At 37.3% G+C, this 56833-nt stretch carries 61 protein-coding genes and 2 tRNA genes (2 of these 63 cut by a window edge); 27 read left to right on the forward strand and 36 right to left on the reverse strand.

The window, feature by feature from the left end; all coding sequences use genetic code 11:
* Positions 1-906: the 5' portion of a tRNA 2-thiouridine(34) synthase MnmA gene (gene mnmA / locus DDF69_RS04060; RefSeq protein ID WP_114819645.1), read on the reverse strand. The gene continues 282 nt to the left of window position 1, outside the view; only the first 906 of its 1188 coding nucleotides appear in the window; its start codon is at positions 904-906; its stop codon lies off the left edge, out of view.
* A 191-nt stretch (positions 907-1097) separates the two neighbouring features.
* On the opposite strand from mnmA, the gene DDF69_RS04065 reads away from it, so the two are divergent.
* Entirely contained in the window at positions 1098-1625 is a 528-nt protein-coding gene (locus DDF69_RS04065; protein WP_114819646.1) for a hypothetical protein, read from the forward strand.
* A gap of 142 nt (positions 1626-1767) precedes the next feature.
* On the opposite strand, the gene DDF69_RS04070 is transcribed toward DDF69_RS04065, so the two are convergent.
* Complete coding sequence (locus tag DDF69_RS04070) at positions 1768-4302, reverse strand: ATP-dependent Clp protease ATP-binding subunit (RefSeq protein WP_114819784.1); 2535 nt, start codon at positions 4300-4302, stop codon at positions 1768-1770.
* Positions 4303-4452: 150 nt separating this feature from the next.
* Between DDF69_RS04070 and DDF69_RS22255 the strand changes: the two genes are divergently transcribed.
* From DDF69_RS22255 to DDF69_RS04090, 4 genes are read left to right on the forward strand one after another with little or no spacing between them, the layout of a single operon-like run.
* Positions 4453-4677: a hypothetical protein gene (locus tag DDF69_RS22255; RefSeq protein ID WP_047426537.1), complete on the forward strand. Its 225-nt coding sequence runs from the start codon at positions 4453-4455 to the stop codon at positions 4675-4677.
* Entirely contained in the window at positions 4677-5774 is a 1098-nt protein-coding gene (locus DDF69_RS04080) for a glycosyltransferase (RefSeq protein ID WP_114819647.1), read from the forward strand. The genes DDF69_RS22255 and DDF69_RS04080 overlap by 1 nt, the downstream gene beginning before the upstream one ends.
* A gap of 44 nt (positions 5775-5818) precedes the next feature.
* On the forward strand, positions 5819-6238 hold the full coding sequence (locus DDF69_RS04085; protein ID WP_062672886.1) for a SufE family protein: 420 nt from the start codon (positions 5819-5821) through the stop codon (positions 6236-6238).
* 50 nt (positions 6239-6288) lie between these two features.
* Positions 6289-7212 carry a glycosyltransferase family 9 protein gene (locus DDF69_RS04090; RefSeq protein WP_114819785.1) on the forward strand — a complete coding sequence of 308 codons (924 nt, stop codon included), beginning with the start codon at positions 6289-6291 and terminating at the stop codon, positions 7210-7212.
* Here the strand turns inward: DDF69_RS04090 and DDF69_RS04095 are convergent.
* From DDF69_RS04095 to DDF69_RS04110, 4 genes are all read right to left on the reverse strand, one after another.
* The gene (locus DDF69_RS04095; RefSeq protein WP_114819648.1) at positions 7202-8323 is read right to left on the reverse strand and encodes a hypothetical protein; all 1122 of its coding nucleotides are present in this window, start codon (positions 8321-8323) and stop codon (positions 7202-7204) included. The two genes, DDF69_RS04090 and DDF69_RS04095, sit on opposite strands and share 11 nt — an antisense overlap.
* Positions 8324-8442: 119 nt before the next feature.
* Positions 8443-8517 (reverse strand) — tRNA-Val (locus DDF69_RS04100).
* A gap of 33 nt (positions 8518-8550) precedes the next feature.
* Positions 8551-8625 (reverse strand) — tRNA-Val (locus tag DDF69_RS04105).
* Between the two features lie 42 nt (positions 8626-8667).
* The gene (locus DDF69_RS04110) at positions 8668-9912 is read right to left on the reverse strand and encodes a bifunctional folylpolyglutamate synthase/dihydrofolate synthase (RefSeq protein ID WP_114819649.1); all 1245 of its coding nucleotides are present in this window, start codon (positions 9910-9912) and stop codon (positions 8668-8670) included.
* 182 nt (positions 9913-10094) lie between these two features.
* Here DDF69_RS04110 and DDF69_RS04115 point away from each other — a divergent pair, with 182 nt between their 5' ends.
* Genes DDF69_RS04115 through DDF69_RS04135 form a run of 5 tightly spaced genes read left to right on the forward strand, consistent with a single transcriptional unit; the run spans position 10095 to position 14291 of the window.
* Positions 10095-11417 (forward strand): TolC family protein, encoded by a 1323-nt coding sequence (locus DDF69_RS04115; RefSeq protein ID WP_114819650.1) that lies wholly within the window; start codon positions 10095-10097, stop codon positions 11415-11417.
* A 1-nt stretch (position 11418) separates the two neighbouring features.
* Positions 11419-12009: a SprT-like domain-containing protein gene (locus DDF69_RS04120; RefSeq protein ID WP_114819651.1), complete on the forward strand. Its 591-nt coding sequence runs from the start codon at positions 11419-11421 to the stop codon at positions 12007-12009.
* 2 nt (positions 12010-12011) lie between these two features.
* The gene (locus DDF69_RS04125) at positions 12012-13094 is read left to right on the forward strand and encodes a mannose-1-phosphate guanylyltransferase (RefSeq protein WP_228411920.1); all 1083 of its coding nucleotides are present in this window, start codon (positions 12012-12014) and stop codon (positions 13092-13094) included.
* A 32-nt stretch (positions 13095-13126) separates the two neighbouring features.
* On the forward strand, positions 13127-13789 hold the full coding sequence (locus DDF69_RS04130; RefSeq protein ID WP_114819653.1) for a hypothetical protein: 663 nt from the start codon (positions 13127-13129) through the stop codon (positions 13787-13789).
* Complete coding sequence (locus DDF69_RS04135) at positions 13758-14291, forward strand: GNAT family N-acetyltransferase (protein ID WP_114819654.1); 534 nt, start codon at positions 13758-13760, stop codon at positions 14289-14291. Before DDF69_RS04130 ends, DDF69_RS04135 begins: the two co-directional genes overlap by 32 nt.
* 92 nt (positions 14292-14383) lie before the next feature.
* Here DDF69_RS04135 and bcp read toward each other — a convergent pair whose 3' ends face one another.
* Entirely contained in the window at positions 14384-14833 is a 450-nt protein-coding gene (gene bcp / locus DDF69_RS04140) for a thioredoxin-dependent thiol peroxidase (RefSeq protein ID WP_114819655.1), read from the reverse strand.
* Between the two features lie 33 nt (positions 14834-14866).
* Here bcp and nth point away from each other — a divergent pair, with 33 nt between their 5' ends.
* The gene (nth, locus tag DDF69_RS04145; protein WP_114819656.1) at positions 14867-15487 is read left to right on the forward strand and encodes an endonuclease III; all 621 of its coding nucleotides are present in this window, start codon (positions 14867-14869) and stop codon (positions 15485-15487) included.
* Positions 15488-15694: 207 nt separating this feature from the next.
* Here the strand turns inward: nth and DDF69_RS04150 are convergent, their stop codons facing one another.
* Complete coding sequence (locus DDF69_RS04150) at positions 15695-16141, reverse strand: DinB family protein (protein ID WP_185144312.1); 447 nt, start codon at positions 16139-16141, stop codon at positions 15695-15697.
* 78 nt (positions 16142-16219) lie between these two features.
* Positions 16220-18016: a DUF885 domain-containing protein gene (locus DDF69_RS04155; protein ID WP_114819657.1), complete on the reverse strand. Its 1797-nt coding sequence runs from the start codon at positions 18014-18016 to the stop codon at positions 16220-16222.
* 170 nt (positions 18017-18186) lie between these two features.
* On the opposite strand from DDF69_RS04155, the gene DDF69_RS04160 reads away from it, so the two are divergent.
* The 4 genes from DDF69_RS04160 (at position 18187) to DDF69_RS04175 (ending at position 20862) form a co-directional block, all read left to right on the forward strand.
* Positions 18187-18648 (forward strand): hypothetical protein, encoded by a 462-nt coding sequence (locus DDF69_RS04160; protein ID WP_114819658.1) that lies wholly within the window; start codon positions 18187-18189, stop codon positions 18646-18648.
* Between the two features lie 172 nt (positions 18649-18820).
* On the forward strand, positions 18821-19525 hold the full coding sequence (locus DDF69_RS04165) for a MotA/TolQ/ExbB proton channel family protein (RefSeq protein WP_114819659.1): 705 nt from the start codon (positions 18821-18823) through the stop codon (positions 19523-19525).
* Positions 19526-19537: 12 nt separating this feature from the next.
* The gene (locus tag DDF69_RS04170; RefSeq protein WP_114819660.1) at positions 19538-19936 is read left to right on the forward strand and encodes an ExbD/TolR family protein; all 399 of its coding nucleotides are present in this window, start codon (positions 19538-19540) and stop codon (positions 19934-19936) included.
* A gap of 35 nt (positions 19937-19971) precedes the next feature.
* On the forward strand, positions 19972-20862 hold the full coding sequence (locus DDF69_RS04175; RefSeq protein ID WP_114819661.1) for a ferric siderophore ABC transporter substrate-binding protein: 891 nt from the start codon (positions 19972-19974) through the stop codon (positions 20860-20862).
* Between the two features lie 15 nt (positions 20863-20877).
* Here DDF69_RS04175 and DDF69_RS04180 read toward each other — a convergent pair whose 3' ends face one another.
* The 9 genes from DDF69_RS04180 to DDF69_RS04220 form a co-directional block, all read right to left on the reverse strand.
* Complete coding sequence (locus tag DDF69_RS04180; protein WP_114819662.1) at positions 20878-21270, reverse strand: hypothetical protein; 393 nt, start codon at positions 21268-21270, stop codon at positions 20878-20880.
* Between the two features lie 66 nt (positions 21271-21336).
* Positions 21337-22740 carry a nucleoside recognition domain-containing protein gene (locus DDF69_RS04185; RefSeq protein ID WP_114819663.1) on the reverse strand — a complete coding sequence of 468 codons (1404 nt, stop codon included), beginning with the start codon at positions 22738-22740 and terminating at the stop codon, positions 21337-21339.
* Positions 22741-23048: 308 nt separating this feature from the next.
* Positions 23049-23558 carry a DUF6973 domain-containing protein gene (locus DDF69_RS04190; RefSeq protein WP_114819664.1) on the reverse strand — a complete coding sequence of 170 codons (510 nt, stop codon included), beginning with the start codon at positions 23556-23558 and terminating at the stop codon, positions 23049-23051.
* Positions 23559-23612: 54 nt separating this feature from the next.
* Positions 23613-24467 carry an acetyl-CoA carboxylase, carboxyltransferase subunit beta gene (gene accD, locus DDF69_RS04195; protein WP_002982142.1) on the reverse strand — a complete coding sequence of 285 codons (855 nt, stop codon included), beginning with the start codon at positions 24465-24467 and terminating at the stop codon, positions 23613-23615.
* Positions 24468-24555: 88 nt separating this feature from the next.
* Positions 24556-25626, reverse strand: coding sequence for a class II fructose-bisphosphate aldolase (gene fbaA, locus DDF69_RS04200; RefSeq protein ID WP_062672913.1), 1071 nt, complete (start codon positions 25624-25626; stop codon positions 24556-24558).
* Positions 25627-25696: 70 nt separating this feature from the next.
* A complete protein-coding gene (locus DDF69_RS04205) occupies positions 25697-26563 on the reverse strand; it encodes an NAD kinase (protein WP_114819665.1) in 867 nt (288 codons plus the stop codon).
* A gap of 1 nt (position 26564) precedes the next feature.
* Positions 26565-27218: a CBS domain-containing protein gene (locus DDF69_RS04210; RefSeq protein ID WP_047426603.1), complete on the reverse strand. Its 654-nt coding sequence runs from the start codon at positions 27216-27218 to the stop codon at positions 26565-26567.
* A gap of 187 nt (positions 27219-27405) precedes the next feature.
* A complete protein-coding gene (locus DDF69_RS04215) occupies positions 27406-27936 on the reverse strand; it encodes an RNA methyltransferase (RefSeq protein ID WP_114819666.1) in 531 nt (176 codons plus the stop codon).
* Between the two features lie 143 nt (positions 27937-28079).
* Positions 28080-28958, reverse strand: coding sequence for a bestrophin family protein (locus DDF69_RS04220; protein ID WP_114819667.1), 879 nt, complete (start codon positions 28956-28958; stop codon positions 28080-28082).
* A 264-nt stretch (positions 28959-29222) separates the two neighbouring features.
* Between DDF69_RS04220 and DDF69_RS04225 the strand changes: the two genes are divergently transcribed.
* A complete protein-coding gene (locus DDF69_RS04225; protein ID WP_114819668.1) occupies positions 29223-30095 on the forward strand; it encodes a cupin-like domain-containing protein in 873 nt (290 codons plus the stop codon).
* A 192-nt stretch (positions 30096-30287) separates the two neighbouring features.
* Here DDF69_RS04225 and DDF69_RS04230 read toward each other — a convergent pair whose 3' ends face one another.
* The gene (locus DDF69_RS04230; protein ID WP_114819669.1) at positions 30288-30818 is read right to left on the reverse strand and encodes a GNAT family N-acetyltransferase; all 531 of its coding nucleotides are present in this window, start codon (positions 30816-30818) and stop codon (positions 30288-30290) included.
* Positions 30819-30944: 126 nt separating this feature from the next.
* Here DDF69_RS04230 and mutS point away from each other — a divergent pair, with 126 nt between their 5' ends.
* Positions 30945-33539: a DNA mismatch repair protein MutS gene (gene mutS / locus DDF69_RS04235; RefSeq protein WP_114819670.1), complete on the forward strand. Its 2595-nt coding sequence runs from the start codon at positions 30945-30947 to the stop codon at positions 33537-33539.
* A gap of 32 nt (positions 33540-33571) precedes the next feature.
* Here mutS and DDF69_RS04240 read toward each other — a convergent pair whose 3' ends face one another.
* The 4 genes from DDF69_RS04240 to DDF69_RS04250 all read right to left on the reverse strand — a co-directional run bounded on the left by DDF69_RS04240 (position 33572) and on the right by DDF69_RS04250 (position 35200).
* Positions 33572-33727, reverse strand: a complete 156-nt coding sequence (locus DDF69_RS04240; protein ID WP_114819671.1) for a bacteriocin — start codon at positions 33725-33727, stop codon at positions 33572-33574.
* Between the two features lie 28 nt (positions 33728-33755).
* Positions 33756-33923: a hypothetical protein gene (locus DDF69_RS22000; protein ID WP_162800870.1), complete on the reverse strand. Its 168-nt coding sequence runs from the start codon at positions 33921-33923 to the stop codon at positions 33756-33758.
* A gap of 156 nt (positions 33924-34079) precedes the next feature.
* Entirely contained in the window at positions 34080-34238 is a 159-nt protein-coding gene (locus DDF69_RS04245; protein ID WP_162800871.1) for a hypothetical protein, read from the reverse strand.
* A gap of 119 nt (positions 34239-34357) precedes the next feature.
* Entirely contained in the window at positions 34358-35200 is an 843-nt protein-coding gene (locus DDF69_RS04250) for a hypothetical protein (protein WP_114819673.1), read from the reverse strand.
* A gap of 134 nt (positions 35201-35334) precedes the next feature.
* Between DDF69_RS04250 and DDF69_RS04255 the strand changes: the two genes are divergently transcribed.
* The 3 genes from DDF69_RS04255 (at position 35335) to DDF69_RS04265 (ending at position 36967) form a co-directional block, all read left to right on the forward strand.
* Positions 35335-35823 (forward strand): TlpA family protein disulfide reductase, encoded by a 489-nt coding sequence (locus tag DDF69_RS04255; protein WP_114819674.1) that lies wholly within the window; start codon positions 35335-35337, stop codon positions 35821-35823.
* Between the two features lie 10 nt (positions 35824-35833).
* Positions 35834-36490: a thioredoxin family protein gene (locus DDF69_RS04260; protein WP_114819675.1), complete on the forward strand. Its 657-nt coding sequence runs from the start codon at positions 35834-35836 to the stop codon at positions 36488-36490.
* 75 nt (positions 36491-36565) lie between these two features.
* Positions 36566-36967 carry a DUF2809 domain-containing protein gene (locus tag DDF69_RS04265; RefSeq protein WP_114819787.1) on the forward strand — a complete coding sequence of 134 codons (402 nt, stop codon included), beginning with the start codon at positions 36566-36568 and terminating at the stop codon, positions 36965-36967.
* Positions 36968-36984: 17 nt separating this feature from the next.
* Here DDF69_RS04265 and DDF69_RS04270 read toward each other — a convergent pair whose 3' ends face one another.
* The 5 genes from DDF69_RS04270 to DDF69_RS04290 are packed head-to-tail and all read right to left on the reverse strand — an operon-like array spanning position 36985 to position 41514.
* Entirely contained in the window at positions 36985-37905 is a 921-nt protein-coding gene (locus DDF69_RS04270; protein WP_114819676.1) for a YARHG domain-containing protein, read from the reverse strand.
* Entirely contained in the window at positions 37902-38540 is a 639-nt protein-coding gene (locus DDF69_RS04275) for a DUF2306 domain-containing protein (RefSeq protein WP_114819677.1), read from the reverse strand. Before DDF69_RS04275 ends, DDF69_RS04270 begins: the two co-directional genes overlap by 4 nt.
* Before the next feature lie 5 nt (positions 38541-38545).
* The gene (locus tag DDF69_RS04280; protein WP_114819678.1) at positions 38546-38959 is read right to left on the reverse strand and encodes a hypothetical protein; all 414 of its coding nucleotides are present in this window, start codon (positions 38957-38959) and stop codon (positions 38546-38548) included.
* 19 nt (positions 38960-38978) lie between these two features.
* Positions 38979-40280: an alpha/beta fold hydrolase gene (locus DDF69_RS04285; protein ID WP_114819679.1), complete on the reverse strand. Its 1302-nt coding sequence runs from the start codon at positions 40278-40280 to the stop codon at positions 38979-38981.
* Positions 40281-40311: 31 nt separating this feature from the next.
* Positions 40312-41514 carry an NAD(P)/FAD-dependent oxidoreductase gene (locus DDF69_RS04290; protein ID WP_114819680.1) on the reverse strand — a complete coding sequence of 401 codons (1203 nt, stop codon included), beginning with the start codon at positions 41512-41514 and terminating at the stop codon, positions 40312-40314.
* Positions 41515-41628: 114 nt separating this feature from the next.
* Between DDF69_RS04290 and DDF69_RS04295 the strand changes: the two genes are divergently transcribed.
* From DDF69_RS04295 to DDF69_RS04315, 5 genes are all read left to right on the forward strand, one after another.
* Entirely contained in the window at positions 41629-42123 is a 495-nt protein-coding gene (locus tag DDF69_RS04295) for an acyl-CoA thioesterase (protein WP_114819788.1), read from the forward strand.
* Positions 42124-42218: 95 nt separating this feature from the next.
* Positions 42219-43271 carry a thiamine-phosphate kinase gene (thiL, locus tag DDF69_RS04300; protein WP_114819789.1) on the forward strand — a complete coding sequence of 351 codons (1053 nt, stop codon included), beginning with the start codon at positions 42219-42221 and terminating at the stop codon, positions 43269-43271.
* A 293-nt stretch (positions 43272-43564) separates the two neighbouring features.
* Positions 43565-44386, forward strand: a complete 822-nt coding sequence (locus DDF69_RS04305) for a helix-turn-helix domain-containing protein (protein ID WP_114819681.1) — start codon at positions 43565-43567, stop codon at positions 44384-44386.
* A 168-nt stretch (positions 44387-44554) separates the two neighbouring features.
* Positions 44555-45775, forward strand: coding sequence for a multidrug effflux MFS transporter (locus DDF69_RS04310; protein ID WP_162800872.1), 1221 nt, complete (start codon positions 44555-44557; stop codon positions 45773-45775).
* Positions 45776-45873: 98 nt separating this feature from the next.
* Complete coding sequence (locus tag DDF69_RS04315) at positions 45874-46782, forward strand: DUF6268 family outer membrane beta-barrel protein (RefSeq protein WP_114819683.1); 909 nt, start codon at positions 45874-45876, stop codon at positions 46780-46782.
* A 57-nt stretch (positions 46783-46839) separates the two neighbouring features.
* On the opposite strand, the gene DDF69_RS04320 is transcribed toward DDF69_RS04315, so the two are convergent.
* From DDF69_RS04320 to pepT, 8 genes are all read right to left on the reverse strand, one after another.
* Positions 46840-47574, reverse strand: coding sequence for a LytR/AlgR family response regulator transcription factor (locus DDF69_RS04320; protein ID WP_114819684.1), 735 nt, complete (start codon positions 47572-47574; stop codon positions 46840-46842).
* Positions 47555-48625 carry a sensor histidine kinase gene (locus DDF69_RS04325; protein WP_114819685.1) on the reverse strand — a complete coding sequence of 357 codons (1071 nt, stop codon included), beginning with the start codon at positions 48623-48625 and terminating at the stop codon, positions 47555-47557. Before DDF69_RS04325 ends, DDF69_RS04320 begins: the two co-directional genes overlap by 20 nt.
* A gap of 78 nt (positions 48626-48703) precedes the next feature.
* A complete protein-coding gene (locus DDF69_RS04330; protein WP_114819686.1) occupies positions 48704-49297 on the reverse strand; it encodes a porin family protein in 594 nt (197 codons plus the stop codon).
* A gap of 245 nt (positions 49298-49542) precedes the next feature.
* Positions 49543-51132: a DUF3472 domain-containing protein gene (locus tag DDF69_RS04335; protein ID WP_114819687.1), complete on the reverse strand. Its 1590-nt coding sequence runs from the start codon at positions 51130-51132 to the stop codon at positions 49543-49545.
* 298 nt (positions 51133-51430) lie between these two features.
* Positions 51431-51679, reverse strand: a complete 249-nt coding sequence (locus tag DDF69_RS04340) for a hypothetical protein (protein WP_114819688.1) — start codon at positions 51677-51679, stop codon at positions 51431-51433.
* A gap of 154 nt (positions 51680-51833) precedes the next feature.
* Positions 51834-53141, reverse strand: a complete 1308-nt coding sequence (locus tag DDF69_RS04345; protein WP_114819689.1) for a hypothetical protein — start codon at positions 53139-53141, stop codon at positions 51834-51836.
* Between the two features lie 155 nt (positions 53142-53296).
* A complete protein-coding gene (locus DDF69_RS04350) occupies positions 53297-53863 on the reverse strand; it encodes a hypothetical protein (protein WP_114819690.1) in 567 nt (188 codons plus the stop codon).
* Between the two features lie 6 nt (positions 53864-53869).
* Positions 53870-55117 (reverse strand): peptidase T, encoded by a 1248-nt coding sequence (pepT, locus tag DDF69_RS04355; RefSeq protein WP_114819691.1) that lies wholly within the window; start codon positions 55115-55117, stop codon positions 53870-53872.
* Positions 55118-55304: 187 nt separating this feature from the next.
* Between pepT and DDF69_RS04360 the strand changes: the two genes are divergently transcribed.
* Positions 55305-56153, forward strand: a complete 849-nt coding sequence (locus tag DDF69_RS04360) for a hydroxymethylglutaryl-CoA lyase (protein WP_114819692.1) — start codon at positions 55305-55307, stop codon at positions 56151-56153.
* Between the two features lie 175 nt (positions 56154-56328).
* Positions 56329-56833, forward strand: partial view of a sulfurtransferase gene (locus DDF69_RS04365; protein WP_114819693.1) — the 5' portion only. It continues 332 nt past the right edge of the window; 505 of the gene's 837 nt are visible here — the first part of the coding sequence; the start codon lies at positions 56329-56331; its stop codon lies beyond the right edge, outside the window.

The following is a 56833-nucleotide window of genomic DNA, read 5'->3' on the forward strand; positions in this document are numbered from 1 at the left end:
GAAAAGGATGTTGTTTTCCATATCTCTGGAGATGATAAAACAGCTTTCTTTGTGGCCGCCTATACCAAGGCCTTTACTTTGTCCGATCGTGAAAAACTGGGCTCCCTGATGCTTCCCGATTACTTTTCCGTCAGATTTTTTATAATTGATTTTTCTTGATAAAAATTCAAGTTCTTCTTCTTTGGATGAGAATTCAGGTTTTTCTTCCGAAAATAAAGGAGAATCCTTGAAAATTTCTACAATCTCACCTTCATTAGGTTTCAATTGCTGTTGTAAAAACTGGGGAAGACTTACTTTTCCGATAAAACATAATCCCTGAGAATCTTTTTTATCTGCCGTTACCAGTCCGATTTCTTTTGCAATTTCTCTTACTTGAGGCTTTGTAAGTTCTCCAATTGGGAATAACGCTTTTGAAAGCTGATCCTGACTTAGCTGGCAAAGGAAGTAAGACTGATCCTTATTATTGTCTTTTCCGGCCAGAAGATGGAAGATTTCTTTACCGTTTTCATCAAAAGTAGAATTTACCCTTGCATAATGTCCTGTAGCAACTTTATCTGCGCCCAAAGACATGGCAGTCTTCATAAACACATCGAATTTTACTTCTCTGTTACACAATACATCAGGGTTGGGAGTTCTGCCTTTTTCGTATTCGGCAAACATATAGTCAACGATACGCTCTTTGTAAAGTTCACTCATGTCTATCACCTGGAAAGGAATTCCAAGCTTTTGTGCTACCATAAGGGCATCATTACTGTCCTCAATCCAGGGACATTCATCTTCAAGTGTTACGGAAGCATCGTTCCAGTTTCTCATAAATAAAGCCACTACCTCATGGCCTTGCTGCTGCAGCAAATACGCTGTAACACTAGAATCTACACCTCCGGAGAGGCCTACTACTACTTTCATTGTATTCAATTTTACGAAACTCTTAACGGGAGTTCTTAGTTTGATGCGGCAAAAATACAATTAAAAAATTCGTAAAAAAACCATAATTTTAAACATTGATAAAAACGATAGAGCTTTATGCTGTCTTTTTATCAACCCATCTGCAGATGGAAACAGATGTGAATATAATTGTAAGATCAAAAATATAACATATGAAAAAGTTTATTATTTCTATGATGCTGATAGCTTCAGGATCATTTTTTTCCCAAATTTCTGTAGGAGCGCCCGTACAGGAAAACAGCAAATGGACTTTTGGAGGAGGCATTGGATTGGGATTTGGAAGTAACAGCGCCTTTAATCTGTCCGCTTCACCAAGAGTAGGTTACAGGTTTACCAATGATTTTGAAGGCGGAGTAATTGGAAGTGTTTCGTGGCAGACTTCTGATTATTATAAATCTACCATGTTTGGAGTCGGTCCTTTTGTCAATTATTATTTTGCCAGATCATTTTATGTGGGAGCCAACTATCAGCATTATTTTGTTGATTACAAGGATAAATACTACGATTATAAATACAATACGGAAGAAAATGCATTATACCTTGGAGGAGGATATATGCAGCGGATCGGAAACAATTCCTTCATGCAGCTGGGTTTAATGTACAACGTGCTTTGGAAACAGAATTCCAGTGTATTTTCCAGCGGTCTGATCCCGAATATTGGTTTTGTGGTAGGACTTTAATATTTAATTTATCAATAGCAATGGGCCTTAGCCCGTTTAATCAGAAACCAGAATTCATTCGGCTTCAGCTAAAGCTTATAAAACAAAAATCCCCGGGAAACTTCCCGGGGAATTTTTATTTGAAATTAAATTATTTATTTAATTAAGATTGAGAAGACTTTTCAGCCGATTTTTTCGCTTTCTGCGTTTTCCCGATCAATCCGTCTTTTGCTTCATTAAGATCAAGAACTACGGTTTCTCCTTCGCTCAATTGCTTGTTTACCAGCATTTCTGCCAATAAGTCCTCAATATACTTCTGGATCGCACGTTTCAATGGTCTTGCTCCGAAATCTTTATCCCATCCTTTTTCAGAAATAAAGTCTTTTGCTTCTTCAGTAAGATCTACTTTATATCCTAATTTTTCAAGTCTGCCATAAAGTTTATTCAGCTCAATATCAATGATTTTCTTGATATCATCCTGTACAAGAGAGTTGAAGATCACAATATCATCAATTCTGTTTAAGAATTCCGGTGCAAACGCTTTCTTAAGGGCATTTTCAATCGTACTTCTTGCTCTAGAGTCTGAAGTAGTTTTCTTCGCAGAAGTTCCGAATCCTACACCGTCTCCAAAGTCTTTAAGATCTCTTGTTCCGATATTTGAAGTCAGAATAATGATGGTATTTCTAAAATCAATTTTTCTTCCTAAACTGTCTGTAACGTGTCCTTCATCCAAAATCTGCAACAGAATATTGAATACATCCGGGTGAGCTTTTTCAATCTCATCCAAAAGAACCACTGCATAAGGTTTTCTTCTTACCGCTTCTGTCAGCTGACCACCTTCTTCGTATCCAACGTATCCCGGAGGCGCACCAACCAATCTCGATACCGCGAATTTCTCCATGTATTCACTCATGTCAATTCTGATCAGTGATTCATCGGATTCGAATAGTTCTCTTGCCATTACTTTTGCCAATTCGGTTTTACCAACCCCGGTTGTTCCAAGGAAAATAAAGGTACCAATAGGGCGGTTAGGATCTTTAAGACCTGCTCTGTTTCTTTGAATAGCTTTCACTACTTTCTTCACAGCATCTTCCTGACCGATCACTTTTCCGTTCAGCTTCTCATCCATTTGGGCAAGTTTGTCAAGCTCGTTCTTACCGACTTTCGTTACAGGAACTCCGCTCATCATAGAAACTACTTCCGCTACATTTTCTTCCGTTACGGTTTCTTTTTTCTCTTTTACATCCTTATCCCATTTTTCCTGAGCAGCATTCAGTTCCATCTGAAGACGTTCTTCTTCATCTTTCAGCTTTCTTGCTTCAAGATAGTCCTGAGCTTTTACAGCTTTCTGTTTCAGTTCTTTGATCTCTTCGATTTTCTTTTCAAAATCAATGATTTCTGTAGGAACTTTCATGTTTTTAATATAAACACGGGATCCCGCTTCGTCCATAGCATCAATCGCTTTGTCCGGAAGGAAACGGTCTGTAATATATCTTGATGTCAGATTGACACAAGCCAGAATTGCCTCCGGAGTATAGATGACATTATGATGCTCTTCATATTTATCTTTGATCTGATTCAAGATCTGAACAGTTTCATCAATAGAAGTAGGTTCCACCATTACTTTCTGGAATCTTCTTTCTAAAGCTCCGTCTTTTTCAATATACTGACGGTATTCATCCAGGGTAGTTGCCCCGATGCATTGAATTTCACCTCTTGCCAAAGCCGGTTTGAACATATTGGAAGCATCTAAACTTCCCGTAGAACTTCCTGCTCCTACAATCGTATGAAGCTCATCAATAAATAGGATGACATCTCTGTTTTTCTCCAGTTCTGTCATAATCGCCTTCATTCTTTCCTCAAACTGACCACGGTACTTAGTTCCGGCAACTAAACTTGCCAGGTCTAAAGTGATGACACGTTTTCCGTAAAGAACTCTCGACACTTTTTTCTGTTGAATTCTTAGTGCTAACCCTTCAGCAATGGCAGATTTACCAACTCCAGGCTCCCCGATAAGAAGTGGGTTGTTTTTCTTTCTACGTGATAAAATCTGAGAAACTCTCTCAATTTCTTTTTCACGACCAATCACTGGGTCCAGTTTTCCATCCCTTGCCAAAGAAGTAAGATCTCTACCAAAGTTATCCAATGTAGGGGTTTTACTTTTTGCAGAACCTAGATTTCCTGTAGGTTTTCTCATTTGCTCAAATTCCTCTCTCTCATCATCATCATCGTAAGCGCTCATCTGAGGAGACTGTCCTGAATTTTTAAGCATTGTCTGGTACTCTCTTGAAACTCCTTCGTAGTCGATGTCATAAGCTCCCAGAATATTTGAAGTAGGGTCCTCATATTTATAAAGAATACCTAAAAGCAGGTGAACGGTATTAATTTCATTGCTTTTATATTGACGGCATTCTAACTCTGCACGTTTAATGGCATGGTCTGCCATCTTGGTGAAAGAAATATTGGTAACCTCTTCAGAAATAGGATTAAGACTTGCTGTATTTAAAGTTTCAATTTTTCTTCTGATTTGTGTTAAATCCGCATTAAGGTTTTGAAGGATTTCTTTTGCAGAGTTTTCCGTTTTTATAATACCTAAAAGTAGATGTTCTGTATTAAGAAATTCACTTTTCAGCCTTTTAGCTTCGCTTTTGCTTTGTTTGAACACCTGGCTCAAACCTTGTGAAAACTTATAATCCATAATATATCTCATTAGAACAAAGGCAACATTACCTTTTATTCATTATCTAAATTACAAATATTTTACCAAAAATCAATTAATGACTTTATGGCAGAAAAAAATTTATTATCTTATTGAAAATGATTAAGTTTGTAACCTTAAATTTTCCCCATGAATACTGAAATTACTAATTACATCGGCTATTCTGCTTCTCTTTTTATCGTATTGAGTTTCATACTGAAAGATGTAAGAAAAATCAGAGTGGTCAACATGATTGGCTGTTTTTGTTTTGTCATTTATGGTATCTTTAATGGAATGCTTTGGCCGGTTATTATACCCAACGGACTTATTTGTTTCATTCAGATTTATTATTTAATACTAGACAAGAAAGATTGATGAGGAAAAAAATTATTACTTCTGCTTTTAGTAATCTGTATACTGACCAACGGATAGAGAAGGTGTGCAAAACCCTTTTTGATAACGGATATTCCATAGAATTGATCGGTAACGACTGGGAAGGAAATGAAAAAATGGAGCGTCCTTATCCCTTTTCCAGAATAGGATTGAAGTCTAAAAGTTTAAAGACCGCTTATTTTGAGTTCAACTGGAAATTATACCAAGAGCTGAAGAAAAAAGCGGACAAAGATACGATCCTTCATGCCAATGACATCGATGCACTTCTGCCAAATTATCTCATTGCCAGAAAACTGAACATTCCGTTAGTCTTTGACAGCCATGAAATTTTCACGGAAATGCCATCGGTTCAGAACAGATTTTCTCAGAAATTCTGGAGAGTGCTGGAAAGAAAGCTGGTCCCTCATATGGAACTGATGATGACCGAAAGTGAAAGCTATGCTGAATGGTTTCATGAACAATATAATGTTAATCCGGTAGTGGTTAGAAATATTCCGAGAAAAATTCTTTCTGCACCGGAAATTCCTGAAAATCATCCTAAAATTATTTTGTATCAGGGAGCAATCAATCAATCCAGAGGAATAGAAAAGATGATTGTTGCCATGCATCATATTAAAGATGCTGTCCTGAAAATTGCAGGGGATGGTCCGAAGAAAAAAGAATATGAGGAACTTGTTATTCAGGAAAAGCTTCAGGATAAAGTATTTTTCCTGGGTAAACTGAAGCCGGAAAACCTCAGGGAAATAACCAAAACTGCTGATGCAGGATTCAGTCTTGAAGAAAATAATGGGGTAAGCTACTATTATTCGCTTCCTAATAAAGTTTGTGACTATATCCAATCGAGAGTACCACTTGTCATGATTAATTTCCCGGAGATGCAAAGGATAAAAAATCAGTTTGATGTAGGAGAAATTATTCCAGATCATCAGCCTGAAACCATTGAGAAAGCAGTCAATCTTATTCTTCAGCGAGGAAGACAGCATTACCAAAGCGAATTAAATAAGGCAGCAGACGTATTTTGCTGGGAGAATGAAGAGACGAAAATCCTTCAACTTTTTGAAAAAGCATCCTGTAAATAATTTTTACAAAATTGGTTATCTTTGCAAAAGAAATTTGATTTAAAATGACCATTAAAGAAAAACAGCAGGAAATAATAGATGAATTCGCTTTTCTTGAAGATTGGGAGCAAAAGTATGAGTACATCATTGATCTTGGAAAAGAGCTGAAAGGCTTGGCTGAAGATAAGAAAACAGAAGAAAATCTGATTAAAGGCTGCCAGAGCAAAGTTTGGATTGATGCTGAATTTAAAGATGGGAAGCTTTTCTTTAATGCAGATTCTGACGGTATTCTACCCAAAGGGATCGTTTCTCTTTTAGTAAGTATTTACAGTGGACATTCCACTCAGGAAATCCTGGATTCTGATTTTGATTTTATCGGAGAAATAGGACTACAGGAATTTCTTTCACCTTCCAGAGCTAACGGGCTTATGGCGATGACCAAGCAGATCAAGTTTTATGCAGTTGCTTACCAACTGAAATCATAACCGTGACCAGAATTTTAGCATATCGTTTTTCCGCATTCGGAGATGTTGCGATGACTGTACCTGTTTTCAGAGAATTTCTGGAGCAGAACCCCGGTGTGGAAATTATTATGGTCTCCAGGAAAAATTTTGAGGCTTTGTTTGCTGGAATTTCCAATGTAACTTTTAAGGGAATTGATCTGGATGACTACAAAGGTCTTTTCGGATTGAGAAAACTGAGTAACGAACTGATCCGGGAATTTAATCCGGATTGTATTGCCAACCTCCATGATGTAATCCGAACCAAGGTTTTAGACAGAATATATAGAAGAAAAGGGCTTAAAGTTTTTAAAATTAATAAAGGCAAAGAAGAAAAAGAACATCTTACGGATATCTGGAATCTGGAAAAGGTACAGCTGAAAAAAACAGTGGAACGTTATGCTGATGTCTTTCGTGAAATGGGATTCAAAGTTGAACTTTCTCATCAATTAAGACCGGTTTCAGAACAAAAATCAGGAATTGGGTTTGCTCCTTTTGCCCAGCATAAAGGAAAAATGCTTCCTTTGGAGAAATCCTATGAACTGGTAAGGATTCTGGCTCAGAAACATACAGTATATTTCTTTGGAGGAGGAAAAAAAGAAACGGAAACCCTTGAAAAGTGGGCAGAAGAGATTCCTAATACAAAAAACCTTGCCGGAACATTAAACCTTACAGAAGAACTCAGTCATATTGCCGGGCTGGAACTGATGATATCCATGGATTCTGCCAATATGCACCTTGCAAGTCTTGTAGGAACACGATGTGTTTCTATTTGGGGAGCTACTCATCCATATGCAGGATTTTTAGGATTCGGGCAGAGTGAAGAAGATGTTGTTCAGGTAAAAGACCTGAGCTGCAGGCCGTGTTCGGTTTTTGGAGATAAAGAATGTTACAGAGGCGACTGGGCATGTCTTGAAGAATTTAATATTCAAGGCGTGATAGACAGGGTTAATTTTTAAAAATAATCTTGACCATCTCATTAGCTTTAGCTTTATCAGAGTGGGTTTTTTCTAAAATTTCCTTTCTCTTTTCAGTATCATGATACTCTTTTTCAGCTGAGGTTACAATGTGTTGGCGAATTTCATTCATATCGGACCCAAACAGGCATACACTCTTCAAAACACGATCATCTGTGATATTTTCGTTGATAATGACAAAACGGCTGTTGTAAAGCGTATTAAACAGCTTCACCTTGGTTCCGGAATTCTGGTAAGAAATCAAAATATTGCCATGGGCATCTTCCAGAAGGCTATAAAGATTTTCTGTGGTTTGAATAGGAGTGAGGCTGATATTTTCAACTTCTGAAATTTTCCTTTTCATGTCTTCACTGGCACGATCGGAGGCTACAACCAGTTGATATTGCGGAAGCGTTTTAAATAAACCGATAGTCTCATTTAATGCTCTTTTATTGTCTGCAGTGCTGAGGTCTCCATGAAAAAGAAAATACTTTCCATTGGTGTCCAATTCCTTTACCGATTCATTACCGTGAAAGATATGTATCAGGTGTGCATTTTCCGAATAGGTTTCTACTTCACTATATTCCTTTTCAGACAGACAGAATACAGCTTCAAATTTCTTTAAAAGTTTTTTCTGATATCCGGAATACTTTAAAGATTCAATTTTATAGATGATCTTTTTAAATAGGTTCTTCTCAGACACAGAGAGACCTTTATAATACTCTGATTCGTTATTATGATAACGGAGGTAGAGTTTGTGGTCATTCTCTCTCAAAAACCGTATAATTTGGGTGGTTTGTAAGCCTTCGAACAATATGGGAGCTTTGTCCTTCTCCAGATTTTTAAGCAGGCCTTCAGAATCTCTGATAGCAGCAGCAAAAGGTGTTGCTGAGAAATAGAGGAGTGGATTCTTTTTCTTTTGATAAAAAAATACATTTTCCGTAATCTCTTTGACTTCCGGATCTATCTTATGAGGGATTTGATCTACAAAACAGTGCAGGTGAATTTTTATTCCAAGATCAGATAAGGCCTTGATTTTATAGTACACATCAATAATCCCACCGTAAGAAGGAGGATAAGGATAATTGAATGATATGATGTGGAGCTGCTTCACGCCTGGCGAATTCAATTGCAGGCAAAGGTATATAAATATTAGGAAAAGTGGAGGAGAGGCTTTATAAATTGCTTAGGGGTAAAATAAAAAAATCTCCCAGAAATCTGAGAGATTTTTTGTGGGTCCTGAGGGATTCGAACCCCCGACCCTCTGGGTGTAAACCAGATGCTCTGAACCAACTGAGCTAAGAACCCGAATTTTTTTGAAAGGTTTCGTTTCCTTTTCTGTGGGTCCTGAGGGATTCGAACCCCCGACCCTCTGGGTGTAAACCAGATGCTCTGAACCAACTGAGCTAAGAACCCTCTAGACTTGTTCTCTTGTTTAGAGTGGTGCAAATATACGACTTATTCTTTAATCTCCAAATTTTTTTCCAAAAAATCTCCCACTACAAAGTTGCTTCCGCCGATAAAAATCATTTCTTCATTTGTACATCGTTCTTTTGCAGAGAGATACGCTTCCTGAACGGAATCAAAAATTTTATAAAAAATTTTCGCCTCCTGAAGCAGATTTTCGTAATCTTCCGGATGTCTTCCCCTATTGATGGATGGTTTTGCAAAATAAAACTCAGAATTTTCAGGAAGTAATTTCATCACATCATCTATTTTTTTATCGTTCACAAACCCCAAAATAACATGCTTGTGTCTGTTAATTGAATTTAATTGTGAAAAAACATACTCTAAACCTGCCTGATTGTGTCCCGTATCACAAATCGTAAGCGGATGTTGTGAAAACTCGAACCAGCGGCCAATAAATCCTGTATTCTGATGAACATGAAGCAATCCGTTTTCAATATCTTCATCAGAAATAGGTACTCCAAGTTTTTTTAATTCTTCTACCGCAGCTAAGACCACTCTGATATTCTTTTTCTGGTAATTTCCTTTCAGATCAGATTCAAGGTTGGTATTTATAAGAGTTGCATCTATAAACGGAGCATTTTCTTTCGTTGCTTTCTCCTGAATGATATTTCTAACGGCTTCGTTCTCATCACCGGAAATAATCGGGATATTGCCTTTAATTATTCCGGCTTTCTCAGTGGCAATTTCTTCAATGGTATCTCCAAGAATATTCTGATGATCCAGCTGAACATTGGTAATTGCCGAAATCAATGGTTTGATAATATTCGTGGAATCCAGTCTCCCTCCCAATCCCACTTCAATAATGGCAAAATCTACCTGCTGCTGATAAAAATATTCAAAAGCCATGATGGTGGTAAATTCGAAGAATGAAGGCCGGATATCTTCCGGAATCGTTTTCAGTTTTTGAATAAAATCAAAGACAAATTCTTTATTACAGTTTTTTCCATTCACCTTTATTCGCTCTGTGAAGTCGATAAGGTGTGGAGAATTGTATAATCCGGTTTTATAACCAGCCTCCTGAAGAACTGATGCCAGCATATTGCTTGAAGAACCTTTTCCATTGGTGCCGCCAATATGAATACACTTTATTTTATCCTGAGGATTTCCAAAGAAAGCACAAAGCTTTGTTATATTATCAAGTCCAGGTTTATAAGCCTTCTGTCCATCTATCTGATAGTTGGGCATCTGTACGAAAAGCCAGTCGATAGCTTCCTGATATTGTTCATTTGTCATGGTGCAAAATTCCCAAAAGTTTTTTTAAAATAAAATATAATTTTTCAATCTGTAACTTTTTTATATTTAATTCGTCTAATATTGAAAAATCTTAATATGAAATCGCTGTGATTTACATGGTATAGTACTCATGAAGATAACACGATTCCATATGACCATTAAAAACAAATAAACATATACATATGAAAAAAGTTTGGATCATCGTTTTTGGATTAGGTTATCTGGGTTTAAGCGCTCAGAAAAAATGGTCCTTAAAAGAATGTGTAAGCTATGCAGTGGAGCATAATCTTCAGGTTATCCAAAATCAGTATAACAAACAAAACCAGGAATATAATCTTAAAGCAGCCCAAAAAGAATATTTACCATCTGTATCGGGGAGTATGACGAATGGGGTGAGTTTCGGGCAAGGGTCATTAGGAGCGGGAAGTTTTAGAAACGATAGATTCAATAACAGTGTTGGCCTGGGAGCCGATATTTTGCTCTATAATAATGGAAGATTAGAGAAAAATGTACGAAAAGCCCAGTTTGATGTAGAAGCAAGCCAATATGACATTGAAACCATTAAAAATGACATCTCTCTTCAGATTGCTCAACAATATCTGACTGCCTTGTTGAATAAGGAGATCGTTAAAATCTCTCAGAGTGCTGTGGATAATGCCCAGAAACAGTTTGACAGAGCTAAGATCACAACTCAGGTTGGAACAACTGCCCAGACTGTTTTAGCTGAGGCTGAAGCTGCGCTGGCAAGAGAGAAACAAAACCTTAAAACGGCAGAAGTAAATGTTGGACGTGCTTTATTTGCCATCGCTCAGCTATTACAGCTTTCCGATTATAAAGGTTTCGACGTGGAAGATGTAAATGTTCCGGAAAAACTTGACTTACAGCTTAATACTGTAGATGAAGTGCTTACAACGGCCTATGAGATACAACCGCAGATCAAAGCAGCCGAAAGCAGGATAAGATCTGCCGAAGCACAAACTGAAGTAACCAAAACAGCATTCTGGCCTACATTAACAGCTAGTGCTGGTCTTAACACTTTCTATAACAGACAGTTTGATCCTATGCCAGGTACTGTGCAGGGAAATTTTTTTGAACAATATAAAGACCAGTTCGGACAAAACGTAGGGCTATCACTGAATATTCCTATCTTTAATAAAGGGAAAACAAAACTTCAGGTAGAACAGTCTAAGGTAAATGAGAGTATAGCCAAAATTACGTTAGAACAACAAAAACAGACCGTAAGACAAAACGTACAGAAAGCTCAGTTTGATGCTGATGCCAATTATGAAACCTATCTGTCTGCCGTAGAAGCAGAAAAAAGTTCGAAACTGGCTCTTGATTTTGCAGATAAAAGTTATGCTGCCGGAAGAACAACTATATATGACGTCAATGTGGCGAGAAATAATTATGCAAATGCACAGGGATCAGTAGCGCAGGCAAAATATAATTATCTTTTTAGTCTTAAACTATTGAATTTCTATGCAGGAATTCCATTAAGTTTGTAAAATGCCAATTCAATCATTAGAAAAATACTTACCTCAAAATACACTTAAATATTTAAGAATCTGGTTTGCAGATTACTATATACATATAAAGGTTACAAGAAACAGAAATTCAAAACTGGGAGATTACAGAAAACTTCCGGACAATTCTCATGAAATTACGGTAAATTCTACCCTTACCCCGCAGCTTTTTTTCTTTGTACTGACTCATGAGCTTGCCCACCTGATTGCTTTCGAAAAATATGGACGAAGAATCTCACCCCACGGCAACGAATGGAAAGAAACTTTCAGAAATATGCTCCTGGAAAGTCTTGAAATTTATGATGAAGAACTCAAACCTATCATCATCAAATTTTCAAAATCACCCAAAGCCAATTTCATGGCAAGCCCCGATCTGGTAAGATATTTCCATACTGAGAAACAGGATGATACTCTTCAATTTATCGAGGAACTTAAAAAGGGAGAATTTTTTATGTACCGCAACGAAAAGTATTTATTAGAAGGTCTGGTTAAAAAAAACTATCTTTGTAAGAACCTGGCTACTGGAAGGAAGTATTCTTTCAAGCCTTTAGCGAGGGTAGAAAAATGTAGCTAAGAATGTCAAAATCAGATAGATATTGCGTTATTATGGCGGGAGGAATCGGAAGCCGGTTCTGGCCTATGAGCACGCAGAAATTTCCAAAACAGTTTCAGGATATTTTAGGAACCGGGCGTACGATGATTCAGCAAACCTATGACCGAATCAGCAAGGTAATTCCTAAAGAACAGATATTCGTGATTACGAATAAAGAGTATGTTCCTGTTTCCCATCAGCAGCTTCCGGAAATTCCTGAAGAGAATATTGTGGGCGAGCCGTTGATGAAGAATACAGCCGCTTGTAATCTGTATATGGCTAACAAAATTGCTGAGATTAATCCGGATGCAACCATGATTGTATTGCCGGCAGATCATCTGATCCTTAAAGAGGACGTATTTCTGGAAAAAGTGGAGCTGGCATTTGAGGTAGCTTCACAGCATGATTATCTGGTAACACTAGGAATAACGCCCACAAGACCTGATACAGGGTATGGCTATATTCAGTTTGTAGAAAAAAAAGGATCTGAATATTTTAAAGTAAAAACATTCACAGAAAAACCTATCCTTGAAATTGCCCAAAGCTTTTTGGAAAGTGGCGATTTCCTTTGGAATGCAGGAATTTTTGTATGGAATGTGAAAAGTATTCACCATGCTTTTGATCTCTATCTTCCTGAGATGATGCAGCATTTTATGGCTTGTGAGTACAATTCAGAAAAAGAAAACAGCTGTATTGAAACCATTTATCCGAAGGTTCAGAAAATCTCTATTGATAACGGGATTTTAGAAAAAGCAAAGAATGTTTATGTGATTCCTTCAGATTTAGGATGGAGTGATCTTGGTACATGGACTTCCGTTTATGAAAATACAGAAAAAGATAAAGACGGGAACGCTGTAAAACTGAAACATTTACTTTCTTATAATTCAAAAGGAAATATCATCCGTTTAAAGAATAATAATAAAGCAGTGATCATTGATGGCCTTGAAAACTACATAGTTGTAGATACAGATAAAGCGCTTCTTATCTGCCCGAGGGATAACGATCAGCTCATTAAAGATTATGTTCTTGACTTAAAAAACTTTAAGAAGGGCGAGAAGTTTATGTAATATTTGGTATATTTTCTGCTGATTTTTAAATTATGATTAAAACTGCAACCCGATTTACAATTCTTACATTTTTACTTTTGGGAGTCTTAGGATTTGCTCAGGAGAAGAAAAAGTTTTCAAGTATTCCTGCTGTTTTGCAGCAGATCAGCCCCGGTAATAAGGTAGATTCATGGGTGTTGGTATACAACAGCTATGGGAAAGGTCAGGAAATAAAGATTTCGGGTAAGGTAAATTATACTCCTCAATTCTCAGGATTCAATCTTTTCCCTAGTGAAGACAGCTTTTATTATATCGCTTATTCGGAAGGAGGTAAAGTAAATTACGTTACGGATGTTGAAGGACTGAAGAAGTTTGTAGACAGAATTGATAATGCTCAGGAAGCCGCTATTGTATTAGCCGCTGACGGATATATGGTCGATGAGGAGTTTAAGGACCTTGCAGGTAATTATCATGAAGATAAGTTGAATTACTATCTGGACCTTGGAAAACTCACCTCAAAGGAATGTCCATACCAGAAAACACATTATACAGTCACCGTAAATAAATCTACAGGTGCTGTAAGTAATGTAAAAGACAATGGAACTTATATTGAGCTTTACAATAAAAAATGTGCTAATAACCCGAGATTGTTGAAAATCGAAAAAAAAGAAGAACCAAAGAAAGATGAGCCCAAAAAAACACCCAAGCGCAGATAATACCTATGAGACTGAGCGATTGATCCTTCGCCCTATGTCCCGTGAAGACAAAGATTTTGTCTTTGAACTTTATAACAGACCCAAATTCATTCAACATATCGGCAACCGCAATGTGAATTCCATTGAAGATGCTGAAAATTATATCCTCAACAGATTTGCCCCACAGATTGAAAGGCTGGGATTTGGAAACTATCTTTTAGTAACCAAAGACGGAAATGAAAAAGTAGGCGCAGTAGGAATCTTCGAAAGGGAAGGGCTTGATATTGTGGATATCGGATATTCTTTACTGGAAGAGTTCGAAGGTAAAGGATATGCCTACGAAGCAGCTCAGAAGGTGAAATCTATCGGGATGGATGATTTTGGATTAACGAAAATATCTGCCATCATTTCAAAAGATAATATTTCTTCCCAAAAACTGATTGAAAAACTAGGGCTGAGGTTTAAAAAACACGTCATACTTCCTGGTGAAACAGAAGAGTTAAATTATTACGAAACAGAATAATAAATCTATAAAAAAAATATTTTCACAAATAACACAATAATGTATCTGTGTTATTTGTGAAAATATTTGTGATATCTGTGTTTTAAAAAAAGTTATCCCTCCAGAATCTGCTCAGCAGCAGTCTTTGACGTTACTTTTTCAATCACTCTTGTACAAACTCCATTTTCATCAAAGATAAAAGTGGTTCTTACAATTCCCATATACGTTTTTCCAAACGTTTTTTTCTCCTGCCATACCCCAAATTTTTCAATGATATCACGGTTTTCATCTGCGATAAGATCATAAGGAAATGCGAATTTGCTATGGAAGTTTTTCTGTTTTTTTACTGTGTCACCACTTACTCCCAGTAATTGAAATCCTGCTTTTTCAAGCTTAGCATAATTATCGCTCAGGTTGCAGGCTTCCACTGTACAGGTTGGTGTATTCGCTTGCGGATAGAAGAAAACGACCAGTTTTTTTCCAATTAATTTTGATGAGGTTACTGTTTCTCCGTCTTGATTGAATCCTTCAAATTCAGGTAATTTATCTCCAACTTTCAGCATAATGATTTAATTTTGTTCAAATTTAAGGCATACATGACAAAAAAACAAAGAGCTGAGCTCGTTCAGATAGAACTGGAAAAATTATATCCCACCACACCTATTCCATTAGACCATACCGATCCCTATACATTGATGGTTGCCGTAGCACTTTCGGCACAAACTACAGATAAAAAAGTAAATCAGGTTACTCCCGAACTTTTTGCGGTAGCAGGAACTCCCCAAAGAATGGCCAGGCTCGAAGAATTTGAAATCAAAGAATTGATCAAAGAAATAGGATTATCCAATACAAAAGCTAAAAACCTGAAGAAAATGGCTGAACTTCTGTTGGAAAGGCATAATGGCATTGTTCCACAGACTTATGAGGAATTGGAAGCACTTCCGGGCGTAGGGCACAAGACGGCTTCTGTTGTTATGAGCCAGGGATTTGGATTTCCTGCTTTTCCGGTAGATACCCACATTCACCGTCTGATGACACAATGGAAACTTACTTCCGGAAAAAATGTAGTGGAAACAGAACGTGACGCCAAAAAATTATTTCCTGAAGAAGTATGGAACAAGCTTCACCTTCAGATCATTTTTTATGGTAGAGAATATTCTCCGGCAAGAGGAAAAGGAGAGAAGGATTTTATTACGAAAATGATGTTTGAGAAATAATATTCTAGATATCTTCGTAATTTCAACCATGTCAAGGTTCAAAACCTTGACATGGTTTTGCATAAAACCGATGTTGAAATCGCTGGCAAAGGCACTTCGTTCAGCAAAAACAATTATTTTGTAGCTGAGTGAAACGCCCTTGCGAACTAATAGAAAATGCAACAATTACTTTGTGATCGTTGCGTTATTTTAATTTTTATTGATGGATTAAATGTCCAATAACCTTCTATGATAATTAATCTGTCCCAAATGGTAATCCAGATGAGCAACCAGATGAATCAGGAAGTAATCTGTGGTCATTTTGCTTTCAAAAACAACCAAAGGGTATTCTTTTTTAAGATCTTCTTCAGACAATTTCAGCAGAACAGAATCTATCATCGCAATGGTGGCTTCTACTTTTTCAATAAGTTCAGCTCTTGGAACATCTTTTGATGAAAACTCAAGCTCACGATGCCTTACGTAACCCGTATTTCCAAGCTGTGCTCCTATAAAGTGATTGATATTTCCCACCAGATGAAGGGTTAGATTACCTGCAGAATTGGAAATGTTTTTATCAATCTTCCAAAGGTTTTCTTCACTCTGATAGGCTTCTATCTCTGTTTTTAATTTATTTAAATCCCTGTTGAAAAGAGATCTTAGGCTTTCTGTGATCATATCAATTTTGTTTATTTAGAAGAATGAAATAAAAAAGGGTACTTCGTTCAATCGGTACCCTTTTTTATTAATATAATTTTATTTTTGTTTTTTGGCCCAAAGCTCCATTTTTCTGTTCAGAACATCCAAAGGAAGACATCCCTGGCTCAATACTTCATCATGGAAGCTTGCCAGATTGAATTTATTTCCAAGCTCTTTCTGATATTTTTCTCTCAGCTCACGGATTCTTAAAGATCCTATTTTGTAACCTAAAGCTTGTCCAGGCATTGCCATATATCTTTCTACTTCTGCAGTGGCTGATCCCTCGTCGTAAGAAATATTGCTTAGGAAATACTTGATCGCGTCTTCACGTGACATTTTTCCGGTATGAAGTCCCGTATCTACTACCAGTCTTACCGCTCTCAGCATCTGATCGCTCAGGTAACCCATCTTCTGATAAGGATCTGTGTATAAACCAAACTCAGGACCTAAAGTCTCACAATAATGAGCCCATCCTTCTCCATAAGCCCCAAACCATCCGAATCTCATGAACTTAGGAAGTTTCGTGTTCTCCTGTTGTAAAGAAACCTGATAGTGATGCCCTGGAATGGCTTCATGAAGGAAAAGAGATTCCATTCCTGAAGTAACATTGAATTGAGTAGGGTCAGGAAGCGGAACATAAAAGATACCCGGTCTTTTCCCATCCGGAGTCCCCGGCATATATTCTGCACTGGCACTTGCCTCTCTGAATTTCTCCGTCTGTCTGATCTCAAACTTTGTTTTTGGAGTCACATTGAACATAGTCTTCAGCTTCGGAGTGATTTTCGTTAAAATACCATTAAATGCATTCAAAACCTCTTTAGAAGTCTTATAAGGCATCGCTTTTGGATCTGTTTTTACAAAAGTGATAAACTCCTCTAGAGTTCCTGTAAAGCCTACCTGTTGTTTTACTTTTTCCATTTCTGCACGAAGCATGGCTACCTGCTGAAGTCCTATTTTATTAATTTCTTCAGGAGATTTCTTAGTGGTTGTCCAGCTTTTTACATAATAGTTGTAGATCTCGTTTCCGTTAGGAAGACTGTTGTATCCGTCTGTATCTCTCGCTTTCGGAAGGTACTCTTTTTCTAAGAATGTTCCCATTTTAGTATAAGCCGGAATGATTTTTTTGATGATAATATCCTTGTAAAGAGCTGAAAATTTATCTTTCTGAGCTTGAGGTAAGCTTTTGGGGAATTTTCTTATAGGGCCATAGAAAATATTCTTTTCCATATCGGAAGTAGTAATTTCCTCTGCTCTCATCTGAGGAATCATCTTGACAACCAGTTTTTTAGGAAGTACTACTTTATTGTTGATTCCTTCACGGAAATTATCCGTAGCTGCATTCATCCATTCGGGAAATTTTTCCATTCTTTTCAGCCAGTCGCTGTAGTCTTTTTCTGTTTTAAAAGGCTGGTTTCCTTCTCCGCTTCCATACAATGGGAACGTAAGCGGAAGTCCTCCAAATTGAGTAAAAGGAATATATTCAGGATGATAGGCATAGGCCTCAGTTTTATCTTTTAAAGTATAATCCAATACATCATACACCACTTTATCTTCATCAGAAAGACTCTTGTAATCTACATGTTCCAGCTGTTTCTGTACAGAATTGTAGAACGCTACCTCTCCTGAGATAAAATCTTTATCAATATTGATGGGAAGCTGATCATTATATCTCGTATCTCCTTGTGCTGTAGCATCTAAAGGATATAGTTTAAGATACTGCTCATAATAGTTGGAAGCGATAGAATCCAGGTTGCTGGGTGTCACTTTTGTGAGGGGAGAATCCGACTTTTTGCAGGAAGCAAGACCTATCATCAATCCCAACCCAAGAATACTTTTTGATAAAATGTTTTTCATTTTCAGAATCTTTATGAAAACAAAAGTAAGTATTATTAGGATATTCAGACTTATCGTATACATTGATTTTAAAAAAAATATTTTCAAAATCCTTTTAACTTTGAATCAATTTTTTATCTTTGTCTAAAACGTTTAACAATCATATTATTACAGTTCTTTTTTAAGAAAAAATGAAAGGGATTTTAAAAATTTACCATCCGGACGAGACGCTAAAATACAATATCAGAAATACCTATTGTAAGGCAGTTTACAGCAACCAGCAACACTTTTTAGAGGTTGAAGTGATTACGGATGACAGTTTGGATCACGTAGATGATGATTCATTACAGTACAACTTTCCGCAGCTTTCACTTGAAGTGTTCGATTTTCCTATTGAATCGGCGGAAATAGAAGGAAAAACCATCATCATCAATGACTCTGATGAAGAAACCTATACTGAAGTAGACCTTTTCGATGACGAAGATGCCTACATCTATGACAATGAGCTTCTTTTTCATAGAAATGAAGAAGGAGAGCTTCAGGTGATCTGGAAAGGAACTATTGATGATTTCTATACCGGATCCGATACGCCGATCCCTTTTAGATTAAAATGCGAATTTAAGCAAGATGATATTGAGGTAGGCGAAGACTAAAAGTCGCTTCTATCTTTTTCATACCGGATTTCTTTTCAAAATTATTTTTGGAAAGAAATTTGCTGTTTGTAAAATTGTAACAAAATTTAAGTTGTTTTTAAGCAATTTTTAAGAGTTCAATTCATAATATTCTCCTACATTTGTCGTTGAAATTTAATAAAATTTACATTTAATGCTGTTAACGGAACTTTCTCAGATTTTATTTGCACAAATCGCTACCCCTGCAGTTGCTGCAGACAACTTAGAGTTCTCATTCTGGAAGATTATGTTCCATGGAGGAGCTTTCGCTAAAATAGTGATGGTCACTGTATTACTATTGGGAGTGTTTTCTCTATATCTGTTTTTTGAAAGATTTTTCTTTATCAAAAGGCTGACATCAAAAACAGATTCCAACTTCATGAACAATATCGAAGACTTCATCAAGGCAGGAAAAATAGATGCAGCAGCAGATTACTGCAAAACCCAGAACTCTCCTGAAGGAAGAATTTTAGAAAAAGGAATTTCAAGATTAGGACGTCCTGTTTCTGATATTGTAAGTGCTATGGAATCCCAGGCACAGGTAGAGGTTGCCAATATGGAAAAAAACCTGAACCTTTTGGCTGTAGTACCGAGTATCGCACCCATGTTGGGACTTTTAGGTACAGTAATCGGGATGATTATTGCTTTCTTTAATCTTTCCCACGCAACAGGATCTTTCTCTCCGAAAACACTTTCAGAAGGGATCTATACCGCTTTAGGACAGACCGCTGTAGGTTTGGCTGTAGCGATTCCTGCTAACTTCTGTTATAATATTCTATTGACAAGGATTGATAAATTTGTCCTGAAAGCTCAGAATATGTCAGGAGAATTTTTAGACCTTATCAACAAACCTTTATAAATCTTTCTTACGATGAAAATTCAAAGAAGAAATAAAGCAAATCCGGAATTCAGTTTAGCAGCGATGACAGACGTTATCCTGTTGATGCTGATTTTCTTTATGATCACTTCTTCAGCTGCCAATCAAAGCGCTATTGATGTGAATCTGCCGAAAGCCGGAGCCGTTGACGATAATATTCCAAATCCTGTGACAATAAGCATCAAGCCGGATGGCTCATTCTTTGTGGATGATAATCCTGTAAATAGAGGAGAACTGGAGAAAACTATTGTAGATAAATTAGCCAGCCAGCCCAATAAATCATTTACGATCAGAGCTGATGAAAACACATTGCATAAAGATGTTGTTTTTGTGATGGAAATTGCTGAAAAATATAAATTTAACATTGCCATTGCAACCGTTAAAGATAAATAACAGACCCGGATTTCCGGAAAGAATTACGTTTTAAGATGAAAAGCTATACAGCAAACAGAAACGAAGAAAACAAAGACAGAGTAAAGAGCGCACTGCTTTCTATTCTCATCTGGGCTGCTATTCTGCTTTTTGTTTTTTTGTATAAATTAAAACCTGAACTGGATAAAGATCCTGAAGTGGTTACTACCATGCTGGTCAACTTTGGAGACAACAGAAACGGAAAAGGGATTGAAGAACCTGCTGAACAGCCGGGAAGCCTTGCCGCTGCAACGGAAGAAGTAACTCCAGAGCCTGCAGAAACTCCTGTTCCGGAAACAAAAACAGTTATAAAACCAGAACCAGCACCAACTCCGGAACCAAAGAAAACTGAGGTTAAGGAGAAAGTAATTACAGGAAATAATTCAAAAGCTACTGTTCCTAAAAAAGAGGAATCTAAAAAAGCTGAAAAAAAAGAAGCCACCAGTACAAGTGCTTCAAAAAATACTAAAAAACCAGGAGCAACTACGGCTAACTCAAAAACAGGAAATGGAGACGGAAAAGGAACTGCAGCTATCGGAAACCTGATCAAAGGAAGAGGAACCAAAGCCGGAAGCCAGGGAACCGGTGAAGGCATTGGAAATGCAGGAGATCCTTTAGGAGGAGATGGAAACGGAGACAGTAAAGTAGGGATCGACAGAAAGCTGGTAGGCTATATTCCCGGAACAATGGGAAGAGGAGGAGCACAGCCTTCTCACAGCTGTACAGCAAGTGGATCGATTACCATCGCGTATACGGTAGATAAAGCAGGAAATGTGGTGTCTGCAAGAAGATCCGGAGGTGTTTCAGATCCTTGTGTAGCATCTACCTCTGTGAGCTGGGTTAAGAAATATGTGAAGGCCGAAAAAGCCAATACTTCTTCCACCGGAACTTATAAAATTACCTTCTAAAAATACAAAAGCACTTTATTCAAGTGCTTTTTTTAATTCATTGATTCTGTTGATGATTGGGAGTGCAAAGATACCGCTGGTTTGAAGATACAGCTCGTAGAATGTCTTTGCTTTATCCTGAAAATCTTTATTCTGATCATGTCTGCTGTTGAAATAGAAAAGATTTCCCAGCATTTCATAATAATCTTTGTGATCTCTTTCCTGTCTTTCATTCACCATCGCGATCATTTCTTCTTTGGTTTTAGAAGCAACCTCTGTGAAGTTCATTTTGAAAATATCTCTCATCAACGTATCAAAATCCAGCTCTTTCTGCATTAGACTTTCTTCAGGTTTGTCCAGAATCAATTTTTCTAATGCCTGGGTCAATTGGCGGATGAGTCTTAGGGTAAATTCTTTATCTGTGATCATAATGGATTTAAAGTTTTAAGTTTAATGTTTAAAGTTAATAGCATCTGCTCAACCCGCAGATTTTCATTAAGCAAAGAATAAGTAAGCTAATGCAATGGCAGTGATAACACCTACCAAATCGGCCAGAAGCATAGCAATTACCGTGTATCTTGTATTCTTAACGGCTACGGCGCCAAAATATACTGCAATCACGTAGAACGTCGTATCTGAGCTTCCCTGAAGTACAGCTGCCAATTTCCCCTGGAAACTATCTGCTCCAAATGTTGTCATCGTATCCACCATCATTCCTCTGGCTCCTGAACCGGATAAAGGTTTAATTAAAGCAGTCGGAAGTCCGTCTACAAATCTTGGATCCATATTGGCCACATTGGCTACCCATTTCATTCCGTCAATGATTACATCAAATACACCGGAAGTTCTTAATAATGAAATCGCAATCAGCATTCCAACCAGATAAGGAATAATCTTGACGCAGGTGGTGAACCCTTCTTTTGCGCCTTCAATAAAGGCATCAAAAACGTTGATCTTTTTATAAACGGCTCCTAATACAATTGCAAGGAAGATAAACAGAATTAAACCATTGCTTAATACTTTACTGAAGTCATCCAGTTCATCCTTACTCAATTGTACAAGATATACTACCAATAAAGCAATAATCGCTGAAATTCCTCCTACATAAGCAATTACTACCGGGCGAAGAAGATTGATTTTCTGATACAAAGAAACAATAATCATCGCAGCCAATGTTGCTGCAAAAGTGGCGATCATACACGGCAGAAAGATGTCTGTGGGAGTTTTAGATCCCATAGATGCTCGGATGGCAATAATTGAGACGGGAATTAAAGTCATACCTCCGGCATGAAGACACAAAAACATGATCTGTGAATTACTGGCAGTATCTTTATTAGGATTTAAAGTCTGCAGACTTTCCATGGCTTTTAAACCAAAAGGAGTCGCAGCATTGTCCAATCCCAAAAGATTCGCGCTGAAGTTCATCAGCATATGCCCGAATGCAGGATGGTTTTTAGGAATTTCCGGAAATAATTTGGAGAAAAATGGCTGAATCAGACGGCTTAGAAGGTTAATTCCTCCTGCTTTTTCAGCAATACTCATGAATCCCATAAACAAGGTCATGATTCCGATAAGACCAAGACAGATCTTCACCGCTGTTTCTGAAGTTCCGATCACTCCATCGGCTTCCTGAACGCGATAAACATTTACATTCTGTTTTAAAGAATCTGTTTTAAAGTGAATTCTGCTGTCTGCAAAATCATTTTTTTTCATCAGGCTGTCTCTGACAACAGGAGAGAGGCTGTTCATAGGTTGAGAAGCAATCTTTACGGTATCACCTCCTTTTCCCACCACCATATCATTGAAAATGGTTTTGTAGTTACCTGACGAAACATATTTTATACTGGCAATGGCAATGGCAATGATAATAAAAGCCGACCAAATTCTGCTGAGAACCATCTGATTGATTTAATTGTTTAAACTTATCAAAAATACTTCAAACCACAAAAATAACTAAAGTCTTTTGTTATTCTGGTGTGAAATAAAACTAATGATGGTTTTTTGGCTTTATACTATTTTAACGCAGTGTTCGCAAAGTTTTTAAATAATATGAAAAATGATTTTTTTCGTTCGCGAAGGCGTTAGCACTAAGCAAAGCAAAGAGAATTTAAGTTAGAGAACATAGCTGAATGAAATGCCCTTGCGGACGAAAATATGCATAAGGTTTTTAAATTTTCCTTGCGATCTTTAGCGTTTAAATAAAATGCTTACTCTTCCAGATAAACAAGATATCCTTCAAAATCATCATCAAGGTTTTTCAGAACTTTCGCATCATCCATTTTTTTGACAAGCGCGTCTACAAAGAAGCTTTTCTCAAAAAACTGGCGGTGAATTCCCGGTAAAATTTCCATGAAATAATCCATTCCGATTTTGTTGTTATGGAGATCCATTTTGGTTTCCAAAGGCTCATTAGGGAAGAGTTCTTCATGCATATCTGTGATTCTTTTGCAGAAATCCAGTGCTTTTTTAGGGGAAGAAATCTTGCAGCAGTACATCATGATGAAGCAGCACCACAGAGCATGTCTGAAAGCATTTCCAATTCCGTTATTGGAGGCGGTTGCAGGGAATTTTTTCTGTGCAATGGTAAATGCCTTTACCGTGGCATGAAAACTGAGTAAAGCGAAAAGAGGATGGGGAAGGACAAGTGATAAAAGACGGATAATCTTTTTAAAACTCATGCTTCGGATGGTATTGAAAAATATCTTAAAAGTCCTCATAAATAAAAATCTCTCCCTAATTAGAGAGAGATTGTATTGTTTTTGTTACAGATACTATGCTTTTACAGCTAATAAATTAACTGTTTTGGCAACAGTGTCCTGAATTTCAGTTCTTTTTACGATGAAATCTACAAATCCTTTTTCCTGTAAGAATTCTGACGTCTGGAATCCTTCCGGTAAATCTCTACCGATTGTTTCACGGATTACTCTTGGTCCTGCGAAACCGATCAGTGCTCCCGGTTCTGCCATAATGATATCGGCAGTCATTGCAAAAGAAGCAGTAATTCCTCCGAATGTAGGGTCACAAAGATAAGCGATGTATAAAAGTCCGGCTTCAGAAAGCTGAGCTAATTTAGCCTGAACTTTTGCCAGCTGCATCAGAGAGTAAGTCGCTTCCTGCATTCTTGCTCCTCCGGACTGACAGATAATCATATACGGAAGTTTGTGAGCGATACAGTAGTCTACTGCTCTTCTGATTTTTTCTCCCATTACAGAACCCAAAGATCCACCGATGAAAGCAAAATCCATACAAGAAACTACCATTTCAGTTCCTTTTACAGTTCCTACAGCGTTTCTGATAGAATCTGTAAGCTTTGTTTTAGCTTTTACTTCTTTCAAACGGTCTTTGTAAGGCTTTGTATCTTTGAAGTTTAAGATATCAATACTTTCAACATTGGCATCCAGTTCGGTAAATTTACCACCGTCAAAAAGGATGTCAAAAAATTCCGCACTTCCTATTCTCACATGAAATCCATCTTCAGGAGAAACATAGTTATTTCTCTTTAGTTCATCATGTTCCACTACTTTTCCGGATGGAGTCTGATGCCATAGGCCTTTGGGAACGTCCTTTTTCTCATCAGTAGAAGTGGTAATGTTTTTTGCTTTTCTTTTAAACCAGTCGAATGCCATTTTTGCTTGTATTAATGTATAAATGTAAAATGTACCAATGTAAATGCATTCCTGGGAATACTTTTACACCGGTACAAATGTACAGTTCTTATTTTAAAGTATCTACGTTATTTAAATCTTCAAATGCTTTCACCAATCTTGCAGAGAATGTGTCCTCACCTTTTCTTACCCAAACTCTTGGGTCGTAGAATTTTTTGTTAGGTTTTTCTTCTCCTTCAGGGTTTCCGATTTGAGCTCTTAAATAGTCAATATTGTTGATCATATAATCTCTGATGCCTTCTGTGTATGCAAACTGAAGGTCAGTATCGATGTTCATTTTGATTACTCCATAGTCGATTGCCTCTCTGATCTCTTCTAAAGTAGATCCTGAACCTCCGTGGAATACGAAGTTGATAGGTTTAGCAGCCGTTCCGAATTTTTCCTGAACATATTTCTGAGAATTGTCAAGGATTTTCGGCGTAAGAACTACGTTTCCTGGTTTGTAAACTCCGTGTACGTTACCGAAAGCAGCAGCGATTGTGAAGTTATCAGAAATAGCTTTTAATTTTTCATAAGTATAAGCTACATCTTCAGGCTGAGTATATAATTTTGAGTTATCAACATCTGAGTTGTCAACACCATCTTCTTCACCTCCTGTTACCCCGATTTCTACTTCAAGAGTCATCTGAAGCTTAGCCATTCTTTCGAAATATTTAGCAGAAATTTCAAGATTTTCTTCTAAAGATTCTTCAGAAAGGTCTAACATGTGAGAAGAGTAAAGAGATTTTCCTGTCTGCTTGAAGAATTCTTCGTTAGCATCCATTAATCCGTCGATCCAAGGAAGTAATTTCTTTGCACAGTGGTCTGTGTGTAGAATTACTGTTGCTCCGTAAGCTTCTGCAAGAGTATGAATATGTTTTGCTCCAGCAATTGCTCCTAAGATTGCAGACTTTTGTCCGTCATTGCTTAATCCTTTCCCTGCATTGAAAGCGGCTCCTCCATTTGAAAACTGAATAATTACAGGAGCGTTTAATTTTGCTGCAGTTTCCATCGTAGCATTTACGTTGCTTGATCCAATTACGTTTACTGCAGGTAATGCAAATTTGTTTTCTTTAGCATACTGAAAGATATCAGTAACTAACTGACCTGTGGCAACTCCTGCCGGAAAAATTCTGCTCATGTTTTACTTTTTATTATAAATTTATTAGGTGTTTTAATTTCGTGTAAAGGTAATCATTTTTAAGAAATTACTAGTTTCTTTTATCTCTGCCCCAAAGGAGCTTCTGACGGATGGTTTCATAAAAACTCAAACTATTGGGCTGTACCAGAAGAAGCTGGAATTTTGCCTTTTTGATAATGATTTCCTTATCGGTTTCTATGTGTATCAGTCGGGAGTCTAAGGAAAGAGAGTATTGAGGTACACGGCTTTCCACCCGCAGTTTTATTTCTACTTTATCATTCACAACCAACGGCCTCACATTCAGATTGTGAGGAGCGATAGGAGTAATGACAAAATTTTCGTTATTGGGAGAAATGATAGGGCCTCCGCAGCTCAGAGAGTAGGCGGTAGAACCGGTGGGTGTTGAGATGATTACACCGTCACCCCAGAATACATTCAGAAACTCATCATTGATATAAGAATCTACGGTAATCATCGATGTTGTTTCTTTTCGGGAAACGGTAACATCGTTTAATGCATAAGGGAAAGCGCCTTCCAGCTTGGGAGAAACGACCTCAATTACGGAACGGCGGCTTGTTTTTACATCTCCCTTTAAGATGGAATCCAGTTCTTTAAAGGCTTCTTCTTTTGTGAAAAAAGCTAAAAACCCAAGTCTTCCTGTATTCACTCCTACCACCGGAATTTCAAGGTCTTCAATAAATGTCAGAGAGTTTACAATAGTTCCGTCTCCACCGAAAGTGAAGAAAAGATCCACTTCTTTATCCAGAAGATCCTGTTTGGAGTTGAAAGTTTCGAATATTTTTGAAAACTGAAGTGCTTCAGCCATTTCATCATACAGAACAGATTTTACACCTCTTGCTTCAAGTTCGGAGATAAACTTGCTTAAATATAAAAAAGTATCAAGATCTTTTTTCTGAGAATATATGGCTGCCTTCATGTTATATTTCTATGAATTTTTGTAAAAAACCATAACGGTCTTTAAACAGATCGGATTTCTCATCAGAATAGTATTTCTCAACAATTCTGTAGTCGTACCGGTCAAATGTAGCATCTATCGAGGCCAGGTTTTCGTTACTGATCTTTATGGTGACCTGCACTACCTCTTCAGACATAAAGCTGATAAACCCTCCGTAAAACTTCGAATTGTTGCTTTCTACAATATTGGTAATTTCCGTCATTGAATATTTTCTGGCCGGAGTTTCTACGGTAAGAATAGCTCCTGTTTCTGAAAATAAAGGATAACGGGAAAGGTCCTGAAAAACATCTTCACAAGTAATATACCCCAGATATTTTTCATTTTTATTAATCACCGGAATCACATTAGAGCTGAAAGTATAAAAAAGACGGATGCTGTCCATAACGTTGTTGTCCTCCAGAATGGCAAACCGCTCAATCTGGTGTTCCAGGTCCTTCAGTGTTCCTCCATCTTCTTCATACAGAAAGTCCATGGCAATAGCTCCATAGAAGTGATGGGATTTTTTGATGAAAACATGGGAATATCCGAAATCCTCCAATATGTTTCTGGCCGACTCTATGGAGTCAGACAGGCTAAAACATGGAAAGTCTTTTGAGATATAGTCCTTGATAAACATTGTGCTAATTTATAAAAAATTAAACGAAACTTTTTCTGAAAACCCTACTTTTTTTAAGATGAAACAAAAAAAATGCCGTCAAAATTTGTTTGTAAAAAAAAATAAAGTACCTTTGTCGCCTTTCATTTTTACTTTTTATTAGATTTATTTCAAACTGCACTGTCTACTAAGGACATATGCAGTTTTTTTATTTTAATGCTTTTGCAAATTCCCACATCACAATTCCGGCGCACACACTTACATTAAGAGAATGCTTTGTTCCAAGTTGTGGAATTTCTAAAAATACATCAATATTCGGGAGAACCTCATCGCTGATTCCTTCCACTTCGTTTCCTAAAATTAAGGCATATTTTTTTGATCTGTCGATGGTGAAATCCGTAATAAGCTGACTGTCGGTAGTCTGCTCAATCCCTATGATTTCGTATCCTTTGCTTTTCAAATCAGCAATGGCATTATTGGTTTCTGCTTCATGAGACCAGTCTACACTTTCCGTGGCTCCCAATGCCGCTTTATGAATCTCACGGTGAGGTGGCTGCGGTGTAATTCCGCAAAGGATTATTTTTTCAATTAAAAAGGCATCTGCAGTTCTGAAAGCTGCACCTACATTGTGCATACTTCTGATATTATCTAAAATGATGACCAACGGAATTTTTTCAACCTTCTTAAATGTTTCTACATCTATTCTGTTGAGTTCTTCCAGTTTTAGTTTCTGTACCAATTGTATATTATTTGTGAGATTATTTTTTTCTTTTTACTGCCCTTTGCCTTTGCTAAGTATAAGACATTTTCCATTATCTTAATTCAAAAGTAGCAAATAGTTTTTTGGGGTCAAAATATAGACAAAAACATTTAGACAAGGTTTTATTTTCTGTTCATAATCTGGTGCACGTTCTTCTCAATATTCTGAGCTAAAGTCTCCATGGGAATATCATTTTCATCGTTATTGAACGGATCCTCAATTTCTTCTGCAATAAGTTCAAGGCTCATCAATACATAATAGACAAAGACAGTAAGAGGAATCATGAAAAGACCTATCGTAATCACGTAGGCAATAGGAAGCGCAAAAACATACAGAATAATAAATTTCTTGATGAAAGAAGAGTAGGAGTAAGGAATCGGAGTGTTTTTGATTCTTTCACAACCTCCGCATACATCCAGAAATCCTGAAAGCTGGGTGTCTAAGTACAGCATTTCAACTTCTGAAATTTTTCCTTCTTTTTTTAACTGGTTCAATTTATGGCTTAACAGAATCACTATTTCGCTAGGTCCATGATTTTTTAAAGAACTTTCAATTTCAGAATAATCTTCATCCAAAGCCAGCCTTGTAGATTCCTTGGAAAGATGTTTGGCTAAAAAGTGAGGAAAGTATTTTAAATATCTTGCTATCTGTTCAGCATCCTGGCGGTTGTCTCCAAGAATCGTATTGATTTTTATGGCAAAGTTTCTGGTATCATTCACCAGTTTCCCCCAAAGTTTTCGCCCTTCCCACCATCTGTCATAGGCCGTATTCGTTCTGAAAACAAGCAAAAGAGAAAGCACAAAACCCAGCAGAGAATGAATCATACCTACATTACTCACACCTGATTTTGTGGTAAGGTGCAGATACTCAACTTCCAGATACTGAATTCCCCAGGAATATAATCCTACAAGAATCATACTCGGAAAAAGAATTTTTAAAGTATCACTTTTGTGTAAGCTGAAAAGGATTCTAATGAAATGTTTGGTATTGTATACTCTCATAAATTCACTTATTACCACAAATATAAATTTTTCATCCGAGCTCTGCTAATAAAGGAAGGAAGTCTGAAGCTGGAAGAAGGAGGTTATTGAAGCTGAAGAAGAGCCCTAAGTTTTCCATAAAAATCTTATTATAGAATGATGTAGAGACGTTTGCAGACAAAACTTAACTTCCGGCATCCCTCTTCCGGCTTCCATCCCTTTTCACCTTAATTTTCTCAGGTTTCAAAAAAACACTATTTTTAGTTCGCATTAAATACAAAATACATGATCCTCGAAAACGTAGATATTGTAAATGATATCAGTAAAGAAGATTTTCAGAAAAATTATTTTAAAAAGCAGAAACCTCTTTTGATAAAGAATTTTGCCAGCCGATGGGACGCTTTTGATAAATGGAATCTTGCCTATATCAAAGAAAAAGCAGGAGATCAGGAAGTTCCGTTGTATGATAACAAACCGGCCGATGCTGCAAAAAGTTCTGATGCTCCGGTCACCCGGATGAAAATGAAGGACTATATTGACACCATCAAAAGCAAACCTTCAGATCTGCGAATCTTTTTTTATATCATTACAGACAGGCTTCCCGAGCTGCTGAAAAATTTCACCTATCCGGATCTCGGAATAAAGTTCTTTAAAAGACTGCCGACTTTATTTTTCGGTGGAAGTGAGGCGCATGTTTTAATGCATTATGATGTCGATCTGGGTGATTTTATGCATATCCATTTCGAAGGAAAGAAAAGGATTTTATTGTTTGATCAGAAGCAGTCTCCGTTTTTATATAAAGTACCTTTGTCTGTTCACACGGTTTATGAAGTAGATTATGAAAATCCGGATTATGAAAAGTTTCCGGCACTGCAATACGCCAGGGGATATGAAATTTTCATGGAACATGGTGATGCTCTGTTTATTCCGGGAGCTTTCTGGCACTTCAACAGATATCTGGAACCCGGTTTTTCTCTTTCACTAAGAGCCCTTCCCAATAAACCCAATATCTTTGCCAGTATGTTATATCATGTCTTTATTATGAGGTACACGGACAAACTGATGCGAAAACTTTTCAAAGCCAAATGGGTGAATTATAAGCAGAAATGGGCTTACAGGAGAAGCACCGAGGCTTTGGAAAAACACCTTTCTGAATGATAAGAATTAGAGTTTAGATCATTTTAACGCATTGAACGCAAGTTTAAAGCTTATCTGTATTATAAAGGTTCGCAAAGACGTTTCACTCAGCGAGGAAAATACTTCAATTGCTAAATGAAATGCCTTTGCGAACGAAAATAAAAAGAATCAATATCAATTTTCTTTGCTTCTTAGCGTTAGATTTAGATCAATTTATTTATTAATAAGTCCGAAAATCGCTGCATCAACGAATTTTCCTTTTTCAAAAAAATAATCTTTCAACGTTCCTTCTTTGCTGAAATTTAAAGAAGTCAAGAGTCTTTCGGAAGAAATATTGGATGGATCTATGAACGCATCTACACGGTGAAGCCTCATGGTTTCAAATCCATAGGTCAGAATCGGAAGAATAGCTTCTTTCATATAGGATTGCTGCCAGAATTTGGGATTGAGTTCATAGCCAACCTCTGCCCTGAAATGCTCCCTGTACCAGTTGTGATAGCCGCAGGTGCCAATAACTTTTCCGGTTGATTTCAGTTCCAGAGCCCATCTGAAACCTTTGCCTTTTTCAAATTCACTATTGAAGTGCTGGATAATACGACGGGAATCTTCTTCGGTTTTGAAGGTATCCAGGTCATAATATTCCATCACTTCATCCAGAGAAAAGTATTCGAAAAGGTCCTGGGTATCATTAAAAGTAAGCTGGCGCAAAATAAGCCTTTCAGTCTCTAAGACAGGAAATTCCATAAATAATGTGATTTGATGGTTGAAAAGTACGATTAATTAGTGACAAAGAAAAGCCGGGAAGATTAACCCCTAAACAATTCTCTTACCCTGAATTTATTTTTTTAAATTTGGGGCTCATTTTTTACTATGGCAAAAGCAGCGAAGAAAGAAACCCCGTTAATGACGCAGTACAATACCATCAAGGCGAAATACCCTGATGCGCTATTATTATTCAGGGTTGGGGATTTTTATGAAACTTTTGGGCAGGATGCTGTCAGAACTTCTCAGATTCTGGGTATTGTGCTTACCAAAAGAGCCAATGGTGAGGGGCATATAGAACTTGCAGGATTTCCACATCATTCTGTAGATTCTTATCTCCCAAAACTGGTAAGAGCCGGAATGAGGGTTGCGATCTGTGATCAGCTGGAAGATCCGAAAATGGTGAAGGGAATTGTTAAACGTGGTGTCACTGAATTGGTTACACCTGGAGTTACCTTCAATGATCAGGTTCTGAATTCCAAAAAGAATAACTTCCTTCTTTCATTGCATAAAGAAAAAGAGAAGTATGGAATTGCCTTAGTGGACATCTCCACGGGAGAGTTTCTGGTAAGTGAAGGAAACCTGGAAAAGCTTTTGCATATCATCAATACCTTTGATCCGAGTGAGATTATTTTCCAGAGAAGCACCCAGATTCCGGAGCAGATCAAAAATAAAAATGCCTTTAAGCTTGAAGACTGGGCTTTCCAATATAATTTTGCCTACGAAAAACTCACAAATCATTTCAAAACCAATTCATTAAAGGGATTTGGAATAGAAAATTTACCGTTGGCGATTACAGCGGCAGGAGCTATTTTTGCTTATCTGGTAGAAGATACGCATCATAATCTGCTTGCCCATATTACGAAACTGCAGATTATTCCGCAGGAAGACTATCTGATGATGGATAATTTTACCCTGAGAAACCTGGAAATTGTTTATCCAAGCAATCCACAGGGGAAATCACTGTTGGATATCATTGATAAAACGTCTACTCCGATGGGAGGAAGGCTTTTGAGAAGGAGAATTATTCTTCCTTTAAAATCGGTGGATGAGATCATGAGAAGACTTTCTCTGATTGATTTCTTAAACGAAAATGATGCGCTGAAATATGAAATCTGCCAGCTTCTGAAATCCATTTCTGATCTTGACCGACTGATGGGGAAACTGGCTGCAGAGAAAATCTCACCTAAAGAACTGGGATATTTGCGTCAGAGTTTAATTAATATTCATAAAATCAAAGCTTTATTGCATCCACATGCAGATGTGCTGGCGTGGTTAGAGCCTTTATTTGATCTGGAAGAACTGATTAAATTTTTGCAAAATCATCTTAATGAAGAACTTCCGGTAAGTCTTGCGAAAGGGAATATCATTAAAGAAGGAGTTTCTGAAGAACTGGACAGACTGAGAAATCTTCAAAGCAAAGGACGTGGATTCTTAGATGAAATGTGCCAGAGGGAGATTGAAAGAACAGGAATTACCAGCCTTAAAATTGATTTTAACAATGTTTTCGGATATTATATTGAAGTCCGAAATACGCATAAAGATAAAGTTCCGGATGACTGGGTAAGAAAGCAAACCTTAGTAAACGCAGAAAGATACATTACCGAAGAGCTGAAGGAATACGAAAACCAAATTCTTGGTGCCGAAGAAAAAATAGGCGTTCTGGAAACGTCACTGTACAGAAATGTATGTGCAGAAACAATGGTTTATATTGATCAGATTCAAGGGAATTCCAATATCATTGCCCAACTTGATGTGGCTGCGGGATTGTCCGAACTGGCTGTTTCTGAGAGTTATACAAAGCCTGTTTTGAATGACGGCTATGCGATTGATTTAAAAGAAGCCAGACATCCGATCATTGAAAATGCTCTTCCACTGGGAGAAAAATATATCCCGAATGATATCTTCCTGGATAAAGATTCTCAGCAGATTATCATGGTAACAGGACCCAACATGGCCGGTAAATCGGCAATTCTGCGTCAGACAGCTATTGTATGTCTTTTGGCTCAGATCGGAAGTTTTGTACCAGCGAAACATGCTGAAATCGGATTGCTGGATAAGATTTTTACAAGGGTAGGAGCTACCGATAATATTTCTGCAGGCGAATCTACTTTCATGGTGGAAATGAATGAAGCGGCGAATATCCTGAACAATATTTCAGAAAGAAGTCTGATTCTGTTAGATGAAATCGGACGTGGAACTTCCACTTATGACGGGGTTTCTATTGCATGGGCTATTGCAGAATATCTTCATCAGCACCCAACGCAGGCAAAGACCTTATTTGCAACGCATTATCATGAGCTGAATGAAATGACTGTCAATTTCGAAAGGGTGAAAAATTTCCACGTTTCTATCCAGGAAAACAAAGGGAATATTATTTTCCTGAGAAAACTCGTTCCGGGTGGTAGTGAGCATAGTTTCGGTATTCATGTGGCAAAACTGGCCGGAATGCCTGCCAAAGTGGTCAACAGAGCGAATGAGATTCTTAAAACCCTTGAAGCAAGCAGAACGCAGGGAAATGGAAGTACTTCTGAAAGTATCAAAAGAGTGACAGAAGAAAATATGCAGCTTTCTTTCTTCCAGCTTGACGATCCTGTTCTGGAGAATATCCGCGAAGAACTGACGAAAATAGATATCAATACCTTGACCCCTATTGAAGCTTTAATGAAGCTGAATGCGATAAAAAAAATGATTGGAGGCTAATCCAATCATTTTTTTGTTATTATAAAGGAAGACTAGCAGCAATAGCCGTCCTTACCTCTTGGGCCTATGATGAGGAAATGGCTTACTCCTCTCAGTTTGCATAAACCCTCTGCGCAAGCTGCTCCACCATTAATTTCTTTTAATTCATTTTTGGTGAGTTTTCTTTTCAAGATGACTGAATTTTTCATATTCCGTTATTTGGAAATTACAACTCAGTTAGCAGCAGAATCCATCCTGCATTCCAGGAACACCGTATCGTTCTTCTCCGGTTTGAGGATCTGTACAGCTTATCACTCTTGGGCAGACAGGTCTGTTGGCACCACCGCTGATCTCTTTCAGTTCAGTTTTGTTCAATTTTCTTTTTTGATTTTTTAAATTTTTCATAATAATTTTAATTTGGTAAAAGCTAATTTACAAGTTATTTTAATAGCTACAAAATATTGTGATTCAAATTGTTAACTTTTTGCAAAAGATTTCTCCTTCACAAAAAAAAGATTGAGGTGAGACCTCAATCTTTAGTATCTAACAAAGCTTTTGCTATTAACAGCAGTATCCGTTTCTTCCTACAGGTCCGATTACATATTCACCGTCCCCTCTGTCGCAAAGTCCTTCGGGGCATACAACAGGTCCGTTGCCTCCGTTAATTTCTTTCAGTTCGCTTTTTGTTAATTTTCTTTTCTGAGCGTTTGATTTTTTCATGGTATTTTTAGTTTTGATTCCTTCAAATATATAAAAACAATTCATATAATTCTATTACTTGTGAAAAATTAACACATTGGCTTATGAAAAGAAAAGGAACGCTTTAAGCGCTCCCTATATTATAAATGATTGTATTCGTAAGTATTTAACTCACTATTCGTTATCCCTGTTCCGGTCTTGTTATAATACGTTTTAACATTCTTCGTAGGATATCCGCTGTTGTTATATTCGTAAGTGGATTTAAAAATCCCCCATTCACCACTTCCGGCTCCATTGTTATAATTAAGAACATTGTTATAACTTACGATATTGTGTGTTGAGCCATTTTCATCTTCACTATCAATAATTTTTAAAAACCCTGTGATATTTTTAAACGGAAGATTTTTAGTATCATATACAATAGGCTGTAAAGCACCTGTTGCACTGTGAAACCCTCCTGTATTATTGGGTACTGATGCGGTTTCTGTCCAGCTGCTAAGCGAACCATCGGCATTTAATGTAGTATTTTTAGTACCTGTTCTTACAGGAGATCCTGTAAAGCTTGCTGTATAGGTGATTTTTACAGCATTGCTTGCGGTATATGCATAATTGGTTTCTACCGTAGAAACAGTTCCGCTCAAAAGGTAAGTCTCGCTATATATTTTTTTACTCAATCTGCTGCTTCCGTCATAAGAATATGTTGTTTTGTAACTTGTGCTTGAACCCGTCGTTACCTGTTGGGAAATCAGATCTCCTGAATAGCTGAAAAGGGTAACTTCACCAGTGCTGGTGTTTTTGATCTGGGAGATTTTTGAGCCATTGTAAGTATAGGTTGAGGTTTCTCCGTCAGCAACCATTTTTGTTACTAAAACCGGACTGTCTTCATTATTATTTCCGTTGTTGTTGGATGAGGCGGTGTCATCATTACTGCTTGAGCAGGATGCCAAAAAGAAAACTGGCAGTAGTAAATAAGCTTTTTTCATGGTTTTGATTTAAGCCATAAAAATATTAAAAAAATGAATCAGCTGCCAAAAAAATGTTTATTTGTAAAAGATTTAGAGAATTGGTGAATTTTATTTTTGTATATTGTTAAATTATAGTTGTTTATGTTTTAATAATGAAAAATATAATAAAAATATTAATTCTGTTTTTCTTTTGCACAGTTCTCAAAGCCCAGCAGACGGAAGTTTCTGTCCTAAAGTATGAAGATCTGGAGAAGAGAATTCAGCGGGAAGAAGACAAACTGCTTGTTGTGAACTTCTGGTCTACAACCTGTGGTCCATGTGTGAAAGAGCTTCCTCATTTTATGGATGTTAATGCAAAATATGCAGATAATGAGAAGTTTAAAATGATCCTGGTTTCATTAGACAGGTTGGCTGATAAAGAAAGAGTTTTGAAATTCATTAAAAATAAAAATCTTACCGCTGAAGTACTTATGCTGGATGATATCAAAAGAATGAATACCTGGATTCCAAGATTTGAAAAAGACTGGGATGGAAATATTCCAGTAACGTTGTTCTATAAAAACGGATCAAAAATCCACTTTAATGATGGTGAAATGAGCAAAGAAGACCTGGAAAAAACAATTAAAGAAAACCTGCAATAAATAATTAATTATGAAAAACCTGAAAATTGTAATGACCGCATTTATCGTTGGGCTGGGATTACTAAGCTTTACAGCGAAAGATCATGATAAAAATATAAGTAAGAAAGAAAGCGTTTCATCTGTAAAAGGCTATGAAGTAGGGGATGAAGCTACCGATTTTAAGCTTAAAAATATTGATGGGAAAATGGTTTCCCTGAGTGATTTTAAAAGCGCAAAGGGATTCATTGTCGTATTTACCTGCAACCATTGTCCTTATGCAAAGAAATATGAAGACAGAATCATTGAGCTGGATAAAAAATATAAAGCTCAGGGATATCCGGTCATTGCCATTAATCCCAACGATCCTAATGTACAGCCGGAAGACGGTTATCAGCAGATGATTGAAAGAGCAAAGCAGAAAGGATTCACTTTCCCTTATCTGGTAGACGAAGGGCAGAAAATTTATCCTCAGTACGGAGCAACAAAAACACCACATATTTTTGTTCTGAAAAAAGAAAACGGAAAGAACATTGTAAAATACATAGGTGCAATCGACAATAATTATGATAACCCGAATGATGTATCGGAATATTATGTTCAGGATGCGGTAAATGCTCTGATCAAAGGAGAACCGGTAAAAATGACCAAAACGGTAGCCATCGGATGTACAATCAAAGTAAAGAAATAATATATTTGTCTTTATAAAATGATAAGATCGGTATTCTTAGAATGCCGATTTTTTATGCCTAAACTCAAATTTGAAATGAAATTCCAATTCAGCCTGAAGTATTTGCTTCTCACCGTAATTATTTTTCTTGCAGAAGTATTGATTGCCACAAAATTCAGTGATATTTTCTTTGTGAGAGCTTATTTAGGAGATGTTATTGTGGTCATGCTTCTTTATACTTTCGTCAAAAGTTTTGTAAAAGTAAATGATCAGAAGCTGATTCTGGGAATTCTTATTTTTTCATTGATGGTAGAATTTGCCCAGTATTTCAATATCGCGGAAAAACTAGGCTTCCGTCCTGGAAGCCTGATGTATATTGTTATTGGAAATTCTTTCTCGTGGATAGATAATCTTTGCTATGCTGTAGGCTGCCTTATTCTCTATCTTATCGTAAAGGTGACAAACAATGATCGCTTAACCTCAACTCCTAATCCCTAATCCCTGCAATCTGACACCTATCTTCCAAAACTGTCATATTTATCTTCAGCATATTTGGTAAAACGGTTCAGTAACGCCACATTTTCTTTTTCCATAGGTGATAATTCATTGTCTACGTTGCTGGATACAGGAATATACCAGTCTGTTTGCTCAAAGAAATTTCTGTAGGTTTCTTTTTTAAAGGAATAACCATGTCTTGCAAATACAGAGTTTTTGATGATCTCAAGATCCAGTTTTCTTAAGTTTTTGAGATCTTTTTCTGTCAGTTTTTGCTTCGATGCATTCAGTTTGAAAATCGCTTCTGAAGCGATGCGATTTTTAGAGGTTTTATAGCTTTCTGTTTTTCCGGTTTCTTCATCGGTATATTTTTCAGTAAACTCTTTAGGGTTTGACCAGTCTACCAGATCAGAATCCTTATCCAGCATAAAATTCGGGTTATAAACAAACTCTTTTTTGGTAAGTTTAAGCGTTTTCGAAGGTGCTTTAACACTTGTTTTATCAAAAGCATTCCACTTTCCGGTTAAGCTGTCGCCTTTTAATTTTACTTCAAATCTTCCGTCTGTTTTGTCATTGCCCGGTTCATCAAGCACAAAAGACGTTGTAGCCTCATTGAAAATACCTCTGAACGGGCGCTGATTCCCATTCACGATACTTTGTCCGTACACGCTGTCTTTGGTAATTCTGTTGATCTTTAAAGAAATTCTTTTGTAGTTATCAACATCATATTCTGAGCCGTCTGTTGGGTCAACTACCTTTTCCATTCCTGCAAATTCACCGGTATAAATTCCGTAATATTCTTTGTGAACTTCAGGGATTACCACAGAGTCCTTTTTTGCAGTCAGAGAATCTTTTCCCGATTCAGTAGTCTTTCCCTCTTTTTTGCAGCTTAACAGAGAAACTGTAAGCAGGGAAATGAGTGTGTAATTTAGAATTTTCATATAAGTTTTTTTGTGATTAAATATTCAATAATAAGGAGGTTGGGAATCCAGCCCAGCCATGCAATGATCTGATAGACATCCATAGGATTGGGATGAAATAAATATACAATAATTACCTTCCACATTCTCAGGGTAATAGCAGATAAAGTAAATGCAAAACTCCGCCACATCCACTGCTTATGTTCTTTAAACCTTTTCTGTCTGGCCAGCTGATAGGCTTTCAACGTTGAAAACCACCATAAAAAGCCTAAAATAACAAAAGAAATCTTTGAAAAAAGACCTCCATTGGCAAAAATACCCATATAAATACCCGAAGGCGCGGCAAAAATTAGAATGAGAAAAATATACACTTTTCCCATATTTCTGTGGAAATTTTTGAATCCAAAATTCTTTCTGAGCAAAGCAAGAAAACCCGAAAGAAGCACAAAAATGCTTGTATAAACATGGGTATAGAAAAACGGAAGATATTCCTGTCTTTCTGTTACTTCCGTCTGTTTGATCATCAGAAAACTGACTTCAGGATTAAAAGGAATATATTCTAAAGTGATTTTCAGCATGAGCCAAAAGAAATACCCGAACCCTAAAACTAAAAGGATTTTAAAAAAAGAAGAAATATTTCTTTTGGCCGACAGCATTCTGATTATTCAAAATTAATAATGAAAGGAAGATTAAACCAAATCATTACGGTATTCCCCTTATATTCTCCGGGTTTCCATTGGGTTTTCATAGATTTCATCACTCTTTCTACTTCATGATTAAGGGATTCATTGTCTCCGGTCACGATAATCGTGTCAATATAACCTTTAGCATTGACAGAAAATTTTGCTTGTGAACGTGTTCTTCCTTTGGCACCTTTTATTCGGTTTGTATTTACTTTTTGAGATACCTCCCGCATAAATGCTGAAAGCCCACCGGGATATTCCGCCTGCTTACTTTGTTCAGGAATAAACTTATCTCTGGAATGATCTTCTGTGGGAGATGTTTTGGTTTCCTGCGTTTGCGAGAAGGCAAGCCCAAATCCCAGGCATAAAATGAATGCTACTATTTTTTTCATGATTTATGTTGTATTCTGGTTATTTATTTTCAAAGAAATCAATCACTAGCTCATTAAATAATTCCGGTTTTTCTTCAGGAACATAATGATTGGCATTAGGGATAATAGCTAATTGTCCTTTTGGAATAGATTCTGCGATTTTTACCGTATGTTCTGTTTTTATAAGATCATTATCACCAGCAATAATCAGTGATGGGCACTGAATTTTATTCAGGTCTTCATACTTCCATTGAGGATACTTCAGATCCAGATTCAAAAGATCAATAAAGATATCATTTTTGTGGTCTTTATTCTCTTTAGTAAGGCTTACAAGCATTTCTTTCCAGGATTTTAAATCATGATCTTTCACTCCTTCCGGAAAAATATTGGCTCCTGAACAGGCAATTTTGTCTACCATTTCAGGGTATTTCATGGCCATAGACAGTGCGAGAATTCCTCCGTCACTCCAGCCAATAATTTTTGTTTTTTTGATGTTAAGCTTCTCTAAAAACTGCTTAATATCCTCTGTCTGAATATCAAAAGTAAGCTCTTTCGTTTTGTCATAAGTAGATCTCCCACGTTCACGGCAATCGACAATAATCACTTTATATTTTTCAGCAAAGGTGTCTTTTTGATTCATAAAGGCACTGATGGACTGGCCATTGCCATGAAGCATAAGAACCGGCTCACCTTCTCCGTAGGTTTCATAATATAATTTGATGCCGTTAACATCCATAAATTTTCCTTCGGGCATTGTTCCTATAATGCCACGACCTTTGATCAACAAAGACTTGCTGCCACTGAATGGCTGGTAATCCGAAGTTTCAATGGTAAAATGTTTTACGTGCTTTATGCTCTGAGAATGGATTCCTTCAAACCAACCCTTTGAAGAGGCAATTTCTTTTTCAAACCCTGAGTTTTCCAGTGGAACTTCAGTCCACTTTTTTGACTTCCCATCATTGACTTCCAACTTAAAATCGTCAAAATAAAAATCCCCGTTGTTTTGTGCAAAAGCTCCAATATTCATGGTCTTTGCAGATGGATTGATGGTTCCTTTTATTTCGTAGGTTTTCCACTCATGGGTTACCTGGATTCCATAATATTGATTTTCAAAGAAACTGGTAGACTCATCTTTATTATTTATTCTGCACCATAACCCACAATTGGAACCATTATCCTCATTATCTTTTCTGATTTTTGCCGTTATACGGAAGTTCCAATTCTGTTTATGCTCTATATAGACAGCTTGCGTGAATGATGTCCAGTCAGAGACAATTGTTTTTTCCTGGCTGTATCCAAAAAAGAACCAGAGTAAAAGAAAGAAACCGAAATTTTTTTTCATGGATTTAGTTTTTATTAAAAGTAATCATTTTTTATAAGCTGTTGAGATCCTGTGCAATCAGCCATCCTTCACTCCAGCATGCCTGGAAATTGAATCCTCCGGTCACGGCGTCAATATTCAGGACTTCTCCGGCAATATAGAAATTAGGGAGTAACTTGGAAGACATGTTTTTAAAGTTAATTTCCTTTAAATCAACACCTCCGGCCGTTACAAACTCGTCTTTGAAAGTAGATTTTCCTGTTACCTGAAACTTTTTCCGGCAAAGATTTTCCAATATTTTCTGGATCTCTTTTCCGGAAATATTGGCCACCTGTTTATGAAGATCAACCTTTGAATTCTCCAAAATTTTCTGCCAGAATCTGTTGGTAATATCGAAGATCTTTGATTGTCCGATGGTCTTTTTAGGGTTGCTTTGCTTGAAATTCTGGAACATTTCTTCCGCTTCATCTATTTCTATAGAAACGAAATTCACTTCAATTTCAAAGTTATATTTAACTTTTGCCAGGCTTATTGCTTCCCATGCAGAAATTTTCAGAACAGCAGGCCCGGAAAGTCCCCAGTGCGTAATAAGCAATGGCCCGCTTTCTTCTGTTTTCAGTTTTGGAATTGAAATTTCGGCGTTTTCAAAGCTTGTTCCCGGAAGGTCTTTCAGCAATTCATCTTTAATATTGAAGGTGAAAAGGGAAGGAACAAGATCCACAATCTTATGACCCAGATTTTCTACAATTTTCAATGATTTTGGAGAACTTCCGGTCGTATAAACGATATAATCGGCTTCAAAATCTCCGGAATTGGTTTTTACAATATATTTTTCGTCCTGTTTTTCAATCTCTTTAACCGTACATTTTGTCTGCACTTTGACGTTTTTCTTTTGAGTTTCATTCAGAAAAGTATTGATGATGGTCTGGGAAGAATTGCTTTCAGGAAAAGTTCTGTTATCATTCTCAATTTTCAAAGGAACGTTTCGTTGATCGAACCATTCCATCGTATCACCAGGCTGAAATTTAGTAAAAACACTTAGTAATTCCTTGTTTCCACGGGGATAAAACTGAACCAGTTCTCTGGGGTCAAAGCATGCGTGAGTGACATTGCAGCGTCCGCCTCCGGAAATTTTAACCTTCTGAAGGACATCTGAGTTCTGTTCTAAAATCGTAATTGTATATTTCTTTTCGTCAAGATTAGATGCGCAGAAAAAGCCTGCAGCACCACCTCCGATAATAATGATCTGTTTCATGTATGGGTAATCCTATGCGGAAGATTATTTTTTCAAAAGTACAATTTTTATAAACCATCTTATTTGAGTATTTTTGAAGATTATAATTTTAATTATATCAAAAACGATTTTCATATGATTTTCTACCATAAATTTGAAGTAAGATGGAGCGATCTTGATGCCAATAAGCACCTGGCCAATTCATCGTATGTACAGTATTGTGCACAGGCCAGAATGGCTTTTATGACTAAAGAGAAAATGGGGGTTACCCAGCTGAGCAGATGGGGAATCGGCCCGGTGATCCTGCATGAAAGATATTCTTTCTTCAAAGAAATCTATGCAGATCAGATTGTCATCGTAAGTGTAGAAATAGACGGATGTGCAGAAGATTCTTCCATCTACCGTTTCGTACACAAGTTCTATACTCCGGACGGAATGCACTGTGCTACGGCAGAAGCTACAGGTGTATGGATTGATATGATGCTTAGAAAAATGACCACACCACCGGATGACGTAGTGGAAGCAATGAATAAGTATAAAACCGCGGACACTGTTGTATTATCGAAAGAAGACTTCAAAAAGTTTCCTTTCCACCCACACAATATTGACCCGGCAGAGATTAATATATAAATGATGAATGATAGTTGAGCAATGATACACGATGAAAATCTGTATTCTTGATCATCAACTATCATTTATCAATGATCATTGATAAAAAGAAATTTATGTTTGAAGATAAATCACAGGAGCTGACGCCCATTTCGAAATTAGGAGAATTCGGTCTTATTAAACATTTGACAGAGCATTTTCCACTATCCAATGAATCTTCTGAGCTTGGAGTAGGAGATGATGCGGCAGTGATTAATCCTGACAACAAAAAAGTAGTTCTTACAACAGATGTATTGGCGGAAGGTGTACACTTTAATTTAGGGTATGTTCCTTTAAAACATTTAGGCTATAAAGCGGTGGTGGTAAACCTGAGCGATATTGCGGCCATGAATGCTACGCCTACACAGATATTGGTTTCCCTTGCGGTGTCTAACCGTTTTCCTGTGGAAGCTTTAGAAGAAATCTATTCCGGAATTCAGGCAGCATGCGGAAGATACAAGGTTGACCTTATCGGAGGAGATACAACAAGTTCCAATTCCGGATTGGTGATGAGCATTACCGCTGTAGGAATTGAAAATGAAGAAAACATCGTAAAAAGAAGCGGAGCAAAACCAAATGATCTTCTTGTTGTAACAGGAGATTTAGGTGGAGCCTATATGGGATTACAGATTCTGGAAAGAGAACATGCCGTTTATCTTGCTAACCCAAATATGCAGCCGGAAATGGAAGGCTATGACTATATCCTTGAAAGGCAGCTGAAGCCTGAAGCAAGAACAGATGTTAAAAAGATCCTGGAAGAACTGGATATTAAGCCAACTTCTATGATTGATATTTCAGACGGTCTGGCTTCCGAAATCCTTCACCTTTCAGATCAATCCAACGTAGGATTCAGATTGTATGAGGAAAAAGTGCCTTTGGATAATCTTACCATCTCTACAGCAGATGAAATGAACTTAAACCCGGTGATGACAGCATTAAGCGGTGGTGAAGATTATGAATTGTTATTCACGATCTCATCGGGAGACTTTGATAAAATTAAAAATCACCCTGACTTTACCATTATCGGGCATGCCGTGGAGAAAGAAGAAGGAAACTTTATGGTAGCAAGAGGATCTAACCAGCTGGTAGCCCTTACCGCTCAGGGATGGGATGCTTTTTTAAGCCAATAAAATGTATACTTTTACAGTACTACCATGTTTAGTAATTATAACGTTTGTAATAGTTACTTTATATAAACACTACATAAAAAAACGAAATCAGAACTTGAAAGAGTCTTTCGTTTTTGTCTTATTTTTTGTGAGCATCTGGAGCTTAATTTATTATTTTGTTTTCAGCTGAACGAAAGGTAGGCTGGAAAAGCATATCAATAAAATTGAAAAATTATATTTAATTTTAAATATTGTAAGAAAACCGTAGTATTTTTTGCTGCGGTTTTCGCTTTCTCTGATCAAATACGTTAGCAATGAATTCATCTGAAAAAGAAATTCCCGTTCACCATCTGACCTCTGAAGAATTTCAGATGAGTACGCTGAGCGCGGCAGGTCCTGAGAATTTTCATGATGTTCACCGGCATAATTTTTTTGAAATTATCTGGTTCAGGGAGGTGTACGAAAACAGCCGTTTAGAACTGGACTTTGAAAGCTATCAGCTTCAGAACAATCAGATCTGCATTATTGCACCCGGGCAGGCATTCAATATGAAACTGGAAGGAGAGGAAGGATATGCCATGGCGATAAGCAGAGAAATTTTCAACGAAGTATGTGATATAGAATCAGTACTTAACGGAGGTGAACTTCCCTTTTTTTTAAATCCAAACAATGAAAAAACCTGCAGTACACTTATATCCCTTATGGAGCAGGAGTATACAACAACATCAAGAACAGCGCTTTTAAAGGCTTATCTGAAAGCATTCTGTATCATCATCGGAGAACAGATCATTCCTCAGGAGCCCTTATTGAATGACCGTCAGCGTATTCAGGAACTGGTGGGACTTATTGAGCAGCATTATATTGTGCATAAAGAGACCGATTTCTATGCAGACCAACTCAAAATAAGCAGCCACCATCTTAATGATATCGTACGTTTTTTGAGAGGGACCACTGTAAAAAAGATGATTTCCCAGCGTCTGATTCTTGAAGCTAAAAGAGAGCTTAGTTTCGGAGCGCTTACGGTGAAGGAAATTGCTTTTAAACTCGGTTTTAACGATGCTTCATATTTTTCAAGGTTTTTCAAGAAACATACGGGGCTAAATCCCGACAATTTTAAGAATAATGAAAAAGGGTAATCTTCAATATATACTCTAATATTAGGCTTAAATTGATGTTTTTTATTTGTTTTTATATTTTTATCTTCATTTTGTCCTATATTTCCTTCAGTTCTTTTATTGAAAAACAATACTTTTTACAGCAATTTTGCAGCTGAAAAAATCGCCTGCGAAGGCTTATCGTTATTTATGAAGAAGAATTTAAGTATTGTAGTGTTTATTCTGGCGCTGCTCAACACGCTGGAGTCGTTAAGTATAGATCTTTATCTTCCTGCTTTCCCAAGTATGGCGAAGATTTTTAATACTGATATCGGGCATATTCAGGTATCCATTTCTGTGTTTTTTGCCGGATTTGCTTTCGGACAGCTCCTATGGGGCCCTTTATCAGACAAAAAAGGAAGGAAACCCATGTTGTACTGCGGACTTTTGCTTTTTATTATCGGAGCTACAGCCATCTATTTTACCTCGGATATTTATGTATTATGGGCGATGCGTTTTCTGCAGGCATTCGGGGGAAGTGCCGGAATTGTTATCGGAAGGGCAATTATTATTGATCTCTATGATAAACATAAAGCCGTTACCATATTTTCACAGCAGTCGCAGATCAGTGGGATTGCACCCATTGTAGCCCCGTTACTGGGCAGTGTATTCCTTAAATTCTGGGGATGGAACAGTTCTTTTGCCTTTTTATGCATCATGGGCCTTATTACATTCTTCATGGTCTACAAATATGTGCCGGAAACCAATACCAGAATTACCCTTTCAGATGATGAAAAACTCGATGAAAAAGGATTAAAAGAACAGCTGAAAATGATCATCACCAACAGAGATTTTATCAACAGCACCATGGTGGGAAGTATCGCGTTTGCTTCTTTGATTATTTACATCTCCAATGCACCATTTTTATTCATGGAGATCCATGGGTTTTCGAGCAGTACCTTTAGTTTTATTTTTGCTTTCAACTCATTGGCATTAATAACCGCTGCTTATATTACGCCTAGGCTGATCAAAAGAATAAGCAATTCCACTCTTTTATTTGCTGCTACTATTGTGTTGTTGGTGGTATGTACACTTCATATTCTGATTGCAGCAGAAAACCTTTCTGTAGCCCTGGAAATTGCAATGTTGTACCTGTCATTGCTGGCTATTGGTATTTTGTTTCCCATCACGTCTGCCCATGCCTTATCGCCATTTAAAGAAGGAAGGGGAACGGCAGCAGCGTTACTAGGTTTTATGCAGCTGATGGTTACCTTTTTAATGTCAGCATTGCTGGGCTTTTTAGAAGCAGATTCCATCATTCCAATGGTGGTAACGCGTTCTGCCATGGCATTGATTGCGGTGTGGTTCGGGTATCGTATTTTTAAGACTCAAAAAGTGACTGCGGCATTGGTTGCCCAACCTGGAAATTAATCCTCGTATTTGATCCTGTTGTCATACAATCCGGGCACTTAATCAAGTAATTTTTGTGAAAAATAGTCAAAGGGTTCTCTTTGCATAAAATTTAAAATATGAAAAGAACCCTTTCGACAGCTTTATGCTGTATATTGCCATTAGGATACTGGGTAAATGCACAGTCCGGGCTCTCTGCAGAGCTTAAAACCGAATACATTCCTGCATCCAATTACATCCGTCCGGAAGATAGTACAAAGACCAATTCTAAAAGTGATTTTAAAAGAATCGATCTGAATCTAAGTATTCCGTTATCCGTAAAAAAAGATACTGATGGGAAAGTACGAGCATGGTCTATGCTGCTGAGCGGATCGTATGCAAAGATGAATCACAAAAATTATGAAACAGCATTATTTCCGGATCAGATGCTGAACGCACAGATCGGAATACAGCATATGAGACCTTTAGGTAAAAAGTGGAGTATGATGATGACGGCATCCGTAGGAGTGTATACCGATCTTGAGAAAATAGATTTCGATGATGTACTGGGGCAGGGTGGAATTTTATTTATCAGACATTTTAATCCTAACCTTTCGTTAGGAGCCGGGCCTGTGCTTACTACAGCTTTTGGTGTCCCAATGATTTTACCATGGATTTATTTCGACTGGAAAACAAACGGAAAGATTAAATTCAAGCTTAATTTCCCGGAAGGAATGGAAGCCGGATATCTTTTCTCGGATAAATTTGCTTTAAAAGCTGTTGTAGAACTGAACGGTATGACTGCCGAAAGAAATATAAACGGAAAGTCGATGTTGCTAGGATATCAGCAGATCACTGCAGGGCTCAGGCCGGAACTAAAAATCAATGACCGGCTTACTTTACGTCTTACAGGAGGAACTGCCATCCTGAGGAGCTTCAGCGAAAATGACCGCAAAATCAGCAGTATTTTCAGAGACAAAAAGATAGCAGATCCCAGATTTTCAAGCACATTTTATGCAGCAGTATCATTACGCTGGAATCTCCCATAAAAAAATGCCGGAAGCATGGAGTTATTAAATTCCCTGCTTCCGGCTCATTTCTTCCAGCTATTTGCTGATTAGTTTCTTATACACCACCTGATTAAGCAGTTCTTCCTTTCGGGTACGGGATATCGGAAGCTCAATTTTATTAATGAAAAGCCGTCCTCCGGAAATCATATCAATATGGGTAATATTGATGAGGTAGGATTTATGAATCCTGAAAAAATGATCTGAAGGAAGTGACTCCTCAATGGCCTTCATAGTCTGATGAATAATCAGTGATTTATCTTTAAAATGAAGCTTGGTGTAATTCTGCATACTTTCAATGTAGAGGATGTCTACCCACGAAATTTTAATAAACGTGTCAGACTGTCTTACATAGAGAAAAGGATCATCCAGAGTGGTATTGTTTTTTAATTTCTCACTGATGATAAACTGCTGCTGTGCCTTGTTGACAGCCTGATAAAAACGATTGAATGCAATGGGTTTTAATAGGTAATCTACCACCTGCAGACGAAATCCTTCCAGAGCATATTCGGAATACGCCGTGGTAAGAATACACAGAGGAGGGTTTTCCAGCTGTTCCAAAAACTCCAGACCTGTAAGATAAGGCATGTTGATATCCAAAAACAGAAGGTCTATTTCTTTCTCCTTCACTATCGTATCTGCTTCCAAAGCTGTTGCGCAGGTACTTTCAACTGATAAGAAATCAATCTGATCTGCCAGCTCTTTAAGATGGAATCTTGCCAGAGGTTCGTCATCGATAATAAGGCATTTCATTTTAGGAATTATATTGCTCATGGTGTTCGGATAGCATAAGTGTTAAAGTTATTTTAAAAATATTGTGATCCGTTTCAATTTTCAGATCGTGGGAATCCGGATATTGCAGTTTTAAACGTTTTTTTACATTTTGAAGACCAATTCCACCCGTTTCGTCCTTCTTTTTATAGGTAACCCTATCGGAATAGGAATTTTCAACATAAAAATAGAGCCTGTTGTCTTTTTCCTGACATGATATTTTTACATATCCATTATGACCGGGAAGCCTGCATACATATTTAAAAGCATTTTCTATAAAAGGAACGAGAAGTAATGGGGCAATAAAAGCTTTTTTATTATCAATTTCCCAACTGGCTTTTACGTCCAGTTCATTTCCCCATCTCAGTTTCTCTACTTCAACCAGGTTTTGAAGGTATTCTACATCTTTATCCAAAGAAACCATGGTTTGATTACAGTGATATAGCTGATACCGGAGAATATCCGAAAATTTCATCAGTAAAAAATCCGCCAGCTGGGTATCTGTCTTCATCAGGATATGAATATGATTCAGAATATTAAATACCACATGGGGATTGATCTGATCCTGTAAAAGTTTGAGCTGGTTTTCCAGATGAGCCTGCTGCAGCAGAATATGATCGCGCTCTATTCTTCCGTGTTCATTGTAAAATTTGATACCACACGCTGCGCCGTTAATCAGAAATGAGGCTGGGAGAGACATATAAAAACCCTTCCATAAAAAAGGCAAATGATCTCTGAAGTTGTCCGGAAGCTGATCTTTGGGCTCCACTTCAAGATATGTGAATATAACGGAAAAGACCATACTGAGCATGAAAATAACCATGACCAGCTGTACCAGAAACAGTTTCATTTTCTTTTCCCGGAGAGCTTTCGGCAAAAGCTTATTGGTTAAAAAATGAGTAAATGTAAACGAAAATGCTGCAATGATAGCAGCCTGGGTCATCGCAAGATAGGTTTCTGTTGTACTCTGGAAATTAAACCACAATACAATCGCCAGTACAAGCCAGAAAATAAAAGTAAATATGTATTCTTTTAAAATAAAAGATTTTGTCATGGAATTGGAAATAGGTTGATAAAAAAATTAGAAACTGCAGGGAAAACAGTTTCTAATCGTAAAGATAATTTAAGTTTTTTAGAACAGGAAATAACCTATTCCGAGGGAAAAACTGTGGGGTTTGGATTTAAATTCTTTACTAATGCTTGTAAGACCGGTCTCATACCTCAAATCTACCGTGAAGTTTTTATAATCTAATCCTACACCACCCGTAAGGCCAATATTGGATTTGTCAAATTTCTTAAATCCCTCCTGTAGAGCCTGAGAGGCAGATGCTTTATTGTTGAAAGCATAGCTGTAAACCCCTCCGGCAAATATTCTTACATTAAAATCATCTGCTTTAATCAGTTTATACCCAACCACTACAGGAATATCAATAGCGTTCCATGAAAGTTTTGAAGAGTTTCCGTCTTGGGACTCGAAGGACGCTTTCTTTTTGTTGAAAAGAGCTTCTCCCTGCACATACAGTTTTCCGATATCCATTCTTGTCATTACCCCTGCCTGGTAGCCAAATCCATATTTCCCTTCGAGAGAAGATTCCGTGGAGGTTTTTGTAAAGTTTGCCCCTCCCTTTACCCCAATGTGAAAAGCCGGAGTCTGTTGTGCTTTAGTTTCCACGCCGCAAAAAATGCATAATAACAATGCACTTAGAGCGAAAAATTGCTGCTTCATAATTTTATTATTGTTAAAAATCTGTTGCAAAACAACAACTGTGATGGATGGTATGAAATTTTATTTGATGAATGGCAGAGATGCTTTGACAAGGATCTGTTTTTAGGTGAAAAATAAAACCGGAAGTTGCCATACTTCCGGTTTTTATTATGTAATAACGCTGCCATTCTTAAAAGGTGTTCACCTTGTTAAATACGCGATATCTGTATTTGTTTTTGATTGGAAAGACTGAGCCTGCTTTCCATTTAATTTTTAATAAACTTTAAACTTTTGCTGGTGGTAGTACCGTCAAATATGTTGATTATATAGATACCATCCAGCAATGTTGAGATTGATATTTCCTCTCCGTTTGTGTGTCCTGTCTTGACTACTTTACCCTGTACGTTCAAAATGCTGTATGAAGCCTGTTTTCCTTCCAGCCCCTTTACCTGAATGATGCTATGGGCAGGATTAGGGAACAATTTGATGTGATCATTATGTTCAGAAACCTCTGCATAACGCTGTTGTACCGTACCTGTATTATTGCAGTATGGTAAAGCCGATAGATTAATATTCGGAGCCTGAGCGGGTGCAGTAACGGTCAGCAATGTGTTTACCGGAGTGTACTCATTGGTAAATCCACCGTTTCTTAAGAAAAATTTGTTATTAGCAGTTCCTCCAGATGCATCTACTCTCTGATTGGCGGAATACGTAGCATCCACGGTAAAATTCGCTTTTGAAACCGGCATCCATTGCCCCTGTGCTGTTCTTATCCATTGGTTTCCGAATTCAGCCCTTCTGCCCAGATAACCATTTTCAGGTTCAAAGTTTTCTACAAAACTGTAAAATCCTTTTAAGTAAGTATTGGTATAAGGTCTTTTCCAGCTTGCAATCAGCATCCAGCTACCAGCTTCCGGTTCAAAAAACCAGGCTGTGTAATCGGTACTTCCTGTTCCATCCGGATTTGCCTTCAGCAGAAATTTATAGGTAAGTCCCGCTTTCCATGGAAATTTCAGGTAGCTCTGTCCTCCTGAGCCTTCGTTACCGAATTCTCCAATGGTAACATTTTCTCCCTTACAGTTTAGTTTGATCTTTTTATCTTCAGGAATCGTATCAGGGTTATCTGTTTCGAAGGGACTCCATACCGAAAATAAAATATGTCTTTCCTGTGCAGTATTTACCTGCATTCCAAAATAACCTTCTCCAAAACCGTCTGCCATAAAATAAGAGCCCACCTTGTCCTGACCAACAGGTACAGTTACTTCATTGTAGTAGTAGGAAACGTTTTCAGAAGTAGGAATAACGTAGCCTAAGTGACAGGAAGGACCTCTTCTTGCCCAATAATAATAATCCGGATTGTTACAGAAAATAGTGCTTCCTGATGTTGCTGGTCCGTCAATCAGCAGATCGGATACGCGACCGAAATAGAGACCGTTTTTCCTTACCCCCTGAAGATCTACTTTTACATATCCTGCGGGAACATAGAAGCTTCCGGCGGAATAGGTATTAAAAGACGTTCCCTTCATAAAGATTTTGTGTGAAACTCCATTAACGGTAACTTTAATGGTACTGCTTTTATCAAAGAATACCTTTGCGATTACTTTAATGTTTAACAATCCACTGTTGCTTACCTTAAAATAGGTGCTCACTACCGCTTGAGAACTTGTCCAGTTTGTAAGTCCGTAATCGGCAATCTCCTCCGTTCCGTTACTTGCCGGGCGGGTTATAAAGGCATTTCCTGCAAGAGGGATTTTGTAAGTTTCTCCGTTATAGGGAATACCTGATCCTGAAGCCGATACAAGATTGGCCGCGAAAAAGAATGTAATTAATGCGAAAATAGATTTTAATACTTTCATTTGTGTGATTTTTTAATAAAAGTAATAACGTAAAAGATTATAATCGAAAGAAAATTAATAAAAATTCAAATCTGATATAAATTCACTTATACAGGATTTTTTTTGTTAAAAATATTTTGAGTTTTAGGCTGTTAGATTTAAAAACAAAACAAGAATTAGTGGAATTTTTTGACTATAAAGAGTTTTTTTTGTGATTTTTACAGAGATACATGATATAACTTCACGAAGAGGTGTCTTTGAATACAAGTAGTAAGAATAAAAAAAACCGGAAGCAGTAATACCCCCGGTTTTTTATCAATTAATAAGGCTGTTCTTCACAAATAGTAGGAGGAATACATCCGCCAGTGCCGCCGCCAGGATTTCCGCCACCGCCTACAGCGATGCACTGTCCCGGATTTCCGTCTTCATACATTTCACATGCGTATCCCCATGCACATTGGCAGTCGTTCTGACAATTATAAGAGTTGCCTCCCATATGACAGCTATCTCCTCCGCTGCCCAGAATAGCAGATAAATCTTTTCTCAAAAGTTTTTTCATTGTTTTCATGATAATTGGTATTAATGTTTTCGTTTAAAAATTGTACATTCCTGTAAATATAGTGAAATTGTCTTAATGTGTTGTAAATGAATTTCCTGTGGGGGGGGTTAATGAAGAAAAGCCACTGTGAAAGTGGCTTTTTATGATGAACAGGAATGATGTCTTAGAAACTGAATTCCTTCTGATACAGTGTACGCTCTTTTTTGAAAAGAGGAATGGTTCCTTCATATCGTAGAGGAGCAATTCCAAAACCATAGAACATATCAGCCTGAATTTTTCCTTTTACAGAAATCACACCTTTTCTTTGAGGAACAAGTGTTAATCCTAAAGAGGAAAGGGCAGAAGCTCTTCCTTTTACTCCTGAATTAGCAATAGGGATAGTAAGAAACATCAGTCCTACGGCTCCTTTTGCTTCTAAACCTCCTTCAGCAGATAAATTTCCCTCTGCAACAGTGATGGTTGGTTCTGATTTCTTTTGAAGATTAATGTTAATCTCCGGGTTTTTGCTTACTAAAAAGTTAGCATTTCCCTCAAGATCCAAAACCTGGGCCTGTACTTTTCCCGCAGCCTGTACTCCCAGAAAAGGTCCGGCAGAAAGGGTAGGGCTTAAGATCAATCCTGTAGGCCCCAAAACGATAGGAACGATAGGAATATTCAGATAATCTGTAGTGCTTGCGGTATAGCCCAGGCTTCCTGCAATACTTACTGTACTCTTAAGTTTGATATCATCCATGATGAGGTTAACATAGAAGTTGGACAAATGTCCCCATGAGAATGTAATATTATAATCAATCTTTGGTGTAAATCCTCCTTGTAGATTTACACTGGATGTTCCAGCTGAAGTTAGAGGAAATGAATAAGTTTTATTAAAATTATAACGGTTGAAGGTAATTAATTTCTGATTCTGAAGGTTTTTAGCTTCGATAGAATGTATTCTTTGATTGATCTGTTCAGAAACCATCCCTTCTACAGGAATATAATTAACCATTCTTCCATCAATATTAACGGGAGCTTTCCCTGATGGATCATATACGCCGCTTAATGTTCCACTGTAGATAAACTCTTCAAGCTTTGCACTGGAAGTCTGTACTTTAAACTGGTTATTCAATTTTGAAACAGAACTTACTTTCGAAAGAATAGTGTTTACCTCATCTCCTTCTATTTTAGTTCCTACAATAACTGTTCCTACGGAAATGCTATCCGTTTGCGGTGTCATACGGCTAAATGTAATTTCTCCGTCATGATGAGCAGAAATGGCATTTACTGATTCATCATTCAGGATAATAACATTCTTCTGTAAAGTCAGATTGCCTAAAGTCTTCATTTGAGCAGACTCTACAGGTTTTTCAACAGGAGCATCCGCCGGATCATCCTGAGAACAAGACGTTAAAAGAAATAAACAGAAAAAAGAAAAAAGAAAAGAAAAGTAAAAATTTCTGTTGATTTTGAAATGGTTGGATTTCATTTTCATATAAAGTGATTTTAAGGTTTAATCAAAATTAAGTGAATTATTTAAAACTTACAAAAGAATTACGTTAAATTAATATCAACAACATAATGATCTTTGTTTATGTTTTCAGTATATGAAAAATAAAAACCCGCTATCAGAATAGCGGGTTTTGTATATTATTTTTTAAAAGACATTACTAAAGGAACAGTAACATTGGAGGAGACGGATTTTCCTTTGTCCTCTGCCGGTTTCCACTTGCCTTTCTCTTTAATCCTGTAAAAAGCGGCTTCAATGAATGCGTTTACATCTTCATTGTTTCCTTTTACATTGGGATCAAGAGGATTCCCCTTAGAGTCGACAACAAAACTTATTGTTGCTTTGTAAGAATCTGAAGAAAAGTTGAGAAAGTCAAGATCTACAGCTTCATATAAAAGCTTTTGAAAAGCAGCTTTACCTTTATCGAAATCTGCTTCCTTACTCACTTTTGTCTTTACAGGAGGATCTGCGGAGATCATTTTCTGATCCTCCAGAGAAGCTTTATCTAGAGCGGTTTTGTAAGCCGTTATTTTATCCTCGGTTAAAAGCCATTCTTTCTTGGTTCGTAAATCATTAGGCTTAGGATATTTATTATACAGAGCCGTTTTCTTTCTTTCATAGCGTGAATCTGCTCTCTGAAATTCAGAAACCTGGGCACTGCTGAAAATAAAAGTGAAAATGAATGCTGATGCTAAGACCTTTTTCATGATTTATTAAGCTTTTACAATATTAATAATGACTTCAGTCGCTTTTTCCATGCTTTCCAAAGCAACATATTCGTACGGTCCGTGGAAGTTGATTCCTCCCGCAAAGATATTCGGGCAAGGAAGTCCCATATAAGAAAGCTGGGCGCCATCTGTACCTCCTCTGATCGCTTTGATCTTAGGTTCGATACCAGCTTCAGTCATTGCTTTAGCCGCAAGGTCTACAATATGCATTTTACCTTCAAATTGCTGCTTCATGTTTCTGTACTGCTCTTTAATCTCTACTTCAGCAGTTCCTTCCCCATGTTTTTGGTTGAACTCAGCTACTTTTTCCTCCATGAATTTCTTTCTGGCTTCAAATTTATCAGCATCATGATCACGTATGATATATTGAAGTTTAGCCTCTGAAATATCAGCAGTAATATCCATTAAGTGATAGAATCCGTCAAAACCTTTTGTTGTTGCAGGGGTTTCGTTAGCAGGAAGCATTTGAGCAAACTCAGCAGCTAAAAGAGCAGCATTGATCATTTTTCCGTAAGCATAACCAGGGTGAACACTTAATCCATGGATTTTTACCACAGCTCCGGCAGCGTTAAAGTTTTCATATTCCAATTCTCCAACTTCTCCGCCATCCATTGTGTAAGCCCATTCTGCGCCAAATTTAGCAACATCAAATTTATGAGCACCTCTTCCGATTTCTTCATCAGGAGTAAATCCTATGGCAATTCTTCCATGTTTGATCTCCGGATGAGCGATAAGATATTCAGCAGCTGTTACGATCTCTGCACAGCCTGCTTTATCATCAGCACCCAAAAGAGTGGTTCCGTCAGTAGTAATTAACGTCTGACCGATATATTTTTTTAAGCTTTCAAATCTTGAAGGAGATAAAGTGAATCCTGTTGCCTGGTTCAAAAGAAGATCATTTCCGTCATAGTTCTTCCAAACCTGAGGTTTTACATTTTCTCCGCTGAAATCCGGTGAAGTATCATAATGCGAAATAAACCCAATCGTTGGTCTGTCATCGTTTTCAAGGTTAGAAGGAACATAGCCCATGATATAACCGTTGCTGTCTATAGAAACATCTTCCAGACCAATGGTCTTTAGTTCTTCAGTAATATAATTGGCAATATCCCATTGGCGAGGGGTGGAAGGTGTAGCTTCACTTTCTGCATCGCTGGTTGAATATATTTTTACATAGCTAAGAAAACGGTTCAGTAATTTTTCTTTCCACAAAGGGTTGAATTCGATTGTACTCATCAGATATCATAAATTTTAACAAAGTTAGCAATTTTGATGCTGAGAATACGTTATTTGCGATTTAATATCAGTTATTGAAATTATAAATCATATATAAATATTTGGAAATCAAAATAGTGCTAGCTTTGTGTATACAGTGTACCAAGTAGTTTAGTTTTATTATATTTGAGAAAATCAAAAAGTAAAAATGTTTCTTACCGAATGTCCTAGAGATGCAATGCAGGGATGGGGAGAATTTATCCCTACCGATAAAAAAATAGATTATATCAACTCCTTGATGGATGTTGGCTTTGATGTATTGGATTGTCTGAGTTTTGTTTCTCCGAAAGCGATTCCGCAGATGGCTGACTCTGATGAGGTGGCAAAAAATATCGACAAATCACGTTCCAGAACCAAAGTTTCTGCTATTATTGGTAATTACAGAGGTGCCGAAAAAGCATTGAAGCACGAGTCAGTAGATATTCTGGGCTTTCCATTTTCTATTTCTGAAACGTTTCAGCACAGAAATACCAATAAAAGCCAGGAAGAAGCCTTTGATGAAATCATTAAAATGCTTGAACTGGTAAAAAGCGAAGGAAAACAACTTAATATCTATTTCTCTATGGCTTTTGGAAATCCATATGGTGAAATGTGGAAGTGGGAGGATGTCGACCAATGGGCACAAAAATTTTCGGACATCGGAGTGAAAGATATCTTATTATCAGATACTACCGGAGTGGCAACTCCTGAAACGATTGCTCTTTTGTTTGAAAAAATACCTTCAAAATATCCTGAAATCAATTTCGGTGGACATTTTCATAACCGTTATGAAGATTCCTATTCAAAATTAAAAGCGGCTTACGACCAAGGCTGCCGAAGATTTGACAGTGCTATCAAAGGAATCGGAGGATGTCCAATGGCTAAAGATGATCTTGTGGGAAATATGCCTACAGAACAGGTGATCAATTTTATGAGTGTTGAAAAAGCAGAACATAAGCTGAACCTTCTGAACTTTGAAAGTTCTTATAATAAGGCGAAGGATATTTTTCATTTTTAAGATGAATAAATCTCTCGCAGATTTTGCAGATCCCGCGGATAGAAAAGAAGATCTGCTTAATCAGCAGGATCTGCGAGAAAACTATCAATAGGAGCGGGCTTTAGCCCGCTTTACTATATTGAAATATACATGGCTTTAGCCAAAACATAATTAAATTAATTCCAAAATCAACAAAATGACTCCAATAATTTCATCATCTGAACTCAACAAAATTTCTGCTGAAAATCTTATCCTTCTTGATGCAAGAACCGGAAAAGATGTAAAGCAAAATTATCTTGAAAAGCATATTCGCGGAGCAAGATTTATTGATCTGGATAAAGATCTGGCAGAGATTGGAGAAAATGCAGCTTTTGGTGGAAGGCATCCTCTTCCTTCCGTAGAAAAGTTTGCTGAAACCCTTTCGGATCTTGGGATATCAGAAGAGGCTCATATTGTTGTCTATGATGATAAAAATGCTTCCAATGCAGCAGCAAGAGCATGGTGGATGCTGAGATCTTTCGGGTTGGAAAAAGTTCAGGTTCTTGATGGCGGAATGCAGGCAGCGGAAAAAGCAGGATTAGAATTTTCTTCCGGGGAAGAGAAATTTGATAAAGCAGCTTTAATTAAAAAAAATCACTGGAGTCTTCCGGTTTCGAGTCTGGAAGTGGTTGAAAATGAATTAACAAACGATTCTTCTACAG

It is taken from the genome of Chryseobacterium sp. KLBC 52 (assembly GCF_003347605.1).
Lineage (GTDB): Bacteria > Bacteroidota > Bacteroidia > Flavobacteriales > Weeksellaceae > Chryseobacterium.

Coding starts and splice junctions, on each gene's coding strand:
- DDF69_RS04115 (WP_114819650.1), top strand. CDS start 10,095: ATGAAAAAAGTTTGGATCATCGTTTTTGGATTAGGTTATCTGGGTTTA.
- DDF69_RS04090 (WP_114819785.1), top strand. CDS start 6,289: ATGACTGTACCTGTTTTCAGAGAATTTCTGGAGCAGAACCCCGGTGTG.
- DDF69_RS04220 (WP_114819667.1), bottom strand. CDS start 28,958: ATGAGAGTATACAATACCAAACATTTCATTAGAATCCTTTTCAGCTTA.
- thiL (WP_114819789.1), top strand. CDS start 42,219: ATGTTTGAAGATAAATCACAGGAGCTGACGCCCATTTCGAAATTAGGA.
- DDF69_RS04320 (WP_114819684.1), bottom strand. CDS start 47,574: ATGAGCAATATAATTCCTAAAATGAAATGCCTTATTATCGATGACGAA.
- nth (WP_114819656.1), top strand. CDS start 14,867: ATGACAAAAAAACAAAGAGCTGAGCTCGTTCAGATAGAACTGGAAAAA.
- DDF69_RS04070 (WP_114819784.1), bottom strand. CDS start 4,302: ATGGATTATAAGTTTTCACAAGGTTTGAGCCAGGTGTTCAAACAAAGC.
- DDF69_RS04260 (WP_114819675.1), top strand. CDS start 35,834: ATGAAAAACCTGAAAATTGTAATGACCGCATTTATCGTTGGGCTGGGA.
- DDF69_RS04255 (WP_114819674.1), top strand. CDS start 35,335: ATGAAAAATATAATAAAAATATTAATTCTGTTTTTCTTTTGCACAGTT.
- DDF69_RS04270 (WP_114819676.1), bottom strand. CDS start 37,905: ATGAAAATTCTAAATTACACACTCATTTCCCTGCTTACAGTTTCTCTG.
- DDF69_RS04335 (WP_114819687.1), bottom strand. CDS start 51,132: ATGAAAGTATTAAAATCTATTTTCGCATTAATTACATTCTTTTTCGCG.
- DDF69_RS04205 (WP_114819665.1), bottom strand. CDS start 26,563: ATGAAGGCAGCCATATATTCTCAGAAAAAAGATCTTGATACTTTTTTA.
- DDF69_RS04225 (WP_114819668.1), top strand. CDS start 29,223: ATGATCCTCGAAAACGTAGATATTGTAAATGATATCAGTAAAGAAGAT.
- DDF69_RS04275 (WP_114819677.1), bottom strand. CDS start 38,540: ATGCTGTCGGCCAAAAGAAATATTTCTTCTTTTTTTAAAATCCTTTTA.
- DDF69_RS04325 (WP_114819685.1), bottom strand. CDS start 48,625: ATGACAAAATCTTTTATTTTAAAAGAATACATATTTACTTTTATTTTC.
- DDF69_RS04155 (WP_114819657.1), bottom strand. CDS start 18,016: ATGAAAAACATTTTATCAAAAAGTATTCTTGGGTTGGGATTGATGATA.
- DDF69_RS04340 (WP_114819688.1), bottom strand. CDS start 51,679: ATGAAAACAATGAAAAAACTTTTGAGAAAAGATTTATCTGCTATTCTG.
- DDF69_RS04125 (WP_228411920.1), top strand. CDS start 12,012: ATGTCAAAATCAGATAGATATTGCGTTATTATGGCGGGAGGAATCGGA.
- pepT (WP_114819691.1), bottom strand. CDS start 55,117: ATGAGTACAATCGAATTCAACCCTTTGTGGAAAGAAAAATTACTGAAC.
- DDF69_RS04280 (WP_114819678.1), bottom strand. CDS start 38,959: ATGAAAAAAATAGTAGCATTCATTTTATGCCTGGGATTTGGGCTTGCC.
- DDF69_RS04130 (WP_114819653.1), top strand. CDS start 13,127: ATGATTAAAACTGCAACCCGATTTACAATTCTTACATTTTTACTTTTG.
- DDF69_RS22000 (WP_162800870.1), bottom strand. CDS start 33,923: ATGAAAAATTTAAAAAATCAAAAAAGAAAATTGAACAAAACTGAACTG.
- DDF69_RS04305 (WP_114819681.1), top strand. CDS start 43,565: ATGAATTCATCTGAAAAAGAAATTCCCGTTCACCATCTGACCTCTGAA.
- DDF69_RS04345 (WP_114819689.1), bottom strand. CDS start 53,141: ATGAAAATGAAATCCAACCATTTCAAAATCAACAGAAATTTTTACTTT.
- bcp (WP_114819655.1), bottom strand. CDS start 14,833: ATGCTGAAAGTTGGAGATAAATTACCTGAATTTGAAGGATTCAATCAA.
- DDF69_RS04185 (WP_114819663.1), bottom strand. CDS start 22,740: ATGGTTCTCAGCAGAATTTGGTCGGCTTTTATTATCATTGCCATTGCC.
- DDF69_RS22255 (WP_047426537.1), top strand. CDS start 4,453: ATGAATACTGAAATTACTAATTACATCGGCTATTCTGCTTCTCTTTTT.
- accD (WP_002982142.1), bottom strand. CDS start 24,467: ATGGCATTCGACTGGTTTAAAAGAAAAGCAAAAAACATTACCACTTCT.
- DDF69_RS04110 (WP_114819649.1), bottom strand. CDS start 9,912: ATGACAAATGAACAATATCAGGAAGCTATCGACTGGCTTTTCGTACAG.
- DDF69_RS04285 (WP_114819679.1), bottom strand. CDS start 40,280: ATGAAAAAAAATTTCGGTTTCTTTCTTTTACTCTGGTTCTTTTTTGGA.
- DDF69_RS04250 (WP_114819673.1), bottom strand. CDS start 35,200: ATGAAAAAAGCTTATTTACTACTGCCAGTTTTCTTTTTGGCATCCTGC.
- DDF69_RS04310 (WP_162800872.1), top strand. CDS start 44,555: ATGAAGAAGAATTTAAGTATTGTAGTGTTTATTCTGGCGCTGCTCAAC.
- DDF69_RS04350 (WP_114819690.1), bottom strand. CDS start 53,863: ATGAAAAAGGTCTTAGCATCAGCATTCATTTTCACTTTTATTTTCAGC.
- DDF69_RS04175 (WP_114819661.1), top strand. CDS start 19,972: ATGAAAAGCTATACAGCAAACAGAAACGAAGAAAACAAAGACAGAGTA.
- DDF69_RS04085 (WP_062672886.1), top strand. CDS start 5,819: ATGACCATTAAAGAAAAACAGCAGGAAATAATAGATGAATTCGCTTTT.
- DDF69_RS04360 (WP_114819692.1), top strand. CDS start 55,305: ATGTTTCTTACCGAATGTCCTAGAGATGCAATGCAGGGATGGGGAGAA.
- DDF69_RS04295 (WP_114819788.1), top strand. CDS start 41,629: ATGATTTTCTACCATAAATTTGAAGTAAGATGGAGCGATCTTGATGCC.
- DDF69_RS04315 (WP_114819683.1), top strand. CDS start 45,874: ATGAAAAGAACCCTTTCGACAGCTTTATGCTGTATATTGCCATTAGGA.
- DDF69_RS04330 (WP_114819686.1), bottom strand. CDS start 49,297: ATGAAGCAGCAATTTTTCGCTCTAAGTGCATTGTTATTATGCATTTTT.
- DDF69_RS04240 (WP_114819671.1), bottom strand. CDS start 33,727: ATGAAAAATTCAGTCATCTTGAAAAGAAAACTCACCAAAAATGAATTA.
- DDF69_RS04065 (WP_114819646.1), top strand. CDS start 1,098: ATGAAAAAGTTTATTATTTCTATGATGCTGATAGCTTCAGGATCATTT.
- DDF69_RS04120 (WP_114819651.1), top strand. CDS start 11,419: ATGCCAATTCAATCATTAGAAAAATACTTACCTCAAAATACACTTAAA.
- DDF69_RS04245 (WP_162800871.1), bottom strand. CDS start 34,238: ATGAAAAAATCAAACGCTCAGAAAAGAAAATTAACAAAAAGCGAACTG.
- mutS (WP_114819670.1), top strand. CDS start 30,945: ATGGCAAAAGCAGCGAAGAAAGAAACCCCGTTAATGACGCAGTACAAT.
- DDF69_RS04170 (WP_114819660.1), top strand. CDS start 19,538: ATGAAAATTCAAAGAAGAAATAAAGCAAATCCGGAATTCAGTTTAGCA.
- DDF69_RS04165 (WP_114819659.1), top strand. CDS start 18,821: ATGCTGTTAACGGAACTTTCTCAGATTTTATTTGCACAAATCGCTACC.
- DDF69_RS04265 (WP_114819787.1), top strand. CDS start 36,566: ATGAAATTCCAATTCAGCCTGAAGTATTTGCTTCTCACCGTAATTATT.
- DDF69_RS04230 (WP_114819669.1), bottom strand. CDS start 30,818: ATGGAATTTCCTGTCTTAGAGACTGAAAGGCTTATTTTGCGCCAGCTT.
- DDF69_RS04290 (WP_114819680.1), bottom strand. CDS start 41,514: ATGAAACAGATCATTATTATCGGAGGTGGTGCTGCAGGCTTTTTCTGC.
- DDF69_RS04150 (WP_185144312.1), bottom strand. CDS start 16,141: ATGATCACAGAAAGCCTAAGATCTCTTTTCAACAGGGATTTAAATAAA.
- DDF69_RS04190 (WP_114819664.1), bottom strand. CDS start 23,558: ATGAGGACTTTTAAGATATTTTTCAATACCATCCGAAGCATGAGTTTT.
- DDF69_RS04180 (WP_114819662.1), bottom strand. CDS start 21,270: ATGATCACAGATAAAGAATTTACCCTAAGACTCATCCGCCAATTGACC.
- DDF69_RS04160 (WP_114819658.1), top strand. CDS start 18,187: ATGAAAGGGATTTTAAAAATTTACCATCCGGACGAGACGCTAAAATAC.
- DDF69_RS04080 (WP_114819647.1), top strand. CDS start 4,677: ATGAGGAAAAAAATTATTACTTCTGCTTTTAGTAATCTGTATACTGAC.
- fbaA (WP_062672913.1), bottom strand. CDS start 25,626: ATGAGCAGAATTTTTCCGGCAGGAGTTGCCACAGGTCAGTTAGTTACT.
- DDF69_RS04210 (WP_047426603.1), bottom strand. CDS start 27,218: ATGTTTATCAAGGACTATATCTCAAAAGACTTTCCATGTTTTAGCCTG.
- DDF69_RS04135 (WP_114819654.1), top strand. CDS start 13,758: ATGAGCCCAAAAAAACACCCAAGCGCAGATAATACCTATGAGACTGAG.